Genomic DNA, 56,093 nt, shown 5'->3' with positions numbered 1-56,093 from the left:
CTGTCCCCGCAGGTTGTGACTGGTGGCCGTTGGTTCGAGACTGGCGGCGGGCAACAGTGGCGAACCAGGTCGGGGTGGGTGTGGGCGCGGTCAAGGAAGCCGTCGGGCGTGGGCTGACGCGGTGGCGTGCGGCTGCTTTGCCGATCGTCCAATGTGCTCTGTCCGCCGGGCTGGCCTGGACGGTGGCCACTGCGCTCATCGGGCATGCGCACCCCTTCTTCGCGCCCATTGCCGCTGTTGTCTGCCTCGGGGTGTCGTTGGGGCAGCGGTTGAGGCGTGTCGGTGAGCTCGTCGTGGGTGTTTCGGTTGGCGTCGGGGTGGGGGACGCGCTGATCGGGTGGATCGGCAGTGGGCCCTGGCAGATCGCGTTGGTCGTGGCGCTGGCGATGTCGACGGCCGTGTTGCTGGACGGTGGGACGGTCATCGCGTTGCAGGCAGGGTCGTCCGCCGTGCTCGTGGCGACGTTGTTGCCGCCCAGTGCCGGTGGTGGGTTCGACCGGATGATCGACGCGTTGACCGGGGGGCTCGTCGGGCTCGCCGTGGCGGCGCTCATCCCCGCCAACCCGATCACGGTGGCGCAGCGGCAGCTCAAGGTGTTGACGAGCACGTTGAGCGGTGCGTTGAGGAATCTCGCTGCGGCGCTGGACGAGAAGGACGCGGTCAAGGCGGCCGGGGTGCTGGCCGAGTTGCGGACCAGTCAGACGACGATCGACGACTACAAGTCCGCGTTGCAGACCGGGAGCGAGATCGCGAAGATCGCGCCCATCCGGTGGCGGTCCAAGGACGAGCTGAGCCGGTACCAGACCGCCGCGGGGCCCGTGGACTACGCGATCCGCAACACGCGGGTGCTGGCTCGGCGGACGATGGCGGCGTTGAAGGCCGATGAGCGGATTCCGGACGGGGTGCCGCAGGTGCTCGTGGACTACGCGGACGCCGTGGACTGCCTGAAGGGCGAGCTGGAGAAGGGCAGGGAGCCGAAGGCGACCCGGGAGGCCGTGCGGGACGCCGCGCGGGAGCTGACCGCGCGGCGTCTCGGCGGGGACGGGTTCTCGTCCAAGGTCGTGCTGGCGCAGATCCGCAGTGTCGCGGTGGACCTGCTGCAGGCGACGGGGCTCAGCCGGGGTGAGGCGATGGAGGCGTTGCCGCCCCTCAGCCCTCCGGGCGGTGCAGAAGCCCGTGCAGAAGGGAGTGCACCGGCTCGTGATCACGAGGATCGGCCAGGACGCACGAAGCGCCCGTGATGGCGTACCACTCCTCCGCGCCCTCGTAGCGGACCAGTGCGCGCAGCTTCCCGTCGTCGGAGAGGTCCGTGCACAGCTCCAGGTCTCCGGTGACGACGCCGACCTCGTCGGTCATCACGCCACCGGGGCCCGCCACGAAGAGCGTGGAGAGGGACGCCATCAGCACCTTCCGAGCATGCCCGTCAGTTCGGTCTTCTCCGCCGAGTTCACGCTGAGGTTCCAGCGGTACTTGGTGTGTACCCACATCTTGGCGTAGGTGCACCAGTACGACGACAGCGGCGGCTTCCAGGTGGCCGGGGTCTGGTCGCCCTTGGCCTGGTTCACGTTGTCCGTCACGGCGATGAGCTGCGGGCCGGACATGTCGTTGGCGAACGCCTGGCGCTGGGCGGTGGTCCAGGAGGCCGCCCCCGAACGCCAGGCCGCGGCCAGCGGCACGATGTGGTCGATGTCCACATCGGACGCCGCGGACCAGGTGGCGCCGTCGTAGGGCGAGTACCAGCGGCCCGACGTGGCGGCGCAGCTCGAGTCCGTCACGACGTTGGTGCCGTCGCGCTTCAGCACGGCCTCGCGGGTGTTGCAGGTGCCCGACTGGGTGATCCAGTGGGGGAACTTGTCGCGGGAGTAGCCCGTCATCGAGCCGTCGGCGCGCACCGTCAGGCCGGCCAGCTCCGACTTGGCGGTGGCAGCGGTGGGGATGTTCGGCGGTGTCGCGAGCGCAGGGGTAACGGAACCGAAGGTGATGGCCGCGGCGGCAACCAGGACACCCAGGATTCGGTTGACTTTTGACATCGTCCCGACCTTCCTCGTGGAAAGTGATCGGGACCACCCTTGGTCACAATCTGAAATTAGGCAATGCCTTCGAGTGACGCTCAGATGAATGACAGGCGCACGGCTAGACGCCTCGGACGAGCCTCAGGTCCTCGGTGTGGCGGTACCAGGTCCACTTGTCGACCGGCCTCGGGTGCTTGTGGCCGTCGAGGACGGCGGTCGTGGGGAGGCAGCCGAGCTGGAACGCCCGCGGCCGGCTCTCGCTCACCTTCGAGCCGAACAGGCGCTTGTTGATGATCCTGATCGTCAGGCCGAGGCCGCCCTCCGTGTCGGGCGTGCACTCGATCCGGGACGCCTGCCCGCGCAGCACGTTGTCCGCGTCGCTGTAACCAACGCCACGAACCGGTGACAACACGCCGAGGCCCATCAGCACGCCGCCGACGTCGTCGCGGACCAGCGGCACGGGGTCGACGTCACCGTTGAGGGCGACGTCGAGAGCCCGGCCGGGGTCGGTCGACAGGCCCCAGAGCGCCGCGACGGCGGACTCGCCGACCGGGACGTAACCGAGGGCCACCGAGCCGAGCTTCTCCTTGCGCAGCAACCGCAACGCGACCGCCGCGAGGTCGGCGTCGGTGCCCGCGACGACGAGCCGTTCGGCGTCCAGGTGGGCGTCGACGTGGTCCTTGCCGGGACGCGCCGGGACGGTGTGGACGTCGTCACGTTGAGCGATCATCGGCAACTGCGTGTTTCCGCAGGCCAACACGATTCCGCGCACGGTCATCTCCTGGTCTACCCTCACTTACCGGCATTCGCTCGAACCAGTCCAAGCGCTTGGAGTTTCACATGCCGGCCGTCGTGCTGATCGGTGCCCAGTGGGGCGATGAGGGCAAGGGCAAGGCCACCGACATCCTCGGTGAGCGTGTCCAGTGGATCGTCCGCTACCAGGGCGGCAACAACGCGGGTCACACCGTGGTCCTCCCGGACGGCCAGAAGTTCGCCCTCCACCTGATCCCCTCCGGCATCCTCACGCCCGGTGTGAAGAACGTGATCGGCAACGGTGTCGTCGTCGACCCCGGCGTGCTGCTCACCGAGCTCGCGGGCCTGGAGGAGAAGGGCGTCGACACCAGCGGCCTGCTGATCTCGTCGGACGCGCACTTGATCATGCCGTACCACGTGGCCATCGACAAGGTGACCGAGCGCTACCTGGGCAAGGCGAAGATCGGCACGACCGGGCGCGGTATCGGGCCCGCCTACCAGGACAAGCTCGCCCGCGTCGGCGTCCGCGTGCAGGACCTGCTGGACGAGAAGATCCTGCGCCAGAAGGTCGAGGCGGCCCTGGACTTCAAGAACCAGGTGCTGGTCAAGGTCTACAACCGCAAGGCGCTCGACGCCGACCAGGTCGTCGACCAGGTGCTGGAGCACGGCCAGCACTTCGTGCACCGCATCGCCGACACCCGCCTGCTGCTCAACGAGGCGCTCGACCGCGGCGAGATCGTCGTGCTGGAGGGCTCGCAGGGCACCCTGCTCGACGTCGACCACGGCACCTACCCGTTCGTCACGTCGTCGAACCCGACCTCGGGTGGCGCGACCGTCGGCTCGGGCGTCGGCCCGACCCGCATCAGCACCGTGATCGGCATCCTGAAGGCCTACACGACCCGCGTCGGCTCCGGTCCCTTCCCGACGGAGCTCGACGACGACATGGGCGAGTACCTGCGCAAGCAGGGCGGCGAGTTCGGCGTCACCACCGGCCGCAGCCGCCGCACCGGCTGGTTCGACGCCGTGATCGCCCGCTACGCCAGCCGCGTCAACGGCATCACCGACTACTTCCTCACCAAGCTCGACGTGCTGTCCGGGCTGGAGAAGGTGCCGGTCTGCGTCGCGTACGAAGTGGACGGACGCCGCGTCGACGAGATGCCGATGACGCAGACCGACGTGCACCACGCCGTCCCGGTCTACGAGGAGCTGCCGGGCTGGTTCGAGGACATCTCGCACTGCCGCTCGTTCGACGAGCTGCCCGCGAACGCCAAGGCGTACGTCGAGTACCTGGAGGGCATCATCGGCGCCCGCGTCTCGGCGATCGGCGTCGGCCCCGGCCGCGACCAGACGATCGTGCGCCACGACGTGCTCAGCTGAGAGCTCGCTCCTGGGCGTCGAGCAGCGCCGTCTGCGTGCGTTGCAGCTGCTCGATGCCCTTGAGGAACTCCTTCGTCATCGAGCCGTCGTCCGGACCTCCGTCGCGGAAGACGACGAGGCACGAGCGGGCGCCGTTCTCCAGCGCCCGCAACCCCTCCGACCAGCTCGTGGCGATCTGCGCGTCCGGCGGCTGCGGGAACTCCTCCCGCAGCACCGGGCCGAGCGCCTGGCACCCGGTCGCGATCGCGGCCGGGTCCGCCGCCCGCACGCCGGCGAACACCTGGTCGTTGGCCTTGATCACGGTGGTCAGCCGCTCCCAGCCGCCGCCGTACATCCACGTGTTCACAGCCTCGTCGGTGTTCACCCGCGCCTCCGCGGGCGCCGGCGGCTGCAACGCCACCACGTCCTGGTCCCCGGCCGGTTGCCACACCGACACCGCCACGCCCAGGGCAGCGACCGCGACCGCCCAGACGGGCCGTGAGCGCTCGTAACCCCTCCGCAGGCCGTAACCACCCGCGAGCAGTGCCGCGACCGTTCCGAGGACCGGCAGGACCTGGTGCGGGCGCATCGCGAGCACGCTGTCCACTTCGGACCCGTCGAGGCGGGTGAGCCAGATGGCCGCCGTCCCGGTCAGCCCGATGAGCCACGCCGTCAGCAACGCGCCCACCCGGTCCACGCGTGCCGCCGCCACCACGACGAGCTGCACGCCGACGACCGCGATGACCTGCCAAGCCGTGGCGGTGAGGGGCGTCCCGGCCGAGCCGAGCAACGCCACCGCCCCGGCCGCGAGCAGACCGCCGACGCCCCCGGCCAGTGCGGCGGTCCGGGGGAACTCCCGGCGCAGCACCAGCGGCACGAGCCACAGCAGGCCGAGCGCCGCCACCGTCAGCACGCGGTTGAAGTTCAGCAGGAACGGGAGCACCACGGCCTTCGTCACGGTGCCGTCGAGCGTGTCCAGCACCGGCGCGATGTTGTCGCGCCACACCGCGTGCGCCACGCGGACCTCGTAGAACCAGCCCAGCAACGTGTAGGCGACGACCACCGCCGACAGCCCGAGGAGCCAGGCGTGCCACCGGGTTCGCACGAGCGTCGCGCAGTGCCCCGCCCAGACCGTCACGAGGGTCGCGGTGGCCGCCAGCGCGAGCGAGGCGATGACGCGGTGCGGCGTGACGGGGAGGATGTTCTGCGCGTCCAGCACGTCGCCGAGCGCCAAGCCGAGGCCCACGGCCAGACCGGGCAGCGCGAACGTGCCGCGCCGCGGGCCGAAGGCCGCACCGCGCCAGGCGACCAGGCAGACGAGCACGGCCACCGGCACCGCCCAGGCGATCCTCATGACCAGGAACGACTCGTTGCCCTCGCGGTACCAGGTCAGCTCGCGCAGGCCACCGACCGCGTGCCACCACGCGATCTGCACGGCGAGCGCACTGCCGAGCGTCTCGAAGAAGCCGGGCCGCAGCAACGACCCCGGGTCGCGCATGACGGCGAGACGGCCGGCCGGCGCCGGGTGGTGCCCGAACCAGCGCCGCAGCCTTCCCGCGGGCAGCAGCACCCGGTACGGGTCCGCGTTGCCGGTCCAGCGCACCACCAGCGCGTCGGCGTGCTTCTCCCGTGCCCGCAGCACGGCGACGCGGGCGGCGAACACCAGCAGCACGAGCACGGCCAGGTGCCAGAGCTGGGTGAAGGTGACGTAGTCCTTCGGAAGCGGCGCGAACAGCGTGACCACGTACGGCGTCAGCACCACGAGGACGAAGGCGCGCCAGGTCGCCAGCGTGGCGTAGGTGATCGTGACGTCGTTGCGGACGTGCGCCAGCTCGTGCAGGACGATCGCGCGGAACGACTCGGGTTCCATGCGCCGCAACGCCATCATGCCGAGGTTCAGCGCCACGTACTTGCGGCGGTGCGTGCCGAACGCGACGCCGCCGGTGCGGGTGTTCGTCCGGTCGAGCAGGAACGTCGGCGCCTTCGCGAGACCGGCCTCCGCGACCAGCGCGGCGAGCGGCTCGACCAGCTCCTCGGGAACGGGGGCCAGGTTCCTGCGGTAGCGCAACACCACCGGCCGCAGCGCGTAGATGAGCAGAGCCACGGCGAAGAGCAGCACCAGCCCGCCCGCGAGCCAGACGGCCCTGCTGTTCAGGAACGTCGCCATGCACTCCCGATAACTGTCCCACTTGGACTCGTCGGGATCGACCCACAGGGTCGAGGTCAGGTAGAGCCCTGACCGCACCTGGCACCGCGCGAAGTCGAGCGTGGTCGGCGACCGCCACACCGACGCGTACAGGCCGAAGATCTGCAACGTCGTCGCGACCGCCAGCAGCACCAGCGACGCGAACCTCAGCGTGGTGCCCGAAGGCACCCTTGGTCTGTCCCCCTCTTGCATGCCTGCATGGTGATCGTTGCGGCCGTCCCTGTCACTCAGCCGTTGGCGGGAAATATCTCCGTGCGGAGAACATCTCGCTGTGCGACGCATTTTCATGATTTGGGCGTCGTTGACTCGTCTCGCGGGCTCGCCTGTACTTCCGCCCATGACCTCGTCCACGGCGGAAGTGGCCGCACGGCCGAAATCCGCGACGCCTGTGCCGGCGCGGAAGTTGAGGCTGCCGCTGCGCTGGATCGCTGGTTCTGCTGTGGCAACTGGCCAGCTCAACGGGTGTTCTCCCGCCCGACGAACTCGCGTCTCCGCTCACCGTCGCAGGAACCGCCGGTGAGCTGATCGCCGACGGCCAATTGGGTGAAGCATTCGCGGTGTCCATCACGCGCGTGTTCTTCGGATTCCTGATAGGCAGTTTCACCGGGATTGCCCTGGGCCTTGTCTCGGGCCTTTCCCGGTGGGGTGAGACAGTGCTCGACCCGCCGGTGCAGATGCTGCGGACACTGCCGCACCTCGGCCTGATCCCGTTGTTCATCCTGTGGTTCGGCATCGGTGAGGAACCCGAGCCGGCGCTCGTCGCGGCCGGTGTGGCGTTCCCGCTCTACCTCAACCTGCACGCGGGCATCCGGCAGACCGATCCGGGCCTGGTCGAGGCCGCCCGCGTGCTCGGGTACAGCCGCTTCGAACGGGTCGTGCACGTCGTGCTGCCGTCCGCGGTGCCGCAAACCCTGATGGGACTGCGGATCGCGCTCGGCACCGCGTGCTCACCGCCGCCGGACTGCTGAACGACTTCCCGCACAGGCTCGAGTGGTCCACGTTCACCTCCGGCCCGCCGCTGGACGCGGCCCTGCCGGTGGCCGCCGCACGGGCCGACGTCTACCTGACCTGGGGCGAGCCGCCGGCCGACGTGGCCGGGAAGATCGCGCGGGTGCGGGCGCTGACGGACCGGCCCATCCGGTTCGGCATCCGGCTGCACACGATCAGCCGGGACACCTCGGCGGAGGCGTGGGCGGTGGCCGCGAAGCTGCTCGACGCGCTGGACCCGGCCGCGGTGGCCAAGGCCCAGGAACAGCTGGGCGCGTCGGAATCCGTTGGTCAGCAACGGATGCTGGCCCTGCACGGCGGCGACCTCAGCCGTGGCGTGCGCGGGCTGGAGATCCACCCGAACCTGTGGGCGGGCGTCGGGCTCGTGCGCGGGGGTGCCGGAACGGCGCTGGTGGGCTCGCACGCCGAGGTCGCCGACCTGATCGAGCAGTTCGTGCTCTCCGGCTACTCGCACTTGGAGGAGGCGTACTGGTTCGGTGAGGGCGTGCGGCCCCTGCTGAAGCAACGCGGGTTGCTCGACGGGGACCGCACGCTCGCACTCGCTACCGCTTGACCTTGGCCTCGACGGCCGTGTCGGGGTTGTCCGCGAACACGCCGTCGACGCCCTGCGCGAAGAACAGCTCGTACTCCTCGAAGGCCCGGCCGTACGCGGCCGGGTCGGTCGAGGACCGGAAGTCCGCGGGCAGGAACGAGTTCTCGTTGCGGAACGTCCAGGCGTGCACGGTCAAACCGGTCCTGTGCGCGTCCTTGACCACCGTGGTCGGCGCCTTCAGAAAGCCGTTGGCGTCCCGCGGGACGATGACGTCCTTGGCGAGGCCGACGCCGTCCGCGTACGACCTGATCTCGCGCAGACCGGCCGGGGTGACCAGGTCGGCGTAGGTGCGCTTGTCGCCGGCCTTCACGAAGTCGTACGGCGCGCCGGAGGCGTTGACCAGCTGCACGATCGGCACGCGCAGCGACCTGTTGAGCTCCTTGAGGTTCGCGACCTCGAACGACTGCACGTAGACCTTGGCGCCGCGGCGGTTGAGGCCGTTGCGGTTCAGCACGTCGACGAGCTTCGGCTCCAGCGCGAGACCGATCGACTGGAAGTACGTCGGGTGCTTGGTCTCCGGGTAGATGCCGATCTCGCGGCGCAGCTCGCGCGACAGGCGCTTCGACAGGTCGACGACCTCCTGCAGCGTCGGCACCTCGAAACGGCCGTCGTAGAGGGTGTTGCGCGGGCGGATCGCCGGGATGCGTTCCTTGGCGCGCAACGTCTTCAGCTCGGCGAGCGTGAAGTCCTCGGTGAACCAGCCCGTGACGGCCGCGCCGTCGATCGTTTTGGTCTTCCTGCGGTCGGCGAACTCGGGCTTGGTGTCGACGTTCGTCGTGCCCCCGATCTCGTTCTCGTGCCGGGCGACCAGCTCGCCGTCCCTGGTGGGCACCAGGTCCGGCTCGATGAAGTCGGCACCCATGCGCGCGGCTAGCTCGTACGCCGCGAGCGTGTGCTCGGGCCGGTACGCCGACGCGCCGCGGTGCCCGATGACGATCGGGCCCTTGTCGTCGTGTGCCGACGCGGAGGGCAGGGACGCCACCACCGCACCCGCGAAGACGAGTACTACAGCGGCCAGACCTCTCCGATGCATCGTTCGACCTCCCATTCCGTGTTGGAAGCGCACCCAAGCATCGCAACACGAAAAGCAGGTGAACGGTTACTCACGGGACAGTGCGGCTTCTTCCAGGTCCAGCTCGCGCAACACCCGGAACAGCACCTCGTCGTCGATCTCCCCGGCGTCGCGGGCCCTGACGAACTCGTCACGTTCGGCGCCGAGCATGACCCGGCGCAGCCTGCGGTACGCGGCCGCCGGGCTCTCCTGCTCCTGGCGCCCGAGCCGTTCCCAGGCCGCGTTGCCCCGGTGCTCGGCGAGGGAACGCAGCTGGTCGCGCACGTGGTCGGGGACGTCCTCGGTCTCCTGGTCGAGCCTCGTGACCGCGGCCTGCGCCGCCCGGTGCTGCACCTGCGCCTCGGCCAGGGCGTCCTGGCGCGCGTCGTCGCCCTCGAAGCCGATCTTGTTGATGACCCACGGCAGCGTCAGGCCCTGCAACAGCAGGGTCGCGACCGTGACCACGAACGCGCAGAACAGGATGACGTCACGGCCGGGGACGTTCTCCGGGATCGCGGCCGCCGCGGCCAGCGTCACGACACCGCGCATGCCGGCCCACGCGATCACCGTCACCTGCCCGAGGTGCGGTGGCCGTTCGCGCTCGCGCAACCGCCTCGACAGGTACCTGGGGACGTACGTGGCCGGGTACATCCAGGCGAACCGGGCCAGGATCGTCGCGAGCAGCACCGCGCCCGCACCGAGCAGCAGGGCGGCGTCCAGGTCGACGTCGCGGATGATCGCGGACACCTGCAGGCCGATCAGCGCGAAGACGAACGCCTCCAGCAACGCGTCCAGCGCCTTCCACACCGCGGCGTCCTGCAGCCGCGTCGAGTACTTGCCGCGCGGCGAGTGGTGGCCGATGTAGAGGCCCGCGACGACGACCGCGAGCACGCCCGAGACGTGCGCGGCCTCCTCGGCGAGCAGATACGCGCCGAACGGCACGAGCAGCCCCAGCGCGCTCTCCAGCACGCCCTCGCAGAGCCGCTTGCGCAGGAACCTGACCACGACGCCGACGACCAGCCCGACCGCGATGCCACCCGCGGTGACCAGGAGGAACAGGCCGACGCCCTCGACGGGGTGCATGGCGGCGCCCGCCGCGGCCGCCACCGCGACCTTGAACGCCGTCAGCGCGGTGGCGTCGTTGATCAGGCTCTCGCCGACCAGCAACGTCATCGCCCGGCGCTGCAGGCCGAGCTTGCGCCCGATCGCCACCGCCGCCACGGCGTCCGGCGGCGCCACCACGGCACCCAGCACCAGCGCGGCCGCGAACGGCATCTCCGGGAAGACCAGCTTGGCCGTGACGCCGACGACGAGCGTCGTGAACAGCACCAGCCCGACCGCGAGCAGGCCGATGGGCCGCAGGTTCGCGCGGATGTTCAGGTAGGAGCTGTCGAGCGCCGCGCTGTAGAGCAGCGGCGGCAGCACCACCAGCAGGATGAGGTGCGGGTCCAGCTCGAACTCCGGCACGCCCGGTAGGAACGAGACCACGAGCCCGACCGCCACCAGCACCAGCGGCGCCGACCAGTTCAGGCGCCGTGCGACGGACGTGACGACCAGCGCACCGAGCAACAGCAGCAGCAGTTCAGGCCCGATCATGCCGCTCATTCTGCGCAACGGCGGCAGCACTGTCCTGCGCGTGCCGTGTGGACGGTCGCCGGGACTCTTTGCAGTTCCTTTGGAATGATCCTCTACGCCTGTGACCGGCCCCACAGTACGGTCGGTCCGTGGCCAACCCGGACCTCGCCCGCATCGTCGCGGAGCACGACGAGGAGATGCCGTCGCGTTCGCTCTCACCCCGGTGGGAACGGGCGCTGTGGATCGCCGGTCTGCTGATCGCGCTTCTCGTGTTGAAGCAGGTGTTCTTCCCGTTCGCCAAGGGAAGCCAGTACTACCTGATCATCTTTCTCGCGGTGACGCTGCCGCTGGTGTTCCTGGCCTACGGCAAGGGGCACACGCCTCCCTGGTGGGACTGGGCGCTGGCCGGGCTCGCGTTCCTGGCGGGCGCCTACCCGCTGTTCGGGGGCTACGACGAGTTCCTGAACCGGCAGGGCCAGCTCACGACGCTCGACGTCCTCGCGGGCTCGGTGCTGCTGGTGCTCGTCCTGGAGGCGTGCCGGCGCACGACCGGCTGGGTGCTCCCGGCGGTGTGCCTCGCGTTCATCGCCTACGCCTACTACGGCGGGTTCCTGCCGCCGGCGTGGTCGATCGCGCACTCCGGCGTCGACTTCCCGCAGATCATCAACGGCTTCTTCAACGACGCCAGCGGGTTCTACGGCACGCCGCTGGACGTCGCGGCGACCTACATCGTGCTGTTCACGATCTACGGCGCCGTGCTGAACGCGTCCGGTGCGGGCAAGTTCTTCGTCGACGTGAGCTTCGCGGCGTTCAGGAAGTCCCGGACGGCACCCGGACGCACCGCGGCGACGGCCGGGTTCCTGCTGGGCACGGTCTCGGGCTCGGGCACGGCGACCACGGTGTCGCTGGGCGCCGTGACGTGGCCGATGCTGCAGAAGGCCGGGTACCCCAAGGAGAACGCGGGCGGGCTGCTCGCGGCCTCCGGCATCGGCGCGATCCTGTCGCCGCCCACGCTGGGCGCGGCAGCGTTCATCATCGCCGAGTACCTGCAGGTCTCGTACCTGTCGGTGCTGATCTGGGCGATCATCCCGACGCTGCTGTACTACCTCGGCATCGCGCTCGCGGTCGAGGCCGACGCGCGGCGGTTCGGCGCGAAGCCGGTCGACGTGGACGCGCCCCGCTTCCTCGACGTGCTCAAGCTCGGCTGGTACCACTTCCTGTCGCTCGGGATCATCATCGTCTTCCTGGCGCTGGACATCCCGGTCTACCGGGCCGTCGTCTACGCGACCGCCGTGGCGGCGCTCTTCGCGCTGATCAACCACCGGCGTGACTGGCTGCGGCTGGTCGCCGACGCGCTGTCGACCGGGGTGCGCTCGGCGTTCCCCGTGATCGCGGTCTGCGCGGCGGCCGGTGTGATCACCTCGACCATCACCAAGACCGGCCTGGGGCAGGCGCTCGCCGGGTCGCTGGTCGACCTGGCGTCGCTGCTGTCGTCGTCCGAGGTCGTGGTCCTGATGCTGACGGCGGTGTTCGCGGCCGTCGCGGTGTCGGTGCTCGGCCTGGCCGTGCCCGTGACGGCGTCGTTCATCATCTCGTGGGTCGTCATCGGGCCGGCGTTGATCACGCTCGGCGTCGAACCGGCCGAGACCGCGATGTTCATCTTCTACTACGCGGTGCTGTCCGAGGTGACACCGCCGACGGCGCTGGCCGCGGTCGCCGCGGCGGCCCTGACCGGCGGCGACGTGATGAAGACGATGTGGCAGACGTGGAAGTACACGCTGCCGGCGTTCCTCGTGCCGCTGGCGTTCGTGCTGACCGACGCGGGCTCCGCCCTGCTGCTGCGCGGGCCGCTGCTCGACTCGGTGTGGGCGTTCGGGGCGTCCGCGCTGGGCGTCGCCGCGCTCGCCGTGCTGACCGGCGGCTGGTTGTTCGGTCCCGCGCGCTGGCCGGAACGCGCGCTGTGCGTGCCGGCCGCGTTGTTCCTGCTCTACCTGCAGCCGTGGACGATCGCCATCGGGGCCGGGTTCCTCGTGGTGGCCGTCGCGGTACACCTGGTCACCCGTGGGAGGGTTCGTGATGCAGCTGCGTAAGTACGCGATCGGTGCGATCGCATTGGCGCTGGTGGTCTCCGGGTGTGGCGGCAAACGCACACCCACCACACCGGACGCCTCCGGTGGCGGAGCGTCCTGCGAGGCGTCCGACGGGCGGATCACGATCGCGACCGGCAACTCCGGCGGCGTGTACTTCGTGGTCGGCGGTGGCCTGGCCAAGCTGATCAGCGACAACTCGAAGCTCAAGGCGTCGTCCGCGGAAACGGGCGCGTCCGTGCAGAACATCCAGCAGCTCGTCAGCGGCACGTACGACATCGCGTTCTCGCTGGCCGACACCGCCGCGGACGCCGTCAACGGCACCGGGGCGTTCAACGGGCAGAAGCAGAAGATCGCGGCGTTGTCGCGGATCTACCCGAACTACACGCAGGTGCTCGTCCGGGCGGACTCCGGCATCAACTCCGTGGCCGACATGAAGGGCAAGCGGATCTCGACCGGCTCGCCCAAGTCCGGCACCGAGGTCATCGCGGGACGCCTGCTCAAGTCGGCCGGGCTGAACATCGACACCGACGTGCAGGCGCAGCGCCTCGACCTCACCAAGACCGCGGACGGCATGAAGGACGGCAGCATCGACGGCCTCATCTGGTCGGGCGGCCTGCCGACGCCGCAGATCACCGACATCACCACGTCCCTGAAGGACAGGGTGAAGTTCCTCGACATCACCCCGCAGCTGCCGGAGATGAAGAAGATCAGCCCGGTGTACGACACCGCGCCGATCCCGGCCGCGACCTACGGCGTGGCCGAGGTTCCCACGATCGTGGTACCGAACCTGCTGCTCGTGCGCGAGGACTTCGCGGCCAACAACGCGTGCGCGGTGACCAAGCTGATCTTCGACAAGAAGGCTGACCTGGAGAAGGTCCACCCGGCCGTGAAGGACGTCGACAGGGCCAAGGCCGCCTCCTCCGACCCCGTCCCGCTGCACCCTGGGGCGAAGCAGGCGCTCGGCTGAACTACGCTCAGGCATCGTGCGCGTCCTGGTCATCGGGTCTGGAGCCCGTGAGCATGCCCTTGTCCTCGCGTTGTCACGCGACCCGCAGCTGACTGCTTTGGCGTGCGCGCCGGGCAACGCGGGTATCGCGGGACACGCCGAGATCTACGGCGTCGACGTCGCGGATGCCTCGGCGGTCGCCACCCTCGCGAAGGAGTGGAAGGCCGACCTCGTCGTCATCGGCCCCGAACAACCCCTGGTCGTCGGGGCCGCTGACGCGGTCCGCGCTCTCGGCATCCCGTGCTTCGGCCCGTCCAAGGCCGCCGCCTGCATCGAGGGGTCCAAGGCGTTCGCCAAGGACGTCATGAACGCCGCGGGGGTGCCGACCGCCCACAGCGAGGTCGTGGACAACCCGGCGCGCCTCGACGCCGCCCTGGCGCGCTTCGGCCCGACCTGGGTCGTGAAGGACGACGGCCTGGCCGCCGGCAAGGGCGTCGTGGTGACGTCCGACCTGGCCGCCGCCCGCGCGCACGCGATGACGCTGCTCGACGGCGGTCACCCGGTGCTGCTGGAGTCCTTCCTGGACGGACCCGAGGTGTCGCTGTTCTGCGTCACCGACGGCGTGTCCGTGGTGCCGCTGATCCCCGCGCAGGACTTCAAGCGCGTCGGCGACGGCGACGCGGGCCCGAACACCGGTGGCATGGGCGCCTACGCGCCGCTGCCGTGGGCTCCCGACGGGCTCGTCGAGGAGATCGTCTCCCGGTGCGTCCAGCCCGTCGTCGACGAGCTGCGCGCCCGCGAGACGCCGTTCGTCGGCCTGCTGTACGCGGGCCTGGCGCTGACGTCGTCCGGCGTGCAGGTCATCGAGTTCAACTGCCGCTTCGGCGACCCGGAGACGCAGTCCGTCCTGGCCCTGCTGAAGTCGCCGATCTCCGCGCTGTTCCTCGCCGCCGCCAACGGCACGCTCTCCGAGCTGCCCGCCCTGGAGTGGGAGAACGGCTACGCCGTGACCGTCGTGGTGGCCGCCGAGGGCTACCCGAACCGGCCGCGCACCGGTGACGTGATCACCGGCTCCGAGGCCGAGGGCGTCCTGCACGCCGGCACGCGCCGCCGCGAGGACGGCGCCGTCGTCTCGTCCGGTGGCCGCGTGCTGTCGGTCGTGGGCACCGGCAAGTCGCTGGCGAAGGCCCGCGAGCGCGCCTACAAGCGCGTCGCGGAGATCCACCTCACCGGCTCGCACCACCGCTCGGACATCGCCTCGAAGGCCGTCGACGGGAAGATCACGCTGCCATGAGCCTGCTGGGGTGCGTGCTGGGCGGGGCCGTCGGCGACGGCCTCGGAGCGCCGGTCGAGTTCTCGTCGATCGACGTGATCCGCCGCCAGCACGGTCCCCGAGGCGTCGTCGACCTGCCCTCGCTGGAGATCACCGACGACACCCAGATGGTGCTGTTCACCCTCGAAGGCCTCCTGCTCGCCCGGCAGCACGGCGTCGACCCGCTGCTGACCGTGCGGGCCGCCTACGGGCGCTGGCTGCACACGCAGGGCGGCCCGGAGGTCGCTCCCGACGGCTGGCTCGTGGCGGACCGGCGCCTGCACTTGAGGCGGGCGCCGGGCCACACGTGCATCACCGCGTTGAAGCACAACGAGAAGAACGACTCGAAGGGCTGCGGCGGCGTCATGCGCGCCGCCCCCGTCGCCGTCTGGTCGCAAGACGTGCGCGAGGTCTTCGAACTGGCCGTGGGCACGGCCCGCATGACGCACCACCACCCGAGCGGCTACCTGTCCGCAGGCGCCCTGGCGGTGATCGTGCAGGCCCTTCTCGCCGGTGCGGACCTGCCGTCGGCCGTCGCCGTCGCGCGTGCCGAACTGGTCCGCTGGGAAGGCCACGAGGAGCAGACCTCGTTGCTGGACAAGGTGATGGGCCTCGGGCCGTTGACGCCGGAGGAGATCGAGTCCGAACTCGGCGGCGGCTGGGTGGGCGAGGAGGCCCTCGCCATCGGCCTGCACGCCGCGCTGGTCGCGCCGGACTTCCCCTCGGCGATCCGCCTCGCCGTGAACCACTCGGGTGACAGCGACTCGACGGGTTCCATCTGCGGGAACATCCTGGGAGCGAGGGACGGCGTCGCCGTGGTCCCCGACTCCTGGCTTTCGGTCCTGGAACTGCGGGACGTGATGGAACGCCTCGTCCTCAGCTGGTGACGGGGATCCACAACTCCGCTTCGGCCCGTTCGCCGTCGATCCGCGTGTGCAGCATCGACGGCCCGTCGACGCTCTCGTAGCTGTTGGACGGGAACCACTGCGTGTAGACGTCCCGCCACAGGTACTGGATGGTCTCGGGATAAGGCCCCTCGGCCTTGAACACCGCCCACGTGTGCTTCGGCACCGTGAGCGACTCCAGGTCCTCCGGCACCTCCCGGCTGCTCACCACCCCCTGGAAGTAGCCGAGCATCGAACCCTCCTCGACCCCCTCCTGGTCGTAGGTGAGCGCCAGCATCCCGGCCGGCTCCCCGTCACCCAGCTCCTTGATCCGCTCCAGCGCCGGCATCCCGATGCCCTTGACGAACTCGACGATCGCGGGGTTCATCCCCACGTGCACCAGCGGCACCCGCGTCCCCCGCCCCACGACCTGGAACGCGTCCTTCTCGACGATCCGGTACTCCATGCTCGTACTCCCCTCGACAACCAGCCTGAACGTGAGAACCTGCTGCGACTGCAACGCCTTCTTCGTGACCCGGGCCTCCTGCGGCCCGATCCCGTGCATGGCCTTGAAGGCCCGCGCAAAGGCCTCGTTGGACCCGTAACCCCACCGGACGGCGATGTCGAGCAAGGAGTCCTGTCCACTGAGGACCTCACTCGCCGCCATGGTGAGCCGCCGGCGCCTGATGTACTCGCTGAGCGGAAGCCCCGCGAGCGCACTGAACATCCGCCGGAAGTGGTATTCACTCGTTCCCGCGATCCGCGCGAGCCCCTTGACGTCGACCTCCCGCCCGAGGTCCTCCTCGATGCGGGCCATGGCCTCGTTGAGTCGTTCCAGCACGTCCCCAACGCTATGGGCCTCCGCGCACCCTCACCCGACTTCTCGTGCCCGATCCGGTCGCCTGGGCCTCACCAGCACCATTCCGGTTTCCACGCGGAGTGACGTGGAACCGACGAAGGGTGGTCTTCGTCCAACTACAGGTGCGTCTTACGTGGGCGTTGGTAGCCTGCGAAGCGGGACCGAACCGTTACCAACCGTACGGGGGTAGGACGTCGTGACACAGGAGAACGCGGGGGCGGATGCCGTTCTCGGTGCCGCTGCGGGAGTGGCCGGTGGCGCGATCGCCGGTGCGGTCACCGCGCTGAGGGCGGCCAACTCGGTCATGGACAGGGTGTCGGACAACCTGGCGGGCGGAGGCACGCAGAAGTTCGAGGTCAACAAGGACAACATCCTCCAGGCGGGCAAGATCATCCAGGACCAGGCGAGCGTGCTGAGCCGTGCGCTCGAGCGCGCCACCGAGAACCTGAAGATCAAGGCCGGCGAGGGGGCCGAGGGCAAGGTCGGAGCGGACATCGCCGCTGCCTGGAACAGCCGTCTGGTCGGTGGCTCCGACACTTATGCGGGGCGTGTCGACAGTTATGTCGCCAGCCTCGACGCGTTGTCCTCGCAATTGCGCGAGGCCGCCAAGCAGTACGGGTTCACCGAGGATGAGATCACTTCGACGTTCGGAAAGCAGCTGTGAGCAGGACTTCCACCGGTCTCGTTTCCGCGGCCGTTCTTCTCGCGGCCCTTTCGGCGTGCGGGACCGACGTCGCGGGCAAACCCACCGCGACGGGAACGCCCACCTCGACCTCGCAGCAGCAGGGGTCCGCCCCTCAGCGTCCCGCGGAGCTCAAGGTCGACGGCGTCGACGCGTGCAAACTGCTCACCGCGGCTCAGATGGCGGAGGTCAAGGTCGCGACGACCGTTCCTGACCAGTTCGAATCCGTCGACGACAAGAAGCAGCCCGGCTGTTTCTACGAGAACGGGAACAACTACAGCTACATCGTTCTCCCCGCTACCAACAAGGGCATCGACTACTGGCTCGAAGGCAGCGGCAACGTGGCGGCGAAACTGGTCGACGTCACCGGGTACGGCGCGGCCGAGATCACGTTCATCGGCGCCGAAAAGGTCGACTGCGCGGTCGCCGTCGACGTCGCGGAAGGCCAGCAGCTCTACGTGAGCTACAAGCCGCGCGTGAAGAAGGACGAGTCGCAGCAGCAGCTGTGTGCCAACGCGAAAAAAGCCGCTTCGCTGGCGCTCGAGACTCTCAAGACGCTGAAGTGAGGGGGAGGCATGTCCGGTTATCGTGAGCTGAACGACTGGAACTTCGACGGTTGGTCGAACGAGGAACTGGCGAACGAGGTCCGCAGGCTCGGCTCCGGCTCGCTCGCGCACAAGTTCGCCGACGCCTCCAACGCGCTGCGCGATCTGGCGGGCAGTCTCGAGGACGTCGACGACACCCTGCGGACCCAGCTGAAGGCGCTCGGCATCAACTGGCACGGTGCCGCGGGTGAGCAGGCCCAGGAGAAGACCTCGGTCACGGCCGAGGGCCTCACCAACGCGAACAAGTCGACCGTGCAGAACTCCGACGCGATCGCTCGTCAGGGCGAAAGCACCAGCAGCGCCCGCAACAACTCGCCGAACCAGCAGGCGTTGATGGGTGACACCGAGCGGAACCTGTTCGACAAGGGCGCGGGCTTCTTCGGCATCGAGACCGACCACGCCGCCGAGGTCGAGGCCACGAACAGGGCTCGCCAGCAGGCGATCGACGCCCTGAACGGCTACCAGACGGGCAGCCAGGGCGCGTTGAACGGTTTCCGCGCGCCGCAGCAGGCCCCGGACATCGTGGTCGCCAGCGCCGCCGTCTCCACGCCCGTCGGCCCCCCGGTCAGCCTGCCCCAGGGCGGCACCCCGGGCATCACCGGCGGCGGCCCCGGCTTCACGGGCTCGCCCGGCAGCCCCGGCTCGCCCGGCGTCCCGCTCGGCCCCACGCCCAGCATCCCCGGCAACAGCACCGGCGTCCTCCCGGGCACCGGCACGCAGGGCCCGATCGCGGCCGGTCCCGGTCTGCCCAAGCCCTTCGGCGTCCCGTCGATCGGTGTGGCGGCCGCGGCGGCTGCGGCTGCCGGTCTCGCCGGCACCACGGGTGGTGCGCGCGGGGCTCAGGTCGTCGGCGGTGGCCGCGGGCCCAGCCAGGCTCCCAAGACGCCCATCGCGCCCGCCGGGCCGAAGGGTGCGCCCAGCACGATCGGTGCAGGCAAGGGTGGCGGCGGCGGTGCCGGTGGCGCCGGCGGTCCCGGTGCAGGTGGGACCGGTGCGGCCGGCAAGGGTGCGATGACGCCCGGCGGTGCCGCCGGTGTCGGGCCCGAGGCGAACCGCGCCGGTGCGGCCGCGGCCGGCAAGGGTGCCGTCGGTGGCAAGGGTGCCGGGCCGCTCATGTCTCCCGCGGCGAGCGCCGCCAGGGGCGAGGGCGAGGAGGACGGCGAGCACGTGCGCAAGTACGGCGTCGACTCCGACGAGATGTTCGGTGATGACCGCATGGTGGTTCAGTCCGTCATCGGCGAAGACCCGAAGGACAAGTAGATCCCTTGAGCGCACCAGGTTCTGTGGTTCTGTCCACAGTGGAGTTCGCCGTGGTCTGGGAGGCGCAACGCCTCCCGGCCGCGCACGTCGCGCTGGACACGCGGATTCCCTCCGTCACCCACACCGAGAAGTTCGAGGTGGTGAAGCGGGCCTGGGAGTCGCTCGAGGCGCGCGGCCTCGCCGCCAACGGCCGGGTGGTGCCGGAGCTCGCCGACGGGTTCGCGTTGCTCGCGAACCCGCAGGTGTCCATCGACCTGTGGATCTGGGCCGACCGGCAGATCAGCGGCCTCGCGGCGGCGATCGGCGACGAGGCGATCCTCGCCGTGCAGGACCGCGACGAGATGTGGCTGATCGAGGCGCGCGGCACGGCGCTCGCCGAGGCGGCCGTGTCCGTCGCCGGTGAGATGCCCGCCGGGTTCGGGCGGTCGATCAGCATGCCGTACGACGAACTGGTGGCCGCCGCCAAGAACGTCGGCCTCGACGCACAGCGCATGATCACGATGCTGGAGCGGCAGGGCATGCGCCTCGGTGACGCCCAGGAGCTCGCCGGGATGCTCGACGGCATGTCCACGCGCGGTCAGTTCGGCGTGCAGCGCAACGGAAGGCGCGCCGGACGCGTGGTTTCTTTCCACGACACCCACAACGGCCGCTATCTCCGCCAGCTCAAGCCGAGCAGCGACGGCCGTCAGTGGTGCACGATCACGCCCGTCGACAACCACCGGCTCGCGAGTGCCGTCTGGGAACTGTTGCAAGAAGTCTGAACGCGGAACCTCCGTTGGTGCCCGCCCGTCGAACTCGGCGGGCGGGCACCGCCGTCTCGAAAGAGCGAATCGGCGCACCACCCGGTGCCATTCGTTCTAAGGTCGTCGAGCAGACGTTGAGGGGGTAGGCGCGCGTGGCTGTGACGCAGTTCAACACCGAAGCCATGGAACAGTGCCGAACGACCGTGAGCAGTCAAGCCGGACAATTCGGCGCGATCGGTGACGGCTTTTCCAACCAGTACGGCAATCCGGAAATCTTCGGAAAACTCGGCGCATCCGGCGCCGTTTCGAGCGCGGTGAGCGCGATGGACCAGGCGGGCGCGCAGGAGTTCGAGGCGGCCGAGAAGGTGCTGCGCAAGGTCGAGAGCGCTCTCGACGCGATCCAGACCTCCGTCCACGACGTCGAGGAAGCCAACAAGAACTCCATGAGGGCGGTGTGACGTGAGCGCGATGGACGAAGTCGCGGCGTTGCCCGGCGGCGCGGAACTGGCCGCGCTCGCGGACAAGGTCGAGACCGCACAACCCCAGGCCGTGCGCGACATCGCGAACCGCTGGAAGCAGGCGGCGGGCAAGTGCGGCGACCAGACCAACGTCCTGCAGAGGTCGGTCAGCCAGCTCGACGGCGCCTGGCAGGGCACGTCCGCCGACGGCTTCGTCGCCTACATGGGCAACGTGACGAAGTGCGGCACCTCGATGACCGACGCGCTCAACGGCGCCGCGGCCGACCTGGAGGCGGCCGCGAACGCGTTGGAAACCGCGAAGTCCTCGATGAGCCGCATCTGCGAAACCCTCCTGAGCCGCGCCCGGCAGACCCGCCAGCAGCTGCACAACCAGCCGCGGGAGGACGTCGACAGCATCATCCGCGGCTACTGCGCCGAAGCCCTGGCTGACGCGAACCCCGTTGTCTCCCAAGCGGAAAACGCGGTGTCGTCCGCCGCCGGCGCCTTGAAGGGCCGCCCCGGCGCCCTCGCGCCGAAGTTCTCGTCCGTCCCGGACCCGAACACGCAGCCGTTCACCCCCACCCCGAACAAGCCGGTCGAATGGGCACCGACCCCACCGCCCGACGACTCGACCAAGGCGTCTTCCGCCACGCCCGTCGAACCGCAACCCAGGCCGGCCGCCGCTGATCACGGTGGCGGCGGAGGAGGCGGTGGCGGTGGCGCTTCCGGCGGTGGTTCCGGCGGAGGTGGTGGCGGTGGCGGTGGCGGTATGGGTGGCCTCGGTCCCAGCGGTGGCCCGCCCTCGGGCAGCCCGCCTCCCGGCAACGTCGAGGAGTGGATCCGCGAGGCCATCAAGATCCTCCAGGCCAACGGCATCCCGGTCACCGAGGAGAACATCGACGAGATCTGGAAGATCATCGAAAAGGAGTCGAGCGGCAACCCGCACGCCATCAACCTCTGGGACTCCAACGCCCAGGCGGGCACGCCTTCCAAGGGTTTGATGCAGTGCATCGACTCGACGTTCAACGCGCACAAACTGCCCGGCCACGACGACATCTGGAACCCGGTCGACAACATCATCGCCGGTGTCCGCTACACGTTCTCGCGCTACGGCGGTTTCGAAGGCCACCCCGGTCTGAAGGCAATGGCCCAAGGCGGCGGCTACCAAGGGTATTAGCCTTCGCTTGATCGGGTGAGCTTTGTCCGGAACCCGGCACTTCTCCGTCCGATAGGTCGTGACGGAAATGTGCCGGGTTTCAGTTGTCCACACCCTGTCGGGTGGTCGATGTCCTGAAACGCTGTTTTGTTTCTCCCGCATATGCGGAAGCGCGGGGGGTTGCGGACCGGAGGTGGCGGTCGGGGCGAGGGGACGTGTGCGCAGAGGATGAAGGAGTGCTGCGACGGCTCGGCCTGCAGCGGCTCGGCCTGCGGCGGCTCGGCCTGCCGCAGCTCGACCTGCGGCGGCGTGGCCGGGCGGCCGGGGTGTGGCGCCGCGCTCGGTCGGGGGCCTCACCGCGTGCAGGGGAGTTAGCCTGGCGGCATGCTGACCGTGGCTGCCCGTGCCGACGTCCCGCCCTTCCACGTCATGGACGTGTTGTCCGCCGCCGCTCGCAGGCAGCGCACGCACGGGGACGTGATCTCCCTGGCCGCCGGGCAGCCGTCGAGTCCTGCGCCGTTGCCCGTGCGCGAGGCTGCCGTCAAGGCGTTGGGCGAGCAGGCGTTGGGGTACACCGAGCAGCTCGGCATCCTCGAGTTGCGGCAGGCGATCGCCGGGCACTACGGGCGGCAGTACGACCTTGACGTGTCCGCGGACGACGTGGTGGTGACCACCGGGTCGTCGGGGGCGTTCACGTTGGCGTTCCTCGCGGCCTTCGACGCCGGGGACCGGGTGGCGCTGGCGCGGCCCGGGTATCCGGCCTACCGCAACATCCTCAAGGCGCTGGGGTGTGAGGTCGTCGAGTTGCCGTGCGGGCCGGAGACGCGGTTCCAGCCCACGGTCGAGATGCTGGATCCCGGGCTCAAGGGTGTGATCGTGGCCAGTCCGGCCAACCCGACCGGGACGGCGGCCGACGTCGCGCCGATCGCTCGGTGGTGTGCGGGCAACGGGGTTCAGCTGATCAGCGACGAGATCTACCACGGGATCAGCTACGGCGAGCCGTTGCGGTGTGCGTGGGAGACGAGCCGGGACGCGATCGTGGTCAACTCCTTCTCGAAGGCGTTCGCGATGACCGGGTGGCGGCTCGGGTGGATGTTGTTGCCGGAGCGGCTGCGCAGGGCCGTGGACTGCCTGACGGGCAACTTCACGCTGTGTCCGCCGGCGTTGGCGCAGTACGCGGCGGTGCAGGCGTTCCACGAGGACTCCTACGCCGAGACGGCGCTGCACCTCCAGCGGTACAAGGTGAACCGGGACCTGTTGCTGGAGGGGTTGACGAACCTCGGCATCGACAAGCTCGCGCCTGCGGACGGGGCGTTCTACGTCTACGCGGACGTGCGGCACCTGACGGACGACTCGATGGCGTTCTGCCGGCGGTTCCTGGACGACACGGGTGTGGCGATCGTGCCCGGCGTCGACTTCGACCCCGTGGACGGGCACCACTTCGTGCGGATGTCGTTCGCCGGGGCCACGCAGGACGTGGAGGAGGCGCTGCGGCGGCTGAAGGCCTGGCTGTGACCCTGAACTGCGAGCCGCGTCGCAACAAAACCGGGCGGCGGGGCGTTCAGGCAGCAGAGGGGAGGTCGCATGTGGGCGATCATCGGGTGGCTGGTGGCGGTCTGGATCCTGCTCGCCGTCGTCGGGGCCGTGGTGAAAGGACTTTTCTGGCTCGCTGTGATTGGGGGACTACTCCTCGCAGGCACCGCGGCTTACGGCGCGGTCAAATCCAAGAGATGACCCTGGATTAATTCCTGCACACCGCTCACCATGGGGCAGTGTTGCTGGCGGACGAGGCACGCCTCGAGCGGTGGGAGAGGAAGGTCGAGTGGCCGTTGACGGCACTCGCCCTGCTCTTCCTCGCCGCTTACGCCTGGCAGGTGTTCGACGACCACGGCGCGATGCACGTGCCGTTGGAGATCGTGTTGTGGCTGGTCTGGCTCCTGTTCGCGGCCGAGTTCATCACGAGGCTGACGCTGGCGCAGAACAAGGTGAAGTTCCTCAGAACGCATCTTTTCGATCTTGCCGCGGTCATTCTGCCGATGGTCCGGCAGCTCCGCGTTCTGCGGTTGATCACCGTTGTCACGTTGCTCAACGAGAAGTTCCAGCACAAGATCAGACAACGGGTCGGCATTTACGTGGCGGGTGTGACGACCATCGTCGCGTTTTGTGCGAGCCTCGCCGTGCTGGACGCCGAAAGGCACGCGGAAAACGCCAGCATCACCACGTTCGGCGACGCGTTGTGGTGGACGCTGACGACCATGTCGACGGTCGGGTACGGCGACCGCTACCCCGTCACGGGTGAGGGGCGCCTGGTCGCCGGACTGCTGATGGTCGGCGGCATCGCGCTGCTCGGTGTCATCACCGGCACGATCGCGAGCTGGCTCGTCGAGAAGCTGCGCGGCGTCGAGGACGCCGAGCAGGAGACCGCGCGGGAGCTGCGGAACCTACGCGCCGAGATCGCGGAACTCCGTGCGGAGCTGAGCGCGCGCAGCAAGGGCTGACGTCCACAGCCGGGCGTCCCAGCCGGCGGCGGCCGCACCCTCCACGTTGGACTGCCGGTCGTCGAGGAAGATCACGTCCGACGACCCGATCACGGACGACGTGTGCTCCCAGATGGCCGCGTCGGGCTTGGCGAAGCCGAGGTCGCCGGAGAACACCAGGTGCCGGAAGTGACCGGCCCACGGCACCTCCTCCGCCAGCCTCGCGAACGTCGAGGGCGCGTTCGACAGCAGCGCGAGCGGCACGTCCAGCGCCGCCAGGTCCTCGATCAGCGCCACGGTCTCCGCCACCGGCTCGTCGAGCCACCCGGCGTTGTCGAGAGCGGTCAGCTCCCGCACGGCGGCGGAGTCGAACGTGAGCCCCAGCGACGACCCGATCGTCGTCCAGTACTCCTCGTCGGAGCAGCCGCGGTCGTAGGCGTCGCGGTTCCAGTACGCGGCCTCGAAGTCCACCAGCGGCACCCCGAGCCGGTCGGCGATCGCGGGCAGCGCCGGGTTCCGCTGACTGATGACCTCGCCGAAGTCGAACACGACCCAGCGCATCAGGCGCGCTCCCCGACCCGCCGCAGCACCTCGGCGATGTCGGCCTGGCTGACGTCCCCGTGGGTCACGAACCGCACCTTGCCGGACATCGGACTGGCGAGCACCCCGATCTCGCGCAGCGACAGCAGCGCCTTGTCGAGGTCGGGCACCGACGCCAGCACGATGTTCGTCGCCGGCTCCGGCACCTCCCAGCCGAGCGAACGCAACCCGGCGGCCAGCGCGGAGGCGTTGGCGTGGTCCTGCGCGAGCCGCGGGATCCGGTCCAGCGCGACCAGCCCGGCGGCCGCCAGCACGCCACCCTGCCGCACCCCGCCGCCGAGCATCTTGCGCACCCGCCGCGCCTCGACGACGAACGAGGACGACCCGGCCACGACCGACCCGACCGGGGCGCCGAGCGCCTTCGACAGGCACACCTGCACCGTGTCGACCCCCGCGGTCAGCTGGGAGAGCTCGACCCCGAGCGCCACCGACGCGTTCCACAGCCGGGCGCCGTCCAGGTGCACCGCCAGCCCGGTGGACCGCGCCGCCGCCACCAGGGCGGCGTGCCCGTCGACGGTCGTCACCGTGCCGCCGGCCGCGTTGTGCGTGTTCTCCAGGCACAACAACGTCGTGCGCAGCCCGTAGTAGGGCGACTCGCCGCCACCGGCCGCGACCACGGCCTCGGGAGTCAGCGAGTGCAGCGCGTGCGGCATCCCGCCGGCCAGCCACGCGGCGGTCCCGAGCTCGGCGTCCAGCACGTGCGCGCCCAACGGCGCCAGGAACCGGTCGCCGCGCTGCAGGTGCAGGTACAGGGCGATCAGGTTGCCCATCGAGCCGGACGGGACCCACAGCGCCGCCTCCACGCCGAGCAACGCCGCGACGCGCTCCTCCAGCGCCGCCATCGTCGGGTCGTGGTCCAGCACGTCGTCGCCGACCTCGGCCGACGCCATGGCGCGGCGCATCTCGTCGTCAGGGCGGGTGACGGTGTCGGAGCGCAGGTCAATGGGGGTCACGCCCCCGATCCCACCACATCGGGCCGGGGACGGAGGGGGTGATGTAGCTCTCCCGCGAGGTTCGTGCAACCGTTGTCGGCACAGATTCCGTCCTGTCGGTGCAACTCGAGGAACGAGCGGAGAGCAGTCCGCGTGGATCAGCGCGACGAGCAGGAGTTCGCGGAGTACTTCGTGGCTCGCCGTGAGGCCGTGCGCCGAACGGCATACCTGCTGTGCGGCGACTGGCACCGCGCTGACGACTTCGCGCAGACGGCCTTCGTGGCGGTGCACAGGAGGTGGCGGAAGATCAGGGACAAGCAGGCCCTCGACGCCTACGTCCGACGCACCGTCGTGCGCGCGGTGATCGACGAGTCGCGCCGTCCGTGGCGGCGCGAGAAGTTCACCGACGAGATGCCGGAAGCGCCGGCGACCGGCACCGAGGTCGGTGAGACGGTCGCGACGCGCGAGGCGTTGATGAAGGGTCTGCGCAGAGTCCCGCCCCGGCAACGGGCCGTGCTGGTGCTGAGGTTCCTGGAGGGCCTCGACGTGACGGCCACGGCCGAGACGCTGAAGTGCTCGGAAGGAACTGTGAAGAGTCAGACCGCCCGCGGGCTGGCGGCGCTGCGAGAAGCTCTGGGCGACGCCATCGACGACCTGCGACCGGCGTCGTGACCGGCGAGAGGAGGACGTAGGAGATGGACGAGCAGAAGCTCGCGGACCTGTTCCGCGACGCCGCGCACGACGCACCACCGGCGTCCTTCGACGCGGGCGACGTCCGGACGGCCTCGCGCCGCGCCACGCTGCGCCGGCGCGGTTCGATCGCCGCCGGCACCACTTTGGTCGTCGTCCTGGGTTTCGGCGGCGTCCTCGCTGCCAACTCCTGGTACGGCCAGGACGGCGGGAATTCGACCGCCGCCGGTTCTGGGCAGCAGGGCACCGACACGGCACAATCGCCGATGACCCTGATGGAGGCACAGCCTCCGCCGAACAACGACTTCCCTGGCGACGCCCCGTCCACGCAGGGGGACGGGACAGCGCCGGGAAGCACCAGCTTCACCGCTGGTGAACGCGCAGTGCAGGGCTGCGCAGGTGTGGACCGGGAGCTCGCCGACGCCCTCGCCGCCGAGCTTTCGGTCTCACCGGAACCCGCGATCCCGCCCGCGGTGACCTGCTCACCGGCCTCCCGCGCGGCCGCGTACAAGATCGACGGACTGACGATCACCGCGATCGTCACGCCCGATCCGTTCGAGGGTCCCGCCGGCACGGAGAAGGCCAAGACCGCCCGCGGTCAGGACCTCTACGTGTTCACCCAGGGCGACGGGGAGCTGAAAGGCCAGGCCAAGCGGTTCGCGGACGCACTGGCCCCGAGGTTCTGACCAGCCGCCCAGTACCCTGGCGCGACTATGACGGCAGCAACCCCCAAGGGTGAGCGCAGGCGGCAGGCGCTCGTGGAGGCCGCGTCCGAACTGCTCGTGGAGGGCGGGTTCGACGCGGTCCGGCACCGCGCGGTCGCCGAACGCGCAGGTCTGCCGCTCGCGTCGACCACGTACTACTTCGACTCGCTCGACGAGCTGATCACCGCGGCGGTCGAGTTCCACGGCCGCGCCGAGCTGGCGAGCTGCCGGGAGCGCCTGGCGGCGGTCTCGGACCGGCTGGCGGACGAAGACGTGCTCGTCGAGCTCGTCCTCGACCTGCTGGTCGGCCAGGACGTCACCGACACCGAGCCGATCCTGCTGCGCTACGAACGCCTCGTCGCGACGGGCCGCCGCCCGTACCTGCGCCCGTTGATGCACGTGCTGTCCAAGGAGCTGCACGAGCTGATCGCCGAGATCTTCCACCGCGCCGGCCGCGACATCGCGCGGGACCGCGTCGAGGAGCTGATCGCGCTCGTCGACGGCACGATGGTGAACGCGTTCATCGAGCTGAAGCCGGACCCGAGGGGCGTCGCGGCGAGGATGCTCCGTTCGGCTCTTTCGCGTCACACGTGATGCAACCTCGCGTTCCCCTGACGCGTTCCCCTGGGTGAGGACGCGAGAGGGGATCGCATGCGCAAGGCCGATGAGCAGGGCTTTCGCGAGTTCGCGGCAGCCAATGCCGCGTCTTTGCGACGCACTGCCTATCTGTTCTGTGGCGACTGGCACACGGCTGAGGACCTGATGCAGTCGAGCCTCATGAAGATGTACATGGCCTGGAAGCGCATCAAGGACCTCGACAACTTGATCGCGTACGCCCGCAAGGTGCTGCTGCGCACGTGGCTGGACGAGAAGCGCCGGCCGTGGCGCAGGGCGGAGCAGCGCGACGGGGAGCTGCCCGACGCCGCCGACGCCACCGTGGACCCGGACACCACGAGCGCGAAGTTGTGGGCGCGTGAGCTCGTGCACACCGCGTTGCTGCAGGTGCCTCCGAGGCAACGGGCGGTGCTCGTGCTGCGTTATTTCGAAGACCTCCCGGTCGCCGAGGTGGCGGTGGCGATGGGGTGCACCGAGGGAACGGTCAAAAGCCAGACGGCGCGCGGTCTCGCGACACTGCGCACCATCGTGGAGAAGCTCGACAACAGTTCGGGGAGGGTCGCGTCGTGAGTGAGCAGGAGATCCGCGAGGGGATGCTGCTGGCCGTCTGGGACGAGCCGCCCCTCGACTTCGACCCGGACACCCTGATCAGGCGGGTGGAGCAGAAAAAAAGTCGTCGTCGAGCGCTGGTCGCCGTGGGCGTGGCTACGGCGGTCATCGCCGTAGCGTCGTTCTCGCTGCCGGGACTGCTGCCCCGCGACCACGACACCCGGCTCGGCGCCGAGGTCCAGACGACCACGGCCGCGCCGCCCAGCGTGCCCACCGAGCGGAAGGCCCAGCGCCTCGGCGACAAGCTGGCGGAAAGCCTCCAGGCGCAGCGCAAGGACCTGAAGGACGTCTACGCCTCGTTCACGCCCGGCGGGTTCATCTACCCGCCCCACACGACGTCGTCCCCGCAGAAGAGCTTCGGCGACCCCGAGTACACGGGGTACGTCTACCTGACCGACATGATCGGACCGACCGCGCTGCGGGTGGTGGTGACGAAGGCCGGCTTCAACAAGCAGAACTTCTGCGGCTCCGCCACGGTGTGCCGGGACCTCGCCCAGGCGGACGGGACGATCGTCACCGAGGGCGAGTACTTCCAGGGCACCACCGGCCTCCAGCAGGTCGAGGTCACCCGGCGGTTCGAGAGCGGCCTCGTCGTGCAGATCGGCGCCTACGCCTACAACCCCTCGAACGGCAGCGGGCGGCGCCAGACCGTTCCGGTGTCGGTGAACGTCCTCACAGCGCTGGTCATGGACTCGGCCGTCGACTGGGAGTGAGCCTCGGGTGCACTAGCCTGAGGGCGTGACGAAGCCCCGCATCGCCAACGTCCTCGCAGGTCGGTACGCCTCCACGTCGCTCGCGACGCTCTGGTCCGCCGAGCACAAGATCGTGCTGGAGCGGCAGCTGTGGCTCGCGGTCCTGCGGGCCCAGGCGGCCGCGGGCATCGACGTGCCCGAGACCGCGATCGCCGACTACGAGCGCGTGCTGGAGCAGGTCGACCTGGAGTCGATCGCGGCGCGCGAGCGGGTCACGCGGCACGACGTGAAGGCGCGCATCGAGGAGTTCAACGCGCTCGCGGGCCACGAGCAGGTCCACAAGGGCATGACCTCGCGCGACCTCACGGAGAACGTCGAGCAGCTGCAGGTGCTGCGCTCGCTCGAGCTGGTCCGCTCCAAGGTCGCCGCCGTCCTCGGCCGCCTCGCGCGCCTCGCCGCCGAGCACTCCGACCTGGTGATGGCAGGTCGTTCGCACAACGTGGCCGCGCAGGCCACGACGCTGGGCAAGCGGTTCGCGACGGGCGCCGACGAGCTGCTGGTCGCGTTCTCCCGCCTCGACGAGCTGATCTCCCGCTACCCGCTGCGCGGCGTCAAGGGCCCCGTCGGCACGGCCCAGGACATGCTCGACCTGCTCGGCACGCCCGAGAAGCTGCAGGAGCTGGAGCGGACGGTCGCGGGCCACCTCGGCTTCGAGCGGGTCCTCACGAGCGTCGGCCAGGTCTACCCGCGTTCGCTCGACTTCGACGTCGTCTCGACGCTCGTGCAGCTCGCGGCGGCGCCGTCGTCGGTCGCGAAGACGATCAGGCTGATGGCGGGCCACGAGCTCGTCACCGAGGGCTTCAAGCCGGGCCAGGTCGGCTCCAGCGCGATGCCGCACAAGATGAACACCCGCTCGTGCGAGCGCGTGAACGGCTTCGCGGTGATCCTGCGGGGTTACCTGTCGATGGTCGGCGAGCTCGCGGGCGACCAGTGGAACGAGGGCGACGTGTCGTGCTCGGTGGTCCGCCGGGTCGCGCTGCCCGACGCGTTCTTCGCGTTCGACGGTCTGCTGGAGACGTTCCTGACGGTGCTGGACGAGTTCGGCGCGTACCCGGCCGTCGTCGCGCGCGAGCTGGACCGCTACCTGCCGTTCCTCGGCACGACGAAGGTGCTGATGGCGGCCGTGCGCGCGGGTGTCGGCCGTGAGACCGCGCACGAGGCCATCAAGGAGAACGCGGTGGCCGTCGCGCTGGCGATGCGCGAGCAGGGTCTCGCGCAGAACGACCTGCTGGACCGGCTCGCGGCGGACTCGCGCCTGCCGCTCGACCGGGCAGCCCTGGACGCGCTGCTGGCCGACCGCCTGTCGTTCACCGGCGTGGCGTCGGCGCAGGTGGCGGCCGTGGTGGAGCAGGTCGCCGCGGTCGTCGACAAGTACCCGGCCTACGAGCCGGAGCCGATCCTGTGATCGTCGCCGGTCTGCACGTCCACCCGGTCAAGGGGTGCGGCGGGTACTCCGTCGCCTCCTCGGCCGTCGACCTGACGGGCCTGCGCGACGACCGGATGATGATGCTCGTCGACGACGAGGGCGTGTTCCTGTCGCAGCGCAAGGTCCCGGAGATGGCGGCGCTGCGTCCGTCCCTCGTGGACTCGTCGCTGTCGATCGGCGGCGAGTCCTTCCCGATCGTCCCCGACGGGCCGCGGGTTCCGGTCGTCGTGCACACCTGGCACGGGTCCGGAGTGGACCAGGGCGACGCCGCGGCGGCGTACTTCTCCGACGCGCTCGGCAGGTCCGTGCGGCTCGTGCGCACTCCACCGGACCTGCGCAGGGAGACGACCGGTGAGACGACCGGCCTCGTCGGGTACGCCGACGGCAACGCGCTGCTGGTGCTCTCGCTGTCCTCGCTGGACGGTCTGAACGAGCGGATCCTGGAACGCGGCGGGGACCCGGTGCCGATGGACCGCTTCCGCCCCAACGTGGTCGTGTCCGGCTGGCCGGAGCCGCACACGGAGGACCGCGTGCGGCGGGCGGCCATCGGTGACGTGGAACTGGCCTACGCCAAGGACTGCGTGCGTTGCGCGGTGCCGATGGTCGACCAGGCGACGGGTCTGAAGAGCGGACCGGAGCCGATCCGTTCGCTGGCGGCCTATCGGCGTGATGCCGACGGAGGGGTGACGTTCGGCATGAAGGCCCAGGTCGTCCGCACCGGCACCATCGCCGTCGGTGACGAGCTCGACGTGCTGGAGTGGCGCTCCTAGGCCTTCTGCCAGCGCAGGCGGTCGCCGCGCTGGGGGTCCTTGCGGCACACCAGCTTCTCGCCGCGCAGGCCGATGCCGTTCGCGCCCTCGGGATCGCACCGCGCGCCCTCGTTGACCAGGAGGCCCTGCTGCGGCGGGGCCTCGGTGGTCGTCGGCTGCTGCACGGCGGGCGGCGTCTGGACGGGCGGCGGCTTCGGCTGCGTCGTCCTCGTGGTGGTAGTGGTGGTCGTCGCCGTCGTGGACGAGCCCTTGACCGTGATGTCGGCGACGTCCGGAGTCGGCACGATGCTCACCGACTGGGTCGTGCTCGTGTCCTGCGCGCCGCCGGAGGTGGGCGACGACACGGGGCTGGAGTCGAAGCTCCACCCGGCCACGCCCAGGACGACGAGCAGGGCCGCACTGGCCAACGCCGGGATCCACAGGGCCTTTCTGGTGAGCACGGGTGCACCTTAAGCTCCTTCGGCCTTGATCTGTAGTGGTGCGGGGTGTAGATCGGTGCCCGGAACACGGGCACGTAGTCTGACCAGCGTGCCTACGCTCGCTGACTACCAGCACGTCGCCCGCGGCAAGGTTCGCGACCTGTACGACGTGGACGACGAGCTGCTGCTGTTCGTCGCGTCCGACCGCATCTCCGCGTACGACCACATCCTGAGCTCGGAGATCCCGGACAAGGGCCGCGTGCTCACCGCGATGAGCGTGTTCTGGTTCGAGCGGCTCACGCCCAACCACCTGGTCTCCCACGACGACCCGCGCATCCCCGCCGAGGTCCGCGGCCGGGCGCTGCTGGTGCGCAAGCTGCGGATGGTCGACGTCGAGTGCGTGGCGCGCGGGTACCTCACGGGCTCGGGCATGGCCGACTACACCGCGACCGGCGCGGTCTGCGGGATCGAGCTGCCGGCCGGGCTGGTCGAGGCGTCCGAGCTGGACCCGCCGATCTTCACGCCCGCGTCGAAGGCCGAGATCGGGGCGCACGACGAGAACGTGTCGTTCGACGTCATCGCGGAGAAGCACGGCGTGGAGCTGGCGTCGAAGCTGCGTGACCGCACGATCGAGCTCTACAGCGAGGCGCGCGCGTACGCGTTGACCCGTGGCCTGATCCTGGCGGACACGAAGTTCGAGTTCGGGCTCTCCGCGGACGGTGAGCTGGTGCTGGCGGACGAGGTCTTCACGCCGGACTCGTCGCGCTACTGGCCGGCCGAGGGCTACGAGCCCGGCCGCGTGCAGCCGTCGTTCGACAAGCAGTACGTGCGCGACTGGCTGACGTCGCCCGCGTCGGGCTGGGACCGCAAGGGCGACACCCCGCCGCCTCCGCTGCCCGCCGAGGTCGTCGAGGCCACCCGTGCGCGGTATGTCGAGGCCTACGAGAAGCTGACGGGCCGGTCCTTCGCCGACTGGCTCGCGTGAGTTGGCTCCGCTTTCACGCGGATGTCACCACGGCGTGGCGCACTCATTGAGTGCACTCACAGCTCGTGGTCTCCCTGTCCGGCATCGGTCCGCAGACACTCGACCGGTGCGCTGATCTGGCCGCGGCCCTCGGCCCGCGGCGGGTGCCGTTGTCGCTGCTCGTGGTACCCCGCGAGCTCGGCAGGGCGCAGGAATGGGTGCGGCAGCGCGCCGCGCTCGGCGATGCCGTCGTCCTGCACGGTCTCGGCCAGCGGCGGTTGCCCGCCTACGAGGCCGGGCTGCTGCTGATGGGCGCGCGTCTGCAGATGGACGCCATCGGACTGAACGCCGACACGTTCGCGCCTCGGCGTTGCGTGGCGTCGCCCGGGACGTTGCTCGCGCTCGCCAAGCACCGGTTCAAGCTCTGCGCCGACGCGCACGCGGTTCGTGACGTGGGCAGCGGGCTCGCGACGCTCGGCCGCCTGCACGCGCTGACCGAGCGCAGCAGCTTCGGCGAGCTGCGGTCGCTCGCGCTGGTCTACGCGACGGCCAGGTCCGCACGCCGCGGCGGACTGACCCGGATCACCGTCGACGCCCGCGACCTGCACCGGCCCGGTGCGCGGCAGGCCGTGCTCGACGCCGTGGACATCGCCCTCGCCCACGACGCCGCGCCGACCACCTACGTCAGACTGCCGTCTCCTCGCCTGGCGTCAGCGGCCTGACCTCGGTGCCCTCCGGCTTGAGCATCTCGAAGAGCCGGTGGGCCATCTGCGGGCTCGCGAGCGTCTTCTCGTGGATGGGCACGGCGACACGCGGCTTCACGGCGCGCATGAAGTCGACCGCCTCGCCCGTGCGCATCCACGGCGCGCCCGCGGGCAGACCGAGCACGTCCACGTCCTCGTCGGGCACGAACAGCGAGTCGCCGGGGTGGTAGAACGCGCCGTCGCCGACCACGTAGGCGGCGTTCGGCACGATCGGGATGTCCTGGTGGATCATCGCGTGCTGCCCGCCGACGACCCGGACGCCCAGGTCGCCGATCTTGAAGGTGTCGCCCGGCCGGGCGACGGTCGCGTTCTCGACGGTGGGCGCCGTGCCCTCGTCCACGACCAGCCGCGCCCGCGGGTTGGTCTCGAGCAGCGCGGGCAGCTTCTCGAGGTCGACGTGGTCGAAGTGCTGGTGCGTGACCAGCACCGCGTCCAGGTCCGCGAGGTCCTCGAACCCCGCGGAGAACGTGCCGGGGTCGATCAGCACGCGGGTGGTGCCCGTCTCGAGGAGCACGCAGGCATGACCGAAATGGACAACTTTCACGTAATCCTCCATTACCGACGTTTGGCGGGCTGACACGGTGAGGTGACGTCGGAAGTATCAAAAGGCATGAGGAAAACCCTGCAACTCCTCACGGCACTGGCGCTCGCCCTGCCGATGACGTCCATCATCCCTGCCAACACCACCTCTGCACCTGCGCAGGCGGCTTCGCCGCAGTCGCAGGAAATCGGAACCGAGGAATCGGTCTCGGTCCGCGTGGGTGGCGCGAACCGTTCGACGACCGTCGAACGACCCGGCTCCGGATACGTGAAGCTGCATTTCACGGACCTGCGGATCATGCCGGGTGACGTGCTCACGGTGTCGAACTCCGACGGCACCGAGAAGTACACGTACACAAGAGACCTGAAGGCCTCCCTGACGGCCACGGTCGACGCGTCCGGCTTCTGGGCCATGTCCATCACCGGTGACCGCGCCGTGGTGTCGGTGACGAACCCGCTGTCGCGCGTCCGGATCGACAAGCTGACGCGCGGCTACACCGAGGCCGAGATGTCCGCGCAGCCGTCCGTGCAGAGCATCTGCGGCACGAACGACTACAAGGACGCGGTCTGCTACCAGTCCAGCAACCCGACCGAGTGGGGCAAGACGCCGGCCGTGGCGAAGTTGCTGCGCAACGGCAGCTCGCTGTGCACGGCGTGGCGCGTCGGACCCAACAACCGCATGCTGACCAACGAGCACTGCTTCACCAGCACCACCGGCATCGAGGTGTGGTTCAACTACCAGTGCCCGACCTGCGGCGGCACGAACTCGGCCACCGTCACGAAGGTGCTGGCGGCCCAGGTGCTGAAGTACAGCGCCGCGCTGGACTACACCCTCTTCACCGTGAACAACTTCGCGGCCATCAGCTCGTTCGGCTACCTCGAGCTGGACGCGCGCGTTCCGGCCGTGGGTGAGGAGATGTACATCATCGGCCACCCGGCCGGGAAGCTGAAGAAGCTGTCGTTGCGCGACAACAACAACGGCGGCGGCTACTGCGTCGTGCGCGCGGTGCGGGTGAACGGCAGCTCGTCGCAGTCCGACATCAGCTACATGTGCGACACCGAAGGCGGCTCGTCCGGCTCACCCGTGCTGTCGAGGCGCACGCACAAGGTGATCGGGCTCCACCACTTCGGCGGCTGCCCGAACCAGGGCGTGCGCATCGACCTCGTCGCTGCGCAGGTCAACTCACTGCTGTAAGGATCTCCCGCTCCTCCTGCTCGGTGAGCCCCGCCTTGCGGGGCCGGTCCAGCCCGAGGCCGCGCTCGTACTCCAGCGAGTCGAGCGCGGTCTCGGCCAGCGGCCGGACGCGCAACCCGTTCGCCAGGGCGTTGCCGACGTCGCGGCCGACCATCTTGGCCCACTCCCGGGGCAGCCACAGTGGCAGCGACCGCGGCCCGGCCCACGGGTTGATGTTCAGCTCCTTGAGCACGCTCTCCGCGACGGGCACGAGCTGCGTCCCGGGCGCGGCCGTCGCGCCGGCGATCTCACCGATGGCCATCTGGAACGGCATGACCGGCCCGGTCGAGTCGTACGTGCCCGTCACCCGCTCCTCGGCCGCGAACACGATCCACTGCGCCAGGTCCCGCGCGTCGATGTGCTGGAACCCGAGGTCCGGGCTGTCCGGCACGACCACGCGCCCACCCCTCGCCAGCCGCGAGGGCCAGTACCCGAACCGGTCGCTGGGGTCGTCCGGCCCGGTGATGAGCCCGGCCCGGACGATGAAGTCCCGCCCCGCCACGGCCTCGCGCACCGCGATCTCGCCGGCCACCTTGACGCTGCCGTACCGCTCGGCCGTGAACTCCTCGGCCGGGTTGTCCTCCAGCGGCGGAAGCAGCTCGTTGCTGCCGGTCGCGTGGTCCGCGTAGACCGAGATGCTGGAGACGAACGTCCAGTGCGGCGTGGTGGACCCGAACGCCTCCAACGCGTCCCGCACCCAGTTCACCGAGTACTTGGACACGTCGACCACCGCGTCGAACCGCTCACCGGCCAGCGCGTCGAACGCACCGGGCCTGTCCCTGTCGACCCGGACCAGCGTCGCGCCCTCGGGAACCCCGCCGGAGGCACCGCGGGCAGCGCACACCACGTCGTGGCCGCGCCGGACGGCCTCCGCAGTGACTGCCTTGCTGAGGAACACGGTCCCGCCGAGCACGAGGATCTTCATGACCTCCAGCATCCGGCCGATCGGGCGGCGGTGCCAGTGGTCTCGCTTTCGGCGAAATAGCCGGTTGGAATAGTTCCAAGTCAGGGTCGTTCGGACCCGATCGGTGTGACTTGGTGAACTGGTGTTCGGGGTGTGCCGATGGACGTTCCGTGAGTCTGCACGCCTTCGTCGACGAGTCGCGGCGAAACAACACGTACCTGCTGGCCGCCGTCCTCGTCGAGCCCGGCGACCTGACGCGCACGCGCAAGGCGCTGCGCCGGTTGCTGTTCCCGGGTCAGCGAGAACTCCACTTCAAGAAGGAGAAGGTCGATCGACGCAAGCTGATCGTGTCCAAGCTGGTGGCCATCGGCGCCGCCGTGCACCTCTACAGCTGCGACTGCTCCGCCGGGGAGGAGATCGCGCGTCAGGAGTGCCTCATCGCGCTCATCGACGATCTCGTCGACTTGGACACGAGGAGGCTGGTGCTCGACAGCCGGGAGGAGCGCAACCTCCACGACTCGCAGACGATCCGCGCGGCGCTGGGCAAGCGGCCGAGCCACTCGAAGATGATCTACGAGCACCTGAACAGCACGCAGGACGAACTGCTCTGGATCCCGGACGTCGTGGCGTGGTGCCACGGTGCGGGAGGCGACTGGGCCAGGCGCGTGCGCTCGCTCGTCGCGAAGGAGGTGGCGGTGGACAAGTGGTCCGGATAGCGCAAAGCACGGCGGCCGACCGTCCGGACGGGCACCGTGCTCACTTCCTCGGCCTACGGGGCCTCGGCGAGTCCAACTTTACCAAACGGCCTCGCCGAGGCAAGCTCGTTCACCCGAAGGTGGACCACCGGCGATGTGCCCCCGAACACGTGTCGGGAGGATGAACGCCCAGCTCAGGTAGGGTCGACGGGTACCGCCAGCCCTCCACCCCAGGGAGCAGTCCGTCGTGGCCCGAGTCGTCGTCGACGTCATGCCGAAGCCCGAGATCCTCGACCCCCAAGGCCAGGCGGTGGCGAACGCGCTGCCCCGTCTCGGCTTCGACGGCGTCACCGCCGTCCGCCAGGGCAAGCACTTCGAGTTGGAGGTCGCCGACGACGTCGACGACGCCACGCTCGCCGAGATCGCCGAGAGCTTCCTCGCGAACCCCGTGATCGAGGACTGGACCGTGCGCAGGGTCGAGGCATGAGGGTCGGTGTCGTCACCTTCCCCGGCACCCTCGACGACGTCGACGCGCAGCGGGCGGTGAGGTACGCCGACGGCGAGGCCGTTCCGCTCTGGCACGGCGACCACGACCTCAAGGGTGTCGACGCGGTCATCGTGCCCGGTGGGTTCTCCTACGGCGACTACCTGCGGGCCGGTGCGATCGCGCGGTTCGCGCCCGTCATGCGGGAAGTGGTCGAGGCCGCGAACAGGGGGATGCCGGTTCTCGGCATCTGCAACGGCTTCCAGGTCCTCGCCGAGGCCCACCTGCTGCCGGGTGCGCTGACCCGCAACCACAAGCTGCACTTCGTGTGCCGCGACCAGTGGCTCCGGGTCGAGAACACGAGCACCGCCTGGACCACCAGGTACGACCGCGACGCCGAGATCCTCGTGCCGCTGAAGTCCGGCGAGGGCGGCTACCAGGCCGACGACGACACCCTCAAGCAGCTCGAAGACGAGCACCGGGTCGTCTTCCGGTACGTCGGCGAGAACCCGAACGGCAGCCGCAACGACATCGCGGGCATCACGAACGCCAGGGGCAACGTCGTCGGCCTCATGCCGCACCCCGAGCACGCCATCGACGCGCTCACCGGCCCCACGGACGACGGCCTGGGCATGTTCCTGTCCCTGCTCGACGCGGTGGTGAAGGCGTGATCGACACCGTCAAGAACGCGGAGAGCACTCCCGACCAGGAGCAGCCCTACCGGGAACTGGGCCTGAAGGACGACGAGTACGCGCGCATCAGGGAGATCCTCGGCAGGCGCCCCACCGACGCCGAGCTGGCGATGTACTCGGTCATGTGGAGCGAGCACTGCTCCTACAAGTCGTCCAAGGTGCACCTGAAGTACTTCGGCGACACCACGACCGACGAGATGCGCGCCAAGATGCTCGCGGGCATCGGCGAGAACGCCGGTGTCGTCGACATCGGGGACGGCTGGGCCGTCACGTTCAAGGTCGAGAGCCACAACCACCCGTCGTACGTCGAGCCCTACCAGGGTGCGGCGACCGGAGTCGGCGGCATCGTCCGCGACATCCTCGCGATGGGCGCGCGGCCGCTCGCGGTCATGGACCCGCTGCGGTTCGGCAGGCCCGACGCGGAGGACACGCGCAGGGTGCTGCCCGGCATCGTCGCGGGGGTCGGCGGCTACGGCAACTGCCTCGGCCTGCCCAACATCGGCGGCGAGGTCGTGTTCGACGAGTCCTACCAGGGAAACCCGCTGGTCAACGCCCTGTGCGTCGGCGCGATGCGGGTCGAGGACCTGCACCTCGCGCACGCGAGCGGCACCGGCAACAAGGTCATCCTCTACGGCGCGCGCACGGGCCTCGACGGCATCGGCGGGGTCAGCGTGCTGGCGAGCGAGACGTTCGACGACACGGCCGGCAAGCGCAAGAAGCTGCCGAGCGTGCAGGTCGGCGACCCGTTCACCGAGAAGGTGCTGATCGAGTGCTCGCTGGAGCTCTTCGAGAAGGGTCTCGTCGCGGGCATCCAGGACCTCGGTGGCGCGGGCCTGTCCTGCGCGACGAGCGAGCTCGCGTCCGCCGGTGACGGTGGCATGCGCGTCCACCTGGACCGCGTGCCGCTCAGGGCGGAGAACATGACCCCGGCGGAGATCCTCTCCAGCGAGTCGCAGGAACGCATGTGCGCCGTCGTGGAGCCCCACAACGTCGAGGCGTTCATGGCGGTCTGCGCGAAGTGGGACGTCATCGCCACCGAGATCGGCGAGGTGACCGAGGGCGACCGGCTGGTCATCACGTTCCACGACGAGGTCGTCGTCGACGTGCCGCCGCGCACCGTCGCGCACGAGGGTCCGGTCTACCACCGGCCGATCGAGCGCCCGGCCGACCAGGACGAACTGCGGGCGAACACGCCCGACGCCCTTCCCCGGCCGGCGAACGAGGAGCTGCTCGACCTGGTCAAGACCATGGCGGCCAGCCCCAACCTGGCGTCCAGGAAGTGGGTCACGCAGCAGTACGACCGCTACGTCCGCGGCGGCACCGTCCTCGCGCAGCCGAGCGACGGCGGCATGATCCGCATCGACGAGGAGACCGGCCGCGGTGTCGCCCTCTCGACGGACTGCAACGGCCGCTACACCAGGCTCGACCCGTACGAGGGCGCGAAGCTGGCGCTGGCCGAGGCCTACCGCAACGTCGCGACCACCGGTGCCACGCCCGTCGCCGTCACGAACTGCCTCAACTTCGGCTCGCCGGAGGACCCGGCGGTCATGTGGCAGTTCGAGCAGGCCGTGAAGGGCCTCGCGGACGGCTGCGCGGAGCTCGGCATCCCGGTGACCGGCGGCAACGTCAGCTTCTACAACCAGACCGGCTCCACGGCGATCCTGCCGACGCCGGTGGTGGGCGTGCTGGGCGTGATCGACGACGTGCGGCGCCGCATCCCCACCGGGATCGGGGCCGAGGCCGGCGAGACGCTGCTGCTGCTCGGCGAGACGCGCGACGAGTTCGGCGGGTCGGAGTGGGCGCACCACGTCCACGGCCACCTCGGTGGTCTGCCGCCGAAGGTCGACCTCCGGCACGAGAAGCTGCTCGGCGAGGTGCTCGTCGCGGGCTCGCGCGACGGCATGATCTCCGCCGCGCACGACCTGTCGGAGGGTGGTCTCGCGCAGGCGCTGGTCGAGACGTGCCTGATCGGCGAGGTGGGTGCGCGGGTCTTCCCCGAGGGCGACCTGTTCACGGCGCTGTTCAGCGAGTCGGCCGGCCGCGTGCTGGTCGCCGTGCCGCGCACCGAGGAGCAGCGCTTCACCGACATGTGCACCGCGCGCCGCCTGCCGTGGCGCAAGATCGGTGTCGTCGACCCGGAGTCGAAGGCGCTCGAGGTGCAGGGGCTCGGCGAGATCCCGCTGGACGAGCTGCGCGAGGCCTGGGAGGGCACCCTCCCCGCCCTGTTCGACTGAGACGCGGAGGAGGACGGCCCCGTGAAGGGCCGTCCTCAGCCCGCGGCGATGCGCCGCAGCTGCTCGAACCTGCCGTTGAACAGGTTCTGGTCACCGGGGAAGTGCCCGGCCGCCTGCCACTGCCAGATCGTGTGGAAGTCGAAGCCCATCGGCAGCGGGCCGACCTCGGTGCCGTAGCGCGCGATCCACAGCGGGTTGTCGGCACCGAACTCCACCGAGCCGCCGACGCACTCGTTCCACCATTTCGTGGACGTGTAGATCATCGGATGCCGTTTCGTGCGCGCGTAGACCGTGTCGCTGAACGTCTTGACCCACGCCGTCATCGCGGCCTGGCTCAGGCCGTAGCACGTGTCGCCGTACGGGTTGTACTCCATGTCGAGCGCGGGCGGCAGCGTCCTGCCGTCGGGTGACCAGCCGCCGCCGTTGTCGACGAAGAAGTTCGCCTGCGCCGCTCCGCTGGCCCGGTCCGGCAGCGCGAAGTGGTACGCGCCGCGGATCATGCCGATCTTGTAGGAGCCGTCGTACTGCTGGGTGAACCTGGGGTTGCGGTAGTGGGTGCCCTCGGTCGCCTTGACGTAGGAGAACCGGGCCCCCTTGTCCCAGGCCGACCTCCAGTCGACGTCGCCCTGGTGGCTGCTGACGTCCATGCCCGGCACCTTGCCCGCGGTGGGCGGGGAGTCCGAGGCCGAGCGGAGGTCGCCGGGGCCTTCGTGCTCGAGGATCTGGGAGCCCGCTGTGTGGTCCGCGGAGCCCTCGGGCAAGGGCACCGCGGACGCGGGTGCCGGCGACATGCCGGCGACTATCGCGACGATGCTGATCAAGGTCCGCATGGACTAGATCGTGCGGCCATTTGTCGCAATGTGCTACCCGGGGTCACCCGTCCAGGCGGGACAGCTCCTCGGCGGTCAGCTCCAGGTGGGTGGCGGAGGCCGAATCGCGGATGCTCGCCGGCCGGGAAGCACCCGGAATGGGGACCACCACTTCCGACTTCGCCAACATCCACGCGAGGCAGACCTGGTGGGCGCTCACGCCGCGGGCCTCGCCGACCTCCCGGAACGGGCCGCCCAGCGAACCGGCCTTGCCGATGCCGCCGAACGGGCTCCACGGCAGGAACGCGATGCCGAGCTTCGCGCACAGCTCCAGCTCGGGTTCACTCGACCGGAACACCGGCGAGAACTGGTTCTGCACGGCCGCCAGCCTGCCGCCGAGGATCTCGTTGGCCTGCACGATCTCGTCCGGGTTGAAGTTCGAGACGCCCGCGTAGCGGATCTTGCCGCTGTCCAGCAGCTCCGCGAGCACCCCCACGGACTCCGTGATCGGCACCTTCGGGTCCGGCCGGTGGAACTGGTACAGGAAGATCTGGTCGACGCCGAGCCGCCGCAGCGACCCGTCGACGGCCCCGCGCAGGTACTCCGGGCGTCCGTCGAGCTCCCAGTCGCCACCGGGCGCGCGGGTGTGGCCGCCCTTGGTCGCCACGAACACCTCTTCCGAGCGGCCCTTCAGGCCCTCGGCGATCAGCTCCTCGTTGTGGCCGAAGTCGGTGTCGTCGAGCGAGTAGGCGTCCGCGGTGTCGATGAACGTCACGCCCGCGTCCAGCGCGGCGTGGATGGTCTCGATCGCCCGCGCCCGATCCGGCCTCCCCTGCACGGACATGGGCATGCCGCCCAGGCCGACGGCGCTGACTTCCACTTCTCCGATGCGGCGCTTCTGCATGCCCTCCACTCTGGCCCCTCGGGATTAAGCTGTCCAACGCAGAGAAGTGATCTCATTGAGCACCGCAGGTGATGAATCGTGGAACTCAGGCAGCTGGAGCACTTCCTCGCGGTCGCCGAGGAGTCCCACTTCACCAGAGCGGCCAAGCGCCTGCACATCGCCCAATCGGGGCTGTCGGCGTCGATCCGGGCGCTGGAGGTGGAGCTGGGCGCGCCGCTGTTCCTGCGCACGACCCGCCAGGTCGGGCTGACGCAGGCCGGACGGGCCCTGCTGCCCGAGGCGCGCAGGGCGCTGGGCAGCGTCGAGGCGGCCAGGGACGCCGTCGCGGCCGTCCAGGGCCTGCTGCGCGGCACGCTGTCCGTCGGCAGCCTGCAGTGCCTGCACGTGGTGCACCTGCCGGCGGTGCTGTCGCGGTTCCACGAGCTGCACCCCGGCGTGGAGATCAGAATGCGCCAGTCCGGCAACGCCGAGCTCGTCGAGGACGTGCGGGCGGGACGGCTCGACCTCGCGTTCGTCACGCGTCAGCCGAAGATCGCCGAAGACCTCCGGGTGTCCACTTTGGCCGGTGAACCGCTCGTGCTCGCGTGTGCGCCGGGAAGTCTCTTCGCCGCAAGGGGGTCCGTCGCCCTCGCGGAGCTCGCCGGGCAGTCGTTCGTCGACTTCAACGCCGACTGGGGCACGCGCGACGAGGTGGACCGCGCCCTCGCCGCCGCCGGTGTCGAGCGGCGGGTCGCCGTGGAGGTCAACGACGTGCACTCACTGCTCGACTTCGTCTCGTTCGGGCTCGGTGTCGCGTTAGTCCCGCAGTCCTTCGCCCTCAAGACCGACCGCGCGCACTTCGTCGGCCTTCGCGGGGACGTGCCCGTCGCCGAGACCGTCGTCGTCAGGGCGGCCACCGCGGGCGCCGCCGCGACCGTTCTGCTCGACATGGTGCTGGAAGCCAGGTCCGGCCGCCTCCGTGCTGCCGGTTAGGTGCCAGCCGGTCGGGGGCTCGCGGAACTCGGTCCCCTCCAGCACCCGCATCTCACCGCGTTGCACGGCGGGCGGCTTCGGGGACGGGTGGAAGAACCGGCCGACCTTCGCGCCGCCCAGCTTCGGCGAGCTCATCTCGACGGGACCGGCGAAAGTCGTCTCCTGGAAGGAGATCCCGCCCTCGAAGTCGCCGTTCTCCATCTCCAGGCGGCCGTGGAAGGCACCACCGGAGAACAGCGCGACGCTCCGCACGTGCACGTTGCGCAGGTTCGTGATGCCGTAGAACTGCGCGCGCCGGGCGACGAGCCGGTTGACGTGCCGGCCGTCCAGCGAGAAGTACTCGAGGACGGCGTCGGTCAGGTCGAGGTCGTAGTGCTTGTGCCTGCGCTTCTTGCCCCACGACAGGGTGTCCTTGATCAACCGCTGCGCGGTCAGCCGGACCTGGTGCTCCAGCCTGATCGCCTCGTCCACCTCGCCGAAGTGCTGCTGCGGGTCGTCGGGCCTCGCCTGGTGGGAGGGGTGCGTGAACGGACGGCGCAGGTAGGCGCACAGCACGTCGAGCACGGTCTGCCGGTAACCGGGCGTCGACTTCGCGAACCACACCAGCGAATGCATCGCGCCCACGCGCACCTGGTCGGCCTCGTTGCCCAGCAGTTCGACGGAACGCGCGAACCGCTCGTCGGCGACCTTGTCGCTCTCGAGCGAGTGCTTGCGGTCGTTGAGCCACAACGCGTACAGCGCGACGACGGCACCGCCCGCGACGCCGGCGGTCTTCACGATCTCCACCGCCGGTGCCTTGACCGTCCAGAGCAGGACCGCGGTCGCCGCGGTCACCACGCCGGCGGAGAGCACCGCGAGCAGCCACTTCACGTCAGTTCCTCCACGCTTCGGGAAGGTCGGCCTGCACGGCGAACGTACAGCCGTCCGCCTTCACGTCCGCCCACCGCGAGTCCGAGAACTTGGTCTCGCCCTGGAACTTCGTCTCGGTGAACACCGCGAGCCCGCGCGCCTTGACCCTGCTGAACCACGCCTTGCGGCGGAACTCGTTGTGGTGCATGTAGATCCGGCCGGTCACCTCGGCGTCGGTGAGGTACAGGTCGCCGTGCACCACCATGTGGTGGAAAGCGTTGGACTCGTTGAGGCGCGCGACCCGCATGATTAGGTCGCCGACCTGCCGGTACGACAGGTCCATGTACTCGAGGTGTGCCTTGGTGAGGTTGAGGTCGTAGCGCGGCGGGTCCTCCTCCTCCAGGCGCGGCAGCAGGTCCTCGACCAGCCGCTGCGAGGTGAGCCGGACCTCCAGCTCGATCTCGGCGGCGTCCTCGTCCTCGGGTGAGCGCTTGAACGGCCGGCGCAGGTAGGCGCAGAGGATGTCGAGCACGGTCTGCGTGTACTCGGTCCTGGACTTCGCGAGGCCGGCCAGCGCGTGCATCGCGCCCACCCGCACCTGGGCCGTCTCGTGGCCCAGCAGTTCGACGGCGCGCGCGAACCGCTCGTCGGCCACGCGCGACCTGTCGTGGTCGATGCGCTGGCTCTCGAGCTCCTGGCGGGCCTCCTCGACCTTGCGCCGCCGGTCGTTCAGCCACAACGCGTAGAGCGCGACGATCGCGCCGCCCGCCAGACCGCCCGTCTTGATCGCCTCGTGCTTCGGCGCGCGGGGGTCCACGAGCACCAAACCGCCGCCCACCAGCACAAACGCGCCGATCGACGCGAGAATCGTCGACAGCAGCAAACTTTTCCTCACGAGGTCGGCATTCTGCCAAGCGGCGGGTGCATGATGGGGTCGAACGGGTGCGAACGCGGGTGGGGTGAGCGGGTGGAACGGCCGAACTGGGCGCCGGGGGACATCGACCTGGAGCGGCCCAGCATCGCGCGCGTGTACGACCACTGGCTTGGCGGCGCGCACAACTTCGCCGCGGACAGGGCCGTCGCCGAGAAGGTCCTGCGGACCATGCCCGAGCTGCGCGCCGTCGTGCTCGGCCACCGCGCCTTCCTGCGCAGGGCCGTCCGGCACCTGCTCGGCCGGGGCGTGCGCCAGTTCCTCGACCTCGGCTCCGGCATCCCGACCGTCGGCAACGTGCACGAGATCGCCCAGGCCGCCGACCCCGGGGCGCGGGTCGTCTACGTCGACCTGGACCCGGTGGCGGTCGCGCACAGCCGGTCGCTGCTGGAGGACAACGGGCACGTGGGCGTGCTGCAGGCCGACGTGCGCGACCCGCTGGGCGTGCTGTCCTCGCCCGAGGTCGGCAAGCAGCTCGACTTCGACGAACCGGTCGCCGTGCTGATGATCTCGCTGCTGCACTTCGTCCCGGACGAGGAGGACCCGCGGGGCGTGGTCGGCGGTTACCGCGACCGCCTCGCTCCCGGCAGCTTCCTCGCGATCTCCCACGCGGGCTACGAGGGCGACGAGGAGCCGGAGTCGTACCGGGAGGCGCGCCGGATCTACGACCGGGACGTCACGCCGATGACATTGCGCGGCAGGGCGGAGCTCACGCGCTTGTTCGAGGGGTTCGACCTGGTCGAACCGGGTGTGGTCCGCGTGCCGGCCTGGCACCCGGAGTCGCGCGACGACGACGGGGAGTTCGCAGGGCGGTTTCCCGGGTTCGCCGCGGTGGGCCGGAAGGCGTAGAGGTGACTGCGCACCGCAACCGGCCGTATGCTGCGCGTTCGTGGCACCAGGGCCGAGCAGATGACCGAACGGGTTGACCAGCGAGTGCGCGAGGACCGCTCTCCTCTGGACCCGGCCGTAGTGGCCGGTGCCGAGGCGTTCGCGCGCAGCTGGGCGACGGCGGTGATCGGGTCGAGCTACGTCCCGATGACCCGCGCCGAGGTCGCGCAGCACCTCCGGGACCTCACCGAGCTGCTGGTCGAGGCGCTGTTCGCGAGCCCGTTCCGCACCGCTCCCGGCTACGAGATCGGCTCGCGGCTGGTCGACGCGCACTTCACCGGCACCGACACGCTCGGCCGCACGGTCCAGCTGCTCGGCGAAGACCTGCTGGCCGACCTGGGCTTCCCCGGTGACGACAAGCTGCAGTCCCGCCTCGCCGCCCTGCAGGGCGCGCTGTCCGCCGGGTACGCCCGCGCGCTGCGGGAGCGCACGCTCGCCGAGCAGGAGGCGATCAGGGCGGCCGTGCTGGACGCCCGTGACCAGGCCGAGGCGATGCTGCGGGCGTCGGAGGCCCGGTTCCGCGCGATGTTCACCGAGGCCGCGATCGGCATCGGCATCGCGGACATCGAGGGCCGGATACTCGACGTCAACCAGGCCCTGCAGGACATGCTGGGGTTCAGCGTCGAGGAGATGCGCCAGTACAACGTCCGCGACCTCATGCACCCCGAGGACGCGGGCAGCGTGTGGCGGCTCTACGACCAGCTCATCGCGGGCGAGTGCGACCACTACCGGGCCGAGAAGCGCTTCCACCGGGCCGACGGCGAGCAGGTGTGGACGCACCTGACGCTGTCGCTGGTCCGCGACGACCACGGCGAGCCGCAGTACCAGGTCGCGATGATCGAGGACGTCACCGACCGGCACCTGCTGCAGAACAGGCTGCGCTACCAGGCGCTGCACGACCCGCTGACCGGCCTGCCGAACCGCGCGCTGTTCCTCGAACGGCTGGGCCGCGTGTTCAACAACCGCGCCAAGCACGCGCGGGCCGGCCTCTGCTACCTCGACCTCGACGGCTTCAAGGTCATCAACGACTCGCTGGGCCACGACACGGGCGACCAGCTGCTGGTCGAGGTCGGCCGCCGGCTCGACCACTCGGTGTCCGGCGAGGGCAAGCTGGTCGCGCGCATGGGCGGCGACGAGTTCGTCATCCTGGTCGAGGGCTCGTCCGGCGAGCAGGACATCGTCGACGTGGCCGACCGGGTGCTGACCGAGCTGGAGGCGCCGATCCGCATCGCGGGCCACGAGCTGTCGGTGTCGGCGTCGATCGGCATCGTCGAACGGCAGCTGTCCGGCACGACGTCGGCCGACCTGATGCGCGACGCGGACATCACGCTGTACTGGGCCAAGGCGGACGGCAAGGCGCGCTGGGCGCTCTACGACCCGGAGCGCAACGCCAAGGAGGTCGCCAGGTTCACGCTGTCGGCCACCATGCCGCGCGCCCTGGAACGCGGCGAGTTCTACGTCGAGTACCAGCCGCTGGTGCGCCTGGAGGACTCGACGGTCACCGGCGTCGAAGCACTGGTGCGCTGGCAGCACCCGGAGTTCGGCAGGCTCGCGCCCGACCGGTTCATCGAGCTGGCCGAGGAGACCGGCCTGATCGTCCCCTTGGGACGGTGGGTGCTGCGCAGGGCCTGCGAGGAGGCCCGGCGCTGGCTCGAGGAGTTCGGCGACTCGGCGCCGTTCGTGTCGGTGAACCTCGCCGTGCGCCAGTCCCGCGACCCCGAGCTCGTCCGCGACGTCAAGCGGATCCTCGACGAGTGCGGGCTGCCCCCGCACCACCTGCAGCTGGAGCTCACCGAGTCGGCGATCATGGGCACCGCCGACGAGCCGCTGGAGGCGCTGAGGGCGTTGTGCGAGATGGGTGTCCGCATCGCGATCGACGACTTCGGCACCGGCTACTCGAACCTCGCCTACCTCAAGCACCTGCCCGTGCACGAGCTCAAGATCGCCGGCTCGTTCATGGAGGGGCTGCGGGCCGAGAACGAGGAGGACCCGGTCGACTCGCAGATCGTCGCCACGCTGGTCCAGCTGGCCCACGCGCTGTCCCTCGGCGTGACCGCGGAGGGGGTCGAGACACCGGCCCAGGCGGCCCGGCTGCTGCGCCTGGGCTGCGACACGGGACAGGGCTGGTTCTTCGCGCGGCCCGGTCCGCCGGAGAACATCGACAGCCTCCTGCGTGGTGATCTCTAGGGCGGGGAACTCCGAGTGCCATGAAACCCTTGGCGCTCGTCGTGCTCCTGCTCGCCGCGACGACCCCGGTCGTCCGCGCCGCTCCCGCCGACGTCGTCCCCCTGCCGGCGGACAAGCAGGGGTTCGGCACCGCGAGATCGGCGGAGAGCCCGGTCTGGTTCACCCTCGGCCACCAGGGCCTCTCGGAGATCTTCCACCCCGACCTCAGCACGCCCGCGACCCGCGAGACCCGGCTGCTGGTCGACGGCGAGCCCGGCCGGGCGCGCACCGAGCCGGCCGACGACCGGTCGCTCACCTTCCGCCAGCACCTGAGCGGGGACGGCTGGCGGGCCGAGATCACCTACGTCACCGATCCGCGGCGTGCCGCCGTTCTCGCCGACGTGGACTTCCACGCGCAACGCCCGGTCCGCCTGTCGATCGAGCACGTGCCGATGGAGGACGGCAGCTCCGTGGCGAGCACGTTGCCCACCGAACCGGTGCGACACGCGCGCGGCACGTTCGCGGTCGGGTTCGGCGAGGGTGTCGCGCGGGCGGCGCTGGAGCAGGACTTCCGCGTGGTGGCACGGGAGTACGCGCGGGGCTGGCGCACGTACCTGGACGGGCTGGAGCGGCCCAGGTCGGCGGACCGGCGGCTCTACGACATGTCCGTGATGGTGCTGGCGGCCACGGAGGACAAGGCCAACCCCGGTGCGTCGATCGCCTCGCCGAGCTTCCCGTGGGCGTTCGGGTCCGACCGGGCACTCGCGCCGGAGCTCGGCCCGTACGCGCTGGTGTGGCCGCGCGACCTGTACCACGTGTCGACGGCCATGATCGCCGCCGGCGACACCGGGTTCGCCCAGCGCTCGCTGGACTTCATGCTGACCAGGCAGCAGCAGCCGGACGGGCACCTGCCGCAGAACACGCGGGTCGACGGCACCCCGGTGTGGACCAAGGTCCAGCTCGACCAGGTCGCGGCGCCGCTGCTGCTCGCCTGGCACCTCGACCGGCGGGACAAGTCCACAATGGACGCTCTGCGCCGCTCGGCCGACTACCTGCTGAACCACCCCAACGCGCCGTTCAGCGAGCAGGAGCGGTGGGAGAACCAGGACGGCTACTCGCCCGCCACCATCGCCTCGGCGGTCGCCGGCCTGGTGTGCTTCGCGGATCTGTTGCGGCGCAACGGGGAGGATGCCGACCGCTACCTCGCCACCGCCGACGAGTGGCAGCGCGGCGTCGAGGGCTGGACGGCGACGAACACCGGTCCGCACGACCCCAAGCCGTACTACCTGCGCGTCACCAAGGACGGAAAGCCCGACCAGGGCACGAAGTACGACCTCGGTGACAACAACCCGGCCGAGGTCGACCAGCGAGCGGTCGTCGACCCGAGCTTCCTCGAACTGACCAGGCTCGGTGTCAAGCGCGCCGACGACCCGGTCATCCGCAACACGGTGAGCGTCGTCGACCAGCACCTGCGGGAGCAGGGCCACTGGCACCGCTTCACGCAGGACGGTTACGGCGAGACGGCGGACGGCAGGCCGTGGAACATCAACTGGCCGACGCCGACCCGCACGTACGGACGGCTGTGGCCGCTGCTCACCGGCGAACGCGGTGAGTACGAGCTGCTGACCGGCGACAAGCGCAAGGCGGCCCAGCGGCTGGAGGAGATCGCGGCGACCGCGAACAGCGGGCTCATGCTGCCGGAGCAGGTCTGGAACGGCCGCGGCACCGAGTCGGCGACCCCGCTCGCCTGGACGCACGCGCAGTACGTCCGGCTGGCGTGGTCGCTCGACCGGGGCGAACCGGTCGAGCGCCCCTCCGTGGTGGTGCGGCGCTACCGGTGACCGCGGGCCGGGGCCGGAGGGGGTGACGCGGGCCACCCCGTTCGCCACCCTCCGTGCCCGGCGATTCGGTACGTTGACCCGCATGCGCCGACTCGCCGTCCCGTTGTTGCTGGCAGCCGTGCTGTCCGGGTGTTCGGCCACCGAGCCGGGGACGCCCTCCGCGGGGCAGGCGGGCTCCGCGCCCGCGACCGGGTCCTCGACCGCGTCCTCGACCGGTTCCGCCCCGGTGGCGAGGCCCAAAGCCGTCGACATGAAGGCGCTCGACCCCTGCACGCTCTACACGGCCGAGGTGAAGTCGGCTCTCGGCGTCCGCCTCGTGACGGAGCGCCCCGCCCTGGCCGACTACGGCCAGGGCAGCAGGACGTGCAGCAACAACTACGAGGACGCCACGTACTCGTCGTCGATCTACACGCTGGTCAACGGTGGCGTGGACCGGCTCAGGCAGACCGTCGGTGAGGCCGAGCTCACCCCGGCGCGGATCGCGGGCTACCCCGCGTACGTCGACGGGCGGGACGTGTCGGGCCTCGGACCCGCCTGCGATGTCTACCTCGACGCCCACGACGGGCAGTTGTTGCTGGTGAACGCCGTCGGAGGGTTCGGAGAGGACAGGTCCACGGTGGACGGGGCGTGCGCGCAGGCGAAGAAGCTCGCCGAAGCCGTCGGAGCCATTCTCGCGACCAGGTGACGTCTGAGCAGAACTACTCGTCTTGTACCGGGAACCGGTCACCCGCGTCACGCATCAGAGCTAAAGTCGTTCCAAATGCACACGCGGCCCATCCCCCGGGGCCGTACTGAGGAGGGTGTGCCGTGTATCTCGCGGACGGTGGGGGCACCACGGTGCCTTCAGAGTTCGGGCAGCGCAAGCTGAAGGTGGAGCCACACGCCATTCCACAGGCGCGGGCCGCCTTCCAGCGCGCGCTCGACGAGTTCGACGCCAAGATCAAGGTGGCTGTGCACGAGCTGACGACCAGGCCGTGGGCCGCGGACCCGATCAGCGACGAGACGTCGAAGGCGTTCAACGAGCAGACGAGGGGCAAGGCGCTCGCCGCGCTCGACGCCTACCGCGAACAGCTCGTCGGCGTCATCGCGCAGCTCAAGGCGATCGAGGAGCAGTACCGCCAGACCGAGGGCGACAACGAGGCCATGTGGGGCAAGCACCTGCGGGACATGGGCTGAGAGGGGGACTGACAGATGACTGAGCACCGCTTCCAGGGGTACGGACACCCCGAGCTGTACAAGATGATCAACTCCGGTCCCGGCGTCTCCGCGTCCATCCCGGTCGAGCAGGGCTGGAAGTCGATCGCCGAGATGCTCGCGCGGATCGACAGCGACCTGCACGACGGTCTCGCGAAGATGGGCGCGGACTGGGAGTCCGACGCCTCCGACGCCGCCCAGGGCGCGCTGTCGCCGCTGGCCCAGTGGGCCGGTTTCGCCGAGTCCGGCGCGACCACCATGGAGAGCTCCGCGCGCCTGCAGGGCGAGTACATCGCCGAGGCGCGCAAGAAGATGCCCGAGGTCGTGCCCGTCACGACCGAGAAGCCGGGCCTCCTCGACATCGCCGCCGGCGCGCTGACCGGTCCGGTCGGCATGGCGCACGTCGTGAGCCAGCAGATGGACCACGAGCGCCAGGAGGCCGCCGCGGACAACGCCGCGGCGCAGGCCGTCAAGGTCATGGAGGACTACCAGTCGGACAGCCGCTGGAACTCCTCGACGCTCGGCGAGTTCCCGACGCCGCCGCAGGTCGTGATCGACACGCCGCCCCCGTCCGACACGGGCACGGGCAGCACGCGCGCGGGCTACGCGTCGACGGGTGCTCCGGCGCCGTCGGGCAACACGGGCACGACCCACTCGTCGTGGGCGACGCCGACCGGCCCGCAGACCCAGGTCTCGACCGGGTGGACGCCGCCGACCGACACCACGCACACGTCGTGGACGCAGCCGCCGTCGACGCCGACGCCACCGCCCACGTACACCCCGCCGCCGACGAACCTGCCGCAGCCGACCCCGACGCCCACGCCGGTTCCTCCCGGCGGGCCGGTCTTCACCCGGCCGACCACGGGCGTTCCCGGTGGTGGCTCCGGTGGTCCGCGTGGTGGTCAGCCCGGTGCCCCCGGTGGTCCCCGGGCCGGCTTGCCCGGCGGTCCCGGTGGCGGCAAGGCGTTCGCCCCGATGTCGGGTTCGCTCGGCGGCGGCGCGTCCGGCCAGGGCGCGATGAAGGCAGTCGGCATGCCCGGTGGCCTCGGCGGCGCGATGGGCTCCGGTCCTGACGCGGTGCGCGGCGGCGCGATGGGCTCCGGTCCGGGCGCGGGCGCCGGTGCGGGCAAGGCCGGTGCGGCCGGTGCCGGCATGGGCGCCGGTGGCGCCCACGGCCAGAAGGGCGAGGGCGAGGACGACATCGAGCACAAGGCGGCCGACTACCTGGTCGAGACCGACGACGTGTTCGGCGACGACCGCATGGTCGCTCCTCCGGTCATCGGCGGCCTGTCCGAGTGACTCTGTTCGGTGCTCCGGCGGAGAGGGAACCGATCACCCTCTCCGCCGAGGAGTTCGACGTGGTGTGGGACCGGATGGACGTCGGTCCCATGCCGCTCGTGCTCAAGGTCCCCACACCCGGCAAGACGCGTGACGAGCGCGTCCAGCTCGAGAACCGGGTCTACGCCCAGCTCGACCAGCGCCGCCTGGGCAACTCGCGCGGCCTGTCGTCCGAGCTGGACGGGTTGCTGCGCATGTTCGTCAGGCCCGAGCGGGAGGCCGACGGCCGCCTCTGGCTCGGTCACAGCCTCCGCGTCCTCGCCGTCGCGAACGGCGACTGGTGCGCGGTGGCGACGTTGCGCGACGACCGGCTGACCTTCCAGCCGTGGACGGGCTCCGGGCTCGCCTCCGCGGTGCTGTCGGTGCTGCCGCAGCACCCCGCCGGAACCGGGATCTCCGTGACGCTGCCGAGCGCGGACATCGAGAAGGCGATCGCCCTGACCGACGGCTCGCCGAAGTCGACCGAGGCGGCGTTCCGCGGCATCGGGCTGCGCGAGGACGACGCCAAGCAGCTGGTCAAGATGTTCACCGGCATCGTCCACACCGGGAACTTCGGCGCCGCCGCCAGGGACAGGTACGGCAAGCGCTGGCGCCCCGAGCGGGTGGTCGGGTTCTTCGACACCGAGGAGGGCCGCTACCTGCAGCAGCGCCGTGCCTCGAACGGCCAGCCGCCGTGGAGCACGTTCACGCCGACCGACGCGCGCCGGATGCTGCGCCAGGTCGACGAGCTGATCGCCGAGGCGGTTCATTCCGCCGGCGCGTGATCTCTGGTTTGATCTGACCACCGCCGCCGTGGCCAAGACCCCTTGGAGACGGCGAAATGAACATCGACAGACGACGGTTCCTGCTGGCCGCAGGCGTCGCGCTGGTCGGCTCGCCAGTGACGGCGGGGACTGCCTCGGCAGCGTCCCCCGCCTCGCTGTGGTCGGAGTTCGTGGCGAACCCGTACGACCACCCGCAGATCCCCAACGTCGCCTACGCCGGTTACCGGACCGGTGAGAAACCCGGTCGCAGGCCCGTGCTGGCGAACGTGCTGTTCTTCGGAGCCCGCCGCGACGGCTCGGCCGACGCCTCGGCCGCGATCAACCGGGCGGTCGAGTTCGTCGGCGCGCTGGGCGGCGGCACGGTCCTCGTCCCGCCGGGCCGGTACCGGATCGACGACATCATCCGCATCGGCTACGACAACGTCGTGCTGCGCGGCGCGGGCAGTGCGAAGACGACCTTCTACGCGACCCGTTCGCTGGAGGAGATCGTCGGCGTCAACCGCAGCCGCTACGGCTCGGAGAACTCGGCGTGGAGCTGGTCGGGCGGCCTCGTGTGGGTCTGCCACCGCGACCGCTACCGGCCGCTGGTCGACGCGATCAAGGCGAGGAAGTGGCCGTTCGAGGGCTGGACCGGCAACGAGCTGGAGGCCGGTGAGACGCTCACCGCCGTCACGGGCTCCGCGGCGCGCGGAGCGTTCGTGGTGACCGTCGAGGACGGACGGGAGCTGCGTGCCGGTCAGCGCGTGCTGCTGCGCCTGGACGACGACGGCTACTCGCTGCCCAGACACATGTGCGGCGACGTCGCGGGAACGTCCACCTACCGGTGGGACGACAAGGACAAGCTCCTGTCCTACTTCCCGTTCCTGTGGCCGGTGCGCGTGGAGTGGGTGCGGGGCAACAGGGTCAAGCTCGCGCAACCGCTGCCGCTGGAGATCCGTCCGGAGTGGAAGCCGCGCCTCACCACGATGGCGCCGGTCGTCACCGGCGCCGGCGTCGAGGGCATCCGGATCGACATGGTCGAGGTTCCGACGCCGAAGCACTTGCAGGACAAGGGGTACAACGGCCTCGCGTTCCAGTGCGCGTGGGACTGCTGGGCCGACGACGTGCACGTCCACGACGTCGACAACGGCTTCCTCCTGGTGTCCTCCAAGGGGATCTCGCTGCTGAACACGCGCGTCTCCGGCCGTGGTCACCACCACGCGTACGCGACGCGCGAGCAGTCGCACGACAACCTCACCGACGGGTTCGTGATCGAGGCGCCGTCCGAGCCCTCGCAGGCGGGCGCGGGCAACCACGGCCTGAACGTCGAAGGCCTGTCGTGCGGCAACGTCTGGACCCGCGGCCGCATGGACCACGACGTCTTCGACACCCACCGCGGTCTGCCGTTCGCCAACGTCCGCACCGAGATCACGATCAACAACGTCGGTGCGCACGGCGGCAGCGCGAACGCGGGTCCGTTGTACGGCGCCCGGTTCGCGCACTGGAACGTCACCGTCACCAACCAGCGCGCGGGCAACGTCCGCATCGACCAGGTGGCGCCGTGCAGCGCCACGGTCGCGATCTCCGAGGTCCGCGACTTCGGTCAGGTCGACAAGCCGGACTTCACCGGCGAGCTGAACTCGCGCCTGGAGCTGTACGGCACGACGGACGTGACGCCGCGCAACCTGTACGACGCGCAACGGCAGCTGCGCCGGTCATGACCCGGCCATCCTGATCGGCAACGACCACACGACGTCGTTGAGGTCGGTGGGGAACACGACCGCCTCCACCGACCGCCCGATCCGCCTGGTCCAGCCGGTGCCGGTGAGCTCCAGCCGGAACGACGCGTACTCGCTCGGCGTCGTGCCGGACAGCAGGAGGTGCTGGCCGTAGGTCCGTCCCGCGGCGGCCAGGGTGGCCAGGACCTCCGCGAACTCCGGACGTTCCGCCAGGAGCCCGTGCACGCCGTCGACGCAGACCAGGAGCTCGGGAAGGGCGAACCCCGCCGCCCGGTGCTCCCAGATGGTGCGGTGGCGGGCGTCGGCCAGCGCCGCGGTGCGCAGTTCGTGGTCCGCGAGCAGGTCGACGATGCCGTGCCGCACGTGCGGTGCGCCGTCCAGGCCGGCGAAGATCCCCTCGCCGTGGAAGTCGATCAGGACGACCTGGAGGTCCTGCGGTGAGTGCCGCAGCATCTGGCCGAGCACCAGCGCGCGGATGCCCTCCGCCCGGCGCCCGTCCGGTGCGACGACGTCGCCGTGCGGCCCCATCCCGTCCTGGAGGTGCTGGGACTTCAGGTCGATCTCGACCGGCTGCCCGTGCTCGTCCACCCCGACCGGGACCCGGTACTGCAGCTCCACCGGCCGCGGCCGCCACGAGTGGGCCGGCGCCTCGTGCAGGGTGGCGAAGTCGGGGACGGGCTCGGGTTCGCGCATCGACCGCGGCAACGACTCCGCCGCCTCGTCGAGGTTCGCCGGCACCTCGCAGTCGCCGATCGGCCGGGCCACGTCGTGCGGTGCGTCGAGCAGCAGCTGCATCCCGGACTGCCGGACGTCCCGCGCGATGGCCAGGAGTGCCTCGCCGAGCTCCGTGGCCGCCAGGTCGGCGAAACCGGTGACGCAGACCAGCAGCTGCGGCAGCACCTGGTCGAAGCCGCGGTGGTCGAAGATCGTCCACGTGTTGCCGACGACCTCGAGCCGGCGTTCCGACTCCGCGCGGAGCCCGGCCGCGATCCGGGCGGCATCCCCCACCGCGTCGCGGTGGTGCGCCACCACGTGCGGAGCCCGGTCGAGCCCGGCGAACGCGTCGGTGTCGTGCGCGTCGATGAAGACCGCCTGGAACAGCTTGGGCGAGTGCGTGGTCATCAGCCCCAGCACCAGGCTCCGGAACGTCCCGCGCGCGGGGGGGCTCAGGTGCGAGCCCGTGCGCCACTTCCCGTCGGCGAAGTGGGTGAGCGGCACCGCCACCGGTTCCCCGCCGGGGTCCACGCCGACCGGGACCTTCCACCACCGCCCCTTCCACGAGAGCGCCTTGGTGAAGCGGGTCATCCCGTGCAGCGCGAGGAAGTCCAGCACCTCGACCCGCAGCGGCACCCGGTCCGGCAGCTCGTCGAGCGACCGCGCGGTGACGACCACCCGCACGTTCCACGCCGCCGCGGCGATCCAGCGGACGGAGTCGGCGAGCCCGGGATCGGTGTCGCTGCAGTACTTCCAGTCGTCGACGAGCAGCGTCGCGCCCGGCTCCGCGCCCCGTTCGAACCACGCCAGCAGGTTCTGCCGCCGCCGCTCGTCACCGGGTTCGAAGGTGACCGCGACACCGGGCAGGGCGCCCCGCCCGATGCGGTAGACGCCCTGCGTCCCCGCGAGGCGGCGCGTGACGAGGGCGGCCGGTCCGATGAGCGCGAGGTGG

The 56,093-nt window shown here is 70.3% G+C and carries 55 protein-coding genes and 1 pseudogene (1 of these 56 cut by a window edge); 40 read left to right on the top strand and 16 right to left on the bottom strand.

The genetic code is table 11. The annotated features are described in order from the left end of the window. The first annotated feature begins 56 nt into the window (after positions 1–56). A complete protein-coding gene (locus L6E10_RS19100; RefSeq protein WP_308102821.1) occupies positions 57–1,241 on the top strand; it encodes an FUSC family protein in 1,185 nt (394 codons plus the stop codon). Here L6E10_RS19100 and L6E10_RS19095 read toward each other — a convergent pair. The 3 genes from L6E10_RS19095 to L6E10_RS19085 form a co-directional block, all read right to left on the bottom strand. Continuing rightward, complete coding sequence (locus L6E10_RS19095; RefSeq protein WP_236221124.1) at positions 1,150–1,401, bottom strand: hypothetical protein; 252 nt, start codon at positions 1,399–1,401, stop codon at positions 1,150–1,152. The two genes, L6E10_RS19100 and L6E10_RS19095, sit on opposite strands and share 92 nt — an antisense overlap. After that, a complete protein-coding gene (locus L6E10_RS19090; RefSeq protein WP_236220838.1) occupies positions 1,401–2,030 on the bottom strand; it encodes an HNH endonuclease family protein in 630 nt (209 codons plus the stop codon). The genes L6E10_RS19095 and L6E10_RS19090 overlap by 1 nt, the downstream gene beginning before the upstream one ends. A gap of 103 nt (positions 2,031–2,133) precedes the next feature. Beyond that, on the bottom strand, positions 2,134–2,742 hold the full coding sequence (locus L6E10_RS19085) for a hypothetical protein (protein ID WP_236220837.1): 609 nt from the start codon (positions 2,740–2,742) through the stop codon (positions 2,134–2,136). Positions 2,743–2,852: 110 nt separating this feature from the next. Between L6E10_RS19085 and L6E10_RS19080 the strand changes: the two genes are divergently transcribed. After that, positions 2,853–4,142, top strand: a complete 1,290-nt coding sequence (locus L6E10_RS19080) for an adenylosuccinate synthase (protein WP_236220836.1) — start codon at positions 2,853–2,855, stop codon at positions 4,140–4,142. On the opposite strand, the gene L6E10_RS19075 is transcribed toward L6E10_RS19080, so the two are convergent. Then, positions 4,135–6,519, bottom strand: coding sequence for a M48 family metalloprotease (locus tag L6E10_RS19075; RefSeq protein WP_236220835.1), 2,385 nt, complete (start codon positions 6,517–6,519; stop codon positions 4,135–4,137). The two genes, L6E10_RS19080 and L6E10_RS19075, sit on opposite strands and share 8 nt — an antisense overlap. A 461-nt stretch (positions 6,520–6,980) precedes the next feature. Between L6E10_RS19075 and L6E10_RS40865 the strand changes: the two genes are divergently transcribed. Then, positions 6,981–7,295: an ABC transporter permease subunit gene (locus tag L6E10_RS40865; RefSeq protein WP_308102819.1), complete on the top strand. Its 315-nt coding sequence runs from the start codon at positions 6,981–6,983 to the stop codon at positions 7,293–7,295. Between the two features lie 56 nt (positions 7,296–7,351). After that, a pseudogene (locus L6E10_RS19065) lies at positions 7,352–7,888 on the top strand (LLM class flavin-dependent oxidoreductase); the annotation flags it as partial. Here the strand turns inward: L6E10_RS19065 and L6E10_RS19060 are convergent. Both L6E10_RS19060 and L6E10_RS19055 read right to left on the bottom strand, forming a co-directional pair. Beyond that, positions 7,878–8,960, bottom strand: coding sequence for a glycerophosphodiester phosphodiesterase (locus L6E10_RS19060; RefSeq protein WP_236220834.1), 1,083 nt, complete (start codon positions 8,958–8,960; stop codon positions 7,878–7,880). The pseudogene L6E10_RS19065 and the gene L6E10_RS19060 sit on opposite strands and share 11 nt — an antisense overlap. A 66-nt stretch (positions 8,961–9,026) precedes the next feature. Next, positions 9,027–10,574 carry a Na+/H+ antiporter gene (locus L6E10_RS19055; RefSeq protein ID WP_236220833.1) on the bottom strand — a complete coding sequence of 516 codons (1,548 nt, stop codon included), beginning with the start codon at positions 10,572–10,574 and terminating at the stop codon, positions 9,027–9,029. A 176-nt stretch (positions 10,575–10,750) separates the two neighbouring features. Between L6E10_RS19055 and L6E10_RS19050 the strand changes: the two genes are divergently transcribed. Genes L6E10_RS19050 through L6E10_RS19035 form a run of 4 tightly spaced genes read left to right on the top strand, consistent with a single transcriptional unit; the run spans position 10,751 to position 15,788 of the window. Further along, positions 10,751–12,643 carry a TRAP transporter fused permease subunit gene (locus L6E10_RS19050; RefSeq protein WP_236221123.1) on the top strand — a complete coding sequence of 631 codons (1,893 nt, stop codon included), beginning with the start codon at positions 10,751–10,753 and terminating at the stop codon, positions 12,641–12,643. Then, a complete protein-coding gene (locus tag L6E10_RS19045) occupies positions 12,630–13,610 on the top strand; it encodes a TAXI family TRAP transporter solute-binding subunit (protein WP_236220832.1) in 981 nt (326 codons plus the stop codon). The genes L6E10_RS19050 and L6E10_RS19045 overlap by 14 nt, the downstream gene beginning before the upstream one ends. 16 nt (positions 13,611–13,626) lie before the next feature. Further along, positions 13,627–14,883, top strand: a complete 1,257-nt coding sequence (purD, locus tag L6E10_RS19040) for a phosphoribosylamine--glycine ligase (RefSeq protein ID WP_236220831.1) — start codon at positions 13,627–13,629, stop codon at positions 14,881–14,883. Next, positions 14,880–15,788: an ADP-ribosylglycohydrolase family protein gene (locus L6E10_RS19035; protein WP_236220830.1), complete on the top strand. Its 909-nt coding sequence runs from the start codon at positions 14,880–14,882 to the stop codon at positions 15,786–15,788. Before purD ends, L6E10_RS19035 begins: the two co-directional genes overlap by 4 nt. Here L6E10_RS19035 and L6E10_RS19030 read toward each other — a convergent pair. After that, on the bottom strand, positions 15,778–16,626 hold the full coding sequence (locus tag L6E10_RS19030) for an AraC family transcriptional regulator (protein WP_236220829.1): 849 nt from the start codon (positions 16,624–16,626) through the stop codon (positions 15,778–15,780). The genes L6E10_RS19035 and L6E10_RS19030 overlap by 11 nt on opposite strands. Before the next feature lie 214 nt (positions 16,627–16,840). Between L6E10_RS19030 and L6E10_RS19025 the strand changes: the two genes are divergently transcribed. From L6E10_RS19025 to L6E10_RS18985, 9 genes are all read left to right on the top strand, one after another. Next, positions 16,841–17,308, top strand: coding sequence for a hypothetical protein (locus L6E10_RS19025; RefSeq protein ID WP_236220828.1), 468 nt, complete (start codon positions 16,841–16,843; stop codon positions 17,306–17,308). Continuing rightward, positions 17,305–17,892, top strand: a complete 588-nt coding sequence (locus L6E10_RS19020) for a DUF3558 domain-containing protein (protein WP_236220827.1) — start codon at positions 17,305–17,307, stop codon at positions 17,890–17,892. Before L6E10_RS19025 ends, L6E10_RS19020 begins: the two co-directional genes overlap by 4 nt. A 9-nt stretch (positions 17,893–17,901) precedes the next feature. Further along, positions 17,902–19,191, top strand: a complete 1,290-nt coding sequence (locus tag L6E10_RS19015) for a hypothetical protein (RefSeq protein WP_236220826.1) — start codon at positions 17,902–17,904, stop codon at positions 19,189–19,191. Positions 19,192–19,214: 23 nt separating this feature from the next. Then, entirely contained in the window at positions 19,215–19,952 is a 738-nt protein-coding gene (locus L6E10_RS19010) for an ESX secretion-associated protein EspG (protein ID WP_236220825.1), read from the top strand. Positions 19,953–20,086: 134 nt separating this feature from the next. Then, positions 20,087–20,392: a hypothetical protein gene (locus L6E10_RS19005; RefSeq protein WP_236220824.1), complete on the top strand. Its 306-nt coding sequence runs from the start codon at positions 20,087–20,089 to the stop codon at positions 20,390–20,392. A 10-nt stretch (positions 20,393–20,402) separates the two neighbouring features. Then, complete coding sequence (locus tag L6E10_RS19000; RefSeq protein WP_236220823.1) at positions 20,403–21,569, top strand: transglycosylase SLT domain-containing protein; 1,167 nt, start codon at positions 20,403–20,405, stop codon at positions 21,567–21,569. 363 nt (positions 21,570–21,932) lie between these two features. Further along, on the top strand, positions 21,933–23,063 hold the full coding sequence (locus L6E10_RS18995; RefSeq protein WP_236220822.1) for a pyridoxal phosphate-dependent aminotransferase: 1,131 nt from the start codon (positions 21,933–21,935) through the stop codon (positions 23,061–23,063). Positions 23,064–23,132: 69 nt separating this feature from the next. After that, positions 23,133–23,282 carry a hypothetical protein gene (locus L6E10_RS18990; protein ID WP_236220821.1) on the top strand — a complete coding sequence of 50 codons (150 nt, stop codon included), beginning with the start codon at positions 23,133–23,135 and terminating at the stop codon, positions 23,280–23,282. A 38-nt stretch (positions 23,283–23,320) separates the two neighbouring features. Then, positions 23,321–24,046 carry a potassium channel family protein gene (locus L6E10_RS18985; RefSeq protein WP_236220820.1) on the top strand — a complete coding sequence of 242 codons (726 nt, stop codon included), beginning with the start codon at positions 23,321–23,323 and terminating at the stop codon, positions 24,044–24,046. Here L6E10_RS18985 and L6E10_RS18980 read toward each other — a convergent pair. Together L6E10_RS18980 and L6E10_RS18975 are read right to left on the bottom strand one after the other, a co-directional pair. Further along, on the bottom strand, positions 23,990–24,586 hold the full coding sequence (locus L6E10_RS18980) for an HAD-IA family hydrolase (protein ID WP_236220819.1): 597 nt from the start codon (positions 24,584–24,586) through the stop codon (positions 23,990–23,992). The genes L6E10_RS18985 and L6E10_RS18980 overlap by 57 nt on opposite strands. Then, on the bottom strand, positions 24,586–25,527 hold the full coding sequence (locus L6E10_RS18975; RefSeq protein WP_240010950.1) for a GntG family PLP-dependent aldolase: 942 nt from the start codon (positions 25,525–25,527) through the stop codon (positions 24,586–24,588). The genes L6E10_RS18980 and L6E10_RS18975 overlap by 1 nt, the downstream gene beginning before the upstream one ends. Before the next feature lie 183 nt (positions 25,528–25,710). Between L6E10_RS18975 and L6E10_RS18970 the strand changes: the two genes are divergently transcribed. The 7 genes from L6E10_RS18970 to L6E10_RS18940 are packed head-to-tail and all read left to right on the top strand — an operon-like array spanning position 25,711 to position 31,123. Next, positions 25,711–26,229, top strand: a complete 519-nt coding sequence (locus tag L6E10_RS18970) for a SigE family RNA polymerase sigma factor (RefSeq protein WP_090102444.1) — start codon at positions 25,711–25,713, stop codon at positions 26,227–26,229. Positions 26,230–26,252: 23 nt separating this feature from the next. After that, complete coding sequence (locus tag L6E10_RS18965) at positions 26,253–26,933, top strand: hypothetical protein (protein WP_236220818.1); 681 nt, start codon at positions 26,253–26,255, stop codon at positions 26,931–26,933. Positions 26,934–26,960: 27 nt separating this feature from the next. Beyond that, on the top strand, positions 26,961–27,545 hold the full coding sequence (locus tag L6E10_RS18960) for a TetR/AcrR family transcriptional regulator (protein ID WP_236220817.1): 585 nt from the start codon (positions 26,961–26,963) through the stop codon (positions 27,543–27,545). A 57-nt stretch (positions 27,546–27,602) separates the two neighbouring features. Continuing rightward, positions 27,603–28,136, top strand: a complete 534-nt coding sequence (locus tag L6E10_RS18955) for a SigE family RNA polymerase sigma factor (protein WP_236220816.1) — start codon at positions 27,603–27,605, stop codon at positions 28,134–28,136. Continuing rightward, a complete protein-coding gene (locus tag L6E10_RS18950) occupies positions 28,133–28,888 on the top strand; it encodes a hypothetical protein (RefSeq protein ID WP_236220815.1) in 756 nt (251 codons plus the stop codon). The genes L6E10_RS18955 and L6E10_RS18950 overlap by 4 nt, the downstream gene beginning before the upstream one ends. 25 nt (positions 28,889–28,913) lie before the next feature. Beyond that, positions 28,914–30,332 carry an adenylosuccinate lyase gene (gene purB, locus L6E10_RS18945; RefSeq protein ID WP_236220814.1) on the top strand — a complete coding sequence of 473 codons (1,419 nt, stop codon included), beginning with the start codon at positions 28,914–28,916 and terminating at the stop codon, positions 30,330–30,332. Continuing rightward, a complete protein-coding gene (locus tag L6E10_RS18940; protein ID WP_236220813.1) occupies positions 30,329–31,123 on the top strand; it encodes an MOSC domain-containing protein in 795 nt (264 codons plus the stop codon). Before purB ends, L6E10_RS18940 begins: the two co-directional genes overlap by 4 nt. On the opposite strand, the gene L6E10_RS18935 is transcribed toward L6E10_RS18940, so the two are convergent. Further along, entirely contained in the window at positions 31,120–31,563 is a 444-nt protein-coding gene (locus L6E10_RS18935; protein WP_236220812.1) for a hypothetical protein, read from the bottom strand. The two genes, L6E10_RS18940 and L6E10_RS18935, sit on opposite strands and share 4 nt — an antisense overlap. An 88-nt stretch (positions 31,564–31,651) precedes the next feature. Between L6E10_RS18935 and L6E10_RS18930 the strand changes: the two genes are divergently transcribed. Both L6E10_RS18930 and L6E10_RS18925 read left to right on the top strand, forming a co-directional pair. Beyond that, positions 31,652–32,527: a phosphoribosylaminoimidazolesuccinocarboxamide synthase gene (locus tag L6E10_RS18930; protein WP_236220811.1), complete on the top strand. Its 876-nt coding sequence runs from the start codon at positions 31,652–31,654 to the stop codon at positions 32,525–32,527. 50 nt (positions 32,528–32,577) lie between these two features. Next, the gene (locus L6E10_RS18925) at positions 32,578–33,228 is read left to right on the top strand and encodes a hypothetical protein (RefSeq protein ID WP_090102428.1); all 651 of its coding nucleotides are present in this window, start codon (positions 32,578–32,580) and stop codon (positions 33,226–33,228) included. Here L6E10_RS18925 and L6E10_RS18920 read toward each other — a convergent pair. After that, complete coding sequence (locus L6E10_RS18920) at positions 33,191–33,814, bottom strand: MBL fold metallo-hydrolase (RefSeq protein ID WP_236220810.1); 624 nt, start codon at positions 33,812–33,814, stop codon at positions 33,191–33,193. The two genes, L6E10_RS18925 and L6E10_RS18920, sit on opposite strands and share 38 nt — an antisense overlap. Before the next feature lie 66 nt (positions 33,815–33,880). Between L6E10_RS18920 and L6E10_RS18915 the strand changes: the two genes are divergently transcribed. Next, a complete protein-coding gene (locus L6E10_RS18915) occupies positions 33,881–35,005 on the top strand; it encodes a serine protease (protein ID WP_236220809.1) in 1,125 nt (374 codons plus the stop codon). Here L6E10_RS18915 and L6E10_RS18910 read toward each other — a convergent pair. Then, positions 34,989–35,969: an NAD-dependent epimerase/dehydratase family protein gene (locus tag L6E10_RS18910; RefSeq protein ID WP_236220808.1), complete on the bottom strand. Its 981-nt coding sequence runs from the start codon at positions 35,967–35,969 to the stop codon at positions 34,989–34,991. The genes L6E10_RS18915 and L6E10_RS18910 overlap by 17 nt on opposite strands. Before the next feature lie 149 nt (positions 35,970–36,118). Here L6E10_RS18910 and L6E10_RS18905 point away from each other — a divergent pair, with 149 nt between their 5' ends. The 4 genes from L6E10_RS18905 to purL all read left to right on the top strand — a co-directional run bounded on the left by L6E10_RS18905 (position 36,119) and on the right by purL (position 40,053). After that, positions 36,119–36,664, top strand: coding sequence for a hypothetical protein (locus L6E10_RS18905; RefSeq protein WP_236220807.1), 546 nt, complete (start codon positions 36,119–36,121; stop codon positions 36,662–36,664). A gap of 226 nt (positions 36,665–36,890) precedes the next feature. Further along, positions 36,891–37,130 (top strand): phosphoribosylformylglycinamidine synthase subunit PurS, encoded by a 240-nt coding sequence (purS, locus tag L6E10_RS18900; protein ID WP_236220806.1) that lies wholly within the window; start codon positions 36,891–36,893, stop codon positions 37,128–37,130. Continuing rightward, the gene (gene purQ, locus L6E10_RS18895) at positions 37,127–37,798 is read left to right on the top strand and encodes a phosphoribosylformylglycinamidine synthase subunit PurQ (RefSeq protein ID WP_236220805.1); all 672 of its coding nucleotides are present in this window, start codon (positions 37,127–37,129) and stop codon (positions 37,796–37,798) included. Before purS ends, purQ begins: the two co-directional genes overlap by 4 nt. After that, on the top strand, positions 37,795–40,053 hold the full coding sequence (purL, locus tag L6E10_RS18890; protein ID WP_236220804.1) for a phosphoribosylformylglycinamidine synthase subunit PurL: 2,259 nt from the start codon (positions 37,795–37,797) through the stop codon (positions 40,051–40,053). Before purQ ends, purL begins: the two co-directional genes overlap by 4 nt. Before the next feature lie 35 nt (positions 40,054–40,088). On the opposite strand, the gene L6E10_RS18885 is transcribed toward purL, so the two are convergent. Then, complete coding sequence (locus tag L6E10_RS18885; RefSeq protein WP_236220803.1) at positions 40,089–40,883, bottom strand: lysozyme; 795 nt, start codon at positions 40,881–40,883, stop codon at positions 40,089–40,091. Between the two features lie 43 nt (positions 40,884–40,926). Then, complete coding sequence (locus L6E10_RS18880) at positions 40,927–41,766, bottom strand: aldo/keto reductase (protein ID WP_236220802.1); 840 nt, start codon at positions 41,764–41,766, stop codon at positions 40,927–40,929. A gap of 78 nt (positions 41,767–41,844) precedes the next feature. On the opposite strand from L6E10_RS18880, the gene L6E10_RS18875 reads away from it, so the two are divergent. Next, on the top strand, positions 41,845–42,738 hold the full coding sequence (locus L6E10_RS18875; RefSeq protein ID WP_374236956.1) for a LysR family transcriptional regulator: 894 nt from the start codon (positions 41,845–41,847) through the stop codon (positions 42,736–42,738). 871 nt (positions 42,739–43,609) lie between these two features. Here the strand turns inward: L6E10_RS18875 and L6E10_RS18865 are convergent. Further along, positions 43,610–44,482 (bottom strand): pentapeptide repeat-containing protein, encoded by an 873-nt coding sequence (locus tag L6E10_RS18865; protein ID WP_236220800.1) that lies wholly within the window; start codon positions 44,480–44,482, stop codon positions 43,610–43,612. 72 nt (positions 44,483–44,554) lie between these two features. Here L6E10_RS18865 and L6E10_RS18860 point away from each other — a divergent pair, with 72 nt between their 5' ends. The 8 genes from L6E10_RS18860 (at position 44,555) to L6E10_RS18825 (ending at position 54,409) form a co-directional block, all read left to right on the top strand. Further along, positions 44,555–45,367 (top strand): SAM-dependent methyltransferase, encoded by an 813-nt coding sequence (locus tag L6E10_RS18860; protein ID WP_236220799.1) that lies wholly within the window; start codon positions 44,555–44,557, stop codon positions 45,365–45,367. Between the two features lie 60 nt (positions 45,368–45,427). Continuing rightward, entirely contained in the window at positions 45,428–47,593 is a 2,166-nt protein-coding gene (locus L6E10_RS18855) for a bifunctional diguanylate cyclase/phosphodiesterase (protein WP_236220798.1), read from the top strand. Between the two features lie 20 nt (positions 47,594–47,613). Further along, on the top strand, positions 47,614–49,413 hold the full coding sequence (locus L6E10_RS18850) for a glycoside hydrolase family 15 protein (RefSeq protein WP_236220797.1): 1,800 nt from the start codon (positions 47,614–47,616) through the stop codon (positions 49,411–49,413). Between the two features lie 82 nt (positions 49,414–49,495). Beyond that, positions 49,496–50,098, top strand: a complete 603-nt coding sequence (locus tag L6E10_RS18845; protein WP_236220796.1) for a DUF3558 domain-containing protein — start codon at positions 49,496–49,498, stop codon at positions 50,096–50,098. Positions 50,099–50,250: 152 nt separating this feature from the next. Next, positions 50,251–50,589, top strand: coding sequence for a transcriptional regulator (locus L6E10_RS18840; RefSeq protein ID WP_236220795.1), 339 nt, complete (start codon positions 50,251–50,253; stop codon positions 50,587–50,589). A gap of 15 nt (positions 50,590–50,604) precedes the next feature. Beyond that, positions 50,605–51,906, top strand: a complete 1,302-nt coding sequence (locus L6E10_RS40370; RefSeq protein ID WP_275676686.1) for a PPE domain-containing protein — start codon at positions 50,605–50,607, stop codon at positions 51,904–51,906. Further along, entirely contained in the window at positions 51,903–52,709 is an 807-nt protein-coding gene (locus tag L6E10_RS18830) for an ESX secretion-associated protein EspG (protein WP_236220794.1), read from the top strand. Before L6E10_RS40370 ends, L6E10_RS18830 begins: the two co-directional genes overlap by 4 nt. Positions 52,710–52,765: 56 nt before the next feature. Beyond that, on the top strand, positions 52,766–54,409 hold the full coding sequence (locus tag L6E10_RS18825; RefSeq protein ID WP_236220793.1) for a glycosyl hydrolase family 28-related protein: 1,644 nt from the start codon (positions 52,766–52,768) through the stop codon (positions 54,407–54,409). Here the strand turns inward: L6E10_RS18825 and L6E10_RS18820 are convergent. Beyond that, a protein-coding gene (locus L6E10_RS18820) for a hypothetical protein (RefSeq protein ID WP_236220792.1) crosses the window boundary here: on the bottom strand, positions 54,404–56,093 show its 3' portion. It continues 5 nt past the right edge of the window; 1,690 of the gene's 1,695 nt are visible here — the last part of the coding sequence; its start codon lies beyond the right edge, outside the window; the stop codon is at positions 54,404–54,406. The genes L6E10_RS18825 and L6E10_RS18820 overlap by 6 nt on opposite strands.

Source organism: Lentzea sp. CC55, assembly GCF_021056325.1.
Classification (GTDB): domain Bacteria; phylum Actinomycetota; class Actinomycetes; order Mycobacteriales; family Pseudonocardiaceae; genus Lentzea; species Lentzea jiangxiensis.
The sequence above is the reverse complement of the archived record's forward strand: the minus strand, read 5'-3'. Positions and strand labels throughout refer to the sequence as shown.

What these genes read in the sequence shown, in the direction of transcription:
- L6E10_RS19095 (WP_236221124.1), bottom strand. Translation starts at nt 1,401, where the DNA reads ATGGCGTCCCTCTCCACGCTCTTCGTGGCGGGCCCCGGTGGCGTGATG.
- L6E10_RS19090 (WP_236220838.1), bottom strand. Translation starts at nt 2,030, where the DNA reads ATGTCAAAAGTCAACCGAATCCTGGGTGTCCTGGTTGCCGCCGCGGCC.
- L6E10_RS19085 (WP_236220837.1), bottom strand. Translation starts at nt 2,742, where the DNA reads ATGATCGCTCAACGTGACGACGTCCACACCGTCCCGGCGCGTCCCGGC.
- L6E10_RS19080 (WP_236220836.1), top strand. Translation starts at nt 2,853, where the DNA reads ATGCCGGCCGTCGTGCTGATCGGTGCCCAGTGGGGCGATGAGGGCAAG.
- L6E10_RS19075 (WP_236220835.1), bottom strand. Translation starts at nt 6,519, where the DNA reads ATGCAAGAGGGGGACAGACCAAGGGTGCCTTCGGGCACCACGCTGAGG.
- L6E10_RS19060 (WP_236220834.1), bottom strand. Translation starts at nt 8,960, where the DNA reads ATGCATCGGAGAGGTCTGGCCGCTGTAGTACTCGTCTTCGCGGGTGCG.
- L6E10_RS19055 (WP_236220833.1), bottom strand. Translation starts at nt 10,574, where the DNA reads ATGATCGGGCCTGAACTGCTGCTGCTGTTGCTCGGTGCGCTGGTCGTC.
- L6E10_RS19050 (WP_236221123.1), top strand. Translation starts at nt 10,751, where the DNA reads ATGCCGTCGCGTTCGCTCTCACCCCGGTGGGAACGGGCGCTGTGGATC.
- L6E10_RS19045 (WP_236220832.1), top strand. Translation starts at nt 12,630, where the DNA reads ATGCAGCTGCGTAAGTACGCGATCGGTGCGATCGCATTGGCGCTGGTG.
- L6E10_RS19035 (WP_236220830.1), top strand. Translation starts at nt 14,880, where the DNA reads ATGAGCCTGCTGGGGTGCGTGCTGGGCGGGGCCGTCGGCGACGGCCTC.
- L6E10_RS19015 (WP_236220826.1), top strand. Translation starts at nt 17,902, where the DNA reads ATGTCCGGTTATCGTGAGCTGAACGACTGGAACTTCGACGGTTGGTCG.
- L6E10_RS19000 (WP_236220823.1), top strand. Translation starts at nt 20,403, where the DNA reads ATGGACGAAGTCGCGGCGTTGCCCGGCGGCGCGGAACTGGCCGCGCTC.
- L6E10_RS18995 (WP_236220822.1), top strand. Translation starts at nt 21,933, where the DNA reads ATGCTGACCGTGGCTGCCCGTGCCGACGTCCCGCCCTTCCACGTCATG.
- L6E10_RS18990 (WP_236220821.1), top strand. Translation starts at nt 23,133, where the DNA reads ATGTGGGCGATCATCGGGTGGCTGGTGGCGGTCTGGATCCTGCTCGCC.
- L6E10_RS18980 (WP_236220819.1), bottom strand. Translation starts at nt 24,586, where the DNA reads ATGCGCTGGGTCGTGTTCGACTTCGGCGAGGTCATCAGTCAGCGGAAC.
- L6E10_RS18975 (WP_240010950.1), bottom strand. Translation starts at nt 25,527, where the DNA reads ATGCGCCGCGCCATGGCGTCGGCCGAGGTCGGCGACGACGTGCTGGAC.
- L6E10_RS18965 (WP_236220818.1), top strand. Translation starts at nt 26,253, where the DNA reads ATGGACGAGCAGAAGCTCGCGGACCTGTTCCGCGACGCCGCGCACGAC.
- L6E10_RS18960 (WP_236220817.1), top strand. Translation starts at nt 26,961, where the DNA reads ATGACGGCAGCAACCCCCAAGGGTGAGCGCAGGCGGCAGGCGCTCGTG.
- L6E10_RS18955 (WP_236220816.1), top strand. Translation starts at nt 27,603, where the DNA reads ATGCGCAAGGCCGATGAGCAGGGCTTTCGCGAGTTCGCGGCAGCCAAT.
- L6E10_RS18915 (WP_236220809.1), top strand. Translation starts at nt 33,881, where the DNA reads ATGAGGAAAACCCTGCAACTCCTCACGGCACTGGCGCTCGCCCTGCCG.
- L6E10_RS18910 (WP_236220808.1), bottom strand. Translation starts at nt 35,969, where the DNA reads ATGAAGATCCTCGTGCTCGGCGGGACCGTGTTCCTCAGCAAGGCAGTC.
- purQ (WP_236220805.1), top strand. Translation starts at nt 37,127, where the DNA reads ATGAGGGTCGGTGTCGTCACCTTCCCCGGCACCCTCGACGACGTCGAC.
- L6E10_RS18885 (WP_236220803.1), bottom strand. Translation starts at nt 40,883, where the DNA reads ATGCGGACCTTGATCAGCATCGTCGCGATAGTCGCCGGCATGTCGCCG.
- L6E10_RS18880 (WP_236220802.1), bottom strand. Translation starts at nt 41,766, where the DNA reads ATGCAGAAGCGCCGCATCGGAGAAGTGGAAGTCAGCGCCGTCGGCCTG.
- L6E10_RS18855 (WP_236220798.1), top strand. Translation starts at nt 45,428, where the DNA reads ATGACCGAACGGGTTGACCAGCGAGTGCGCGAGGACCGCTCTCCTCTG.
- L6E10_RS18850 (WP_236220797.1), top strand. Translation starts at nt 47,614, where the DNA reads ATGAAACCCTTGGCGCTCGTCGTGCTCCTGCTCGCCGCGACGACCCCG.
- L6E10_RS18845 (WP_236220796.1), top strand. Translation starts at nt 49,496, where the DNA reads ATGCGCCGACTCGCCGTCCCGTTGTTGCTGGCAGCCGTGCTGTCCGGG.
- L6E10_RS40370 (WP_275676686.1), top strand. Translation starts at nt 50,605, where the DNA reads ATGACTGAGCACCGCTTCCAGGGGTACGGACACCCCGAGCTGTACAAG.
- L6E10_RS18825 (WP_236220793.1), top strand. Translation starts at nt 52,766, where the DNA reads ATGAACATCGACAGACGACGGTTCCTGCTGGCCGCAGGCGTCGCGCTG.